The sequence below is a fragment of the Arthrobacter sp. NPDC057013 genome, from assembly GCF_042674585.1.
Taxonomy (GTDB): Bacteria; Actinomycetota; Actinomycetes; order Actinomycetales; family Micrococcaceae; genus Arthrobacter.
Genome location: NZ_JBHUSE010000026.1, coordinates 1 through 55,887, shown reverse-complemented (window position 1 = coordinate 55,887; position 55,887 = coordinate 1). Strand labels below are relative to the sequence as shown.

The 55,887-nt window shown below is 65.8% G+C and carries 53 protein-coding genes (1 of these 53 only partly in view); 27 read left to right on the top strand and 26 right to left on the bottom strand.

The genetic code is table 11. The features are described 5' to 3' along the window. Positions 1 to 1,027: the 3' portion of an amidohydrolase gene (locus ACFTSA_RS22335; RefSeq protein ID WP_377954130.1), read on the top strand. It extends 200 nt beyond the left edge of the window; the window shows 1,027 of its 1,227 coding nt (coding positions 201-1,227); its start codon lies beyond the left edge, outside the window; it ends in the stop codon at positions 1,025 to 1,027. A gap of 71 nt (positions 1,028 to 1,098) precedes the next feature. Here ACFTSA_RS22335 and ACFTSA_RS22330 read toward each other — a convergent pair whose 3' ends face one another. From ACFTSA_RS22330 to ACFTSA_RS22315, 4 genes are all read right to left on the bottom strand, one after another. Next, positions 1,099 to 1,554, bottom strand: coding sequence for a nucleoside deaminase (locus ACFTSA_RS22330; RefSeq protein WP_377954129.1), 456 nt, complete (start codon positions 1,552 to 1,554; stop codon positions 1,099 to 1,101). A gap of 171 nt (positions 1,555 to 1,725) precedes the next feature. Beyond that, positions 1,726 to 2,685, bottom strand: a complete 960-nt coding sequence (locus ACFTSA_RS22325) for a 2-hydroxyacid dehydrogenase (RefSeq protein ID WP_377954128.1) — start codon at positions 2,683 to 2,685, stop codon at positions 1,726 to 1,728. Beyond that, positions 2,682 to 3,881, bottom strand: a complete 1,200-nt coding sequence (locus ACFTSA_RS22320; RefSeq protein WP_377954127.1) for a pyridoxal phosphate-dependent aminotransferase — start codon at positions 3,879 to 3,881, stop codon at positions 2,682 to 2,684. The genes ACFTSA_RS22325 and ACFTSA_RS22320 overlap by 4 nt, the downstream gene beginning before the upstream one ends. 188 nt (positions 3,882 to 4,069) lie before the next feature. Continuing rightward, a complete protein-coding gene (locus ACFTSA_RS22315) occupies positions 4,070 to 5,128 on the bottom strand; it encodes an LLM class flavin-dependent oxidoreductase (RefSeq protein ID WP_377954126.1) in 1,059 nt (352 codons plus the stop codon). 175 nt (positions 5,129 to 5,303) lie between these two features. Here ACFTSA_RS22315 and ACFTSA_RS22310 point away from each other — a divergent pair, with 175 nt between their 5' ends. Further along, positions 5,304 to 6,251 carry a cation diffusion facilitator family transporter gene (locus tag ACFTSA_RS22310; RefSeq protein ID WP_377954125.1) on the top strand — a complete coding sequence of 316 codons (948 nt, stop codon included), beginning with the start codon at positions 5,304 to 5,306 and terminating at the stop codon, positions 6,249 to 6,251. A 186-nt stretch (positions 6,252 to 6,437) separates the two neighbouring features. Next, entirely contained in the window at positions 6,438 to 7,022 is a 585-nt protein-coding gene (locus ACFTSA_RS22305; protein WP_377954123.1) for a dihydrofolate reductase family protein, read from the top strand. A gap of 13 nt (positions 7,023 to 7,035) precedes the next feature. Here ACFTSA_RS22305 and ACFTSA_RS22300 read toward each other — a convergent pair whose 3' ends face one another. Together ACFTSA_RS22300 and ACFTSA_RS22295 are read right to left on the bottom strand one after the other, a co-directional pair. Beyond that, positions 7,036 to 7,314, bottom strand: coding sequence for a hypothetical protein (locus ACFTSA_RS22300; RefSeq protein ID WP_377954122.1), 279 nt, complete (start codon positions 7,312 to 7,314; stop codon positions 7,036 to 7,038). Between the two features lie 596 nt (positions 7,315 to 7,910). After that, a complete protein-coding gene (locus tag ACFTSA_RS22295; RefSeq protein ID WP_377954121.1) occupies positions 7,911 to 8,348 on the bottom strand; it encodes a CBS domain-containing protein in 438 nt (145 codons plus the stop codon). 325 nt (positions 8,349 to 8,673) lie between these two features. On the opposite strand from ACFTSA_RS22295, the gene ACFTSA_RS22290 reads away from it, so the two are divergent. The 3 genes from ACFTSA_RS22290 to ACFTSA_RS22280 all read left to right on the top strand — a co-directional run bounded on the left by ACFTSA_RS22290 (position 8,674) and on the right by ACFTSA_RS22280 (position 11,854). Then, on the top strand, positions 8,674 to 8,877 hold the full coding sequence (locus ACFTSA_RS22290) for a helix-turn-helix transcriptional regulator (RefSeq protein ID WP_377954120.1): 204 nt from the start codon (positions 8,674 to 8,676) through the stop codon (positions 8,875 to 8,877). After that, positions 8,870 to 10,063 carry a type II toxin-antitoxin system HipA family toxin gene (locus ACFTSA_RS22285; RefSeq protein ID WP_377954119.1) on the top strand — a complete coding sequence of 398 codons (1,194 nt, stop codon included), beginning with the start codon at positions 8,870 to 8,872 and terminating at the stop codon, positions 10,061 to 10,063. Before ACFTSA_RS22290 ends, ACFTSA_RS22285 begins: the two co-directional genes overlap by 8 nt. 315 nt (positions 10,064 to 10,378) lie before the next feature. Then, the gene (locus tag ACFTSA_RS22280) at positions 10,379 to 11,854 is read left to right on the top strand and encodes an NCS1 family nucleobase:cation symporter-1 (protein ID WP_377954118.1); all 1,476 of its coding nucleotides are present in this window, start codon (positions 10,379 to 10,381) and stop codon (positions 11,852 to 11,854) included. Positions 11,855 to 11,925: 71 nt separating this feature from the next. On the opposite strand, the gene ACFTSA_RS22275 is transcribed toward ACFTSA_RS22280, so the two are convergent. After that, complete coding sequence (locus ACFTSA_RS22275) at positions 11,926 to 13,167, bottom strand: NAD(P)/FAD-dependent oxidoreductase (RefSeq protein ID WP_377954117.1); 1,242 nt, start codon at positions 13,165 to 13,167, stop codon at positions 11,926 to 11,928. A 136-nt stretch (positions 13,168 to 13,303) separates the two neighbouring features. Then, positions 13,304 to 13,885 (bottom strand): hypothetical protein, encoded by a 582-nt coding sequence (locus ACFTSA_RS22270; RefSeq protein ID WP_377954116.1) that lies wholly within the window; start codon positions 13,883 to 13,885, stop codon positions 13,304 to 13,306. A gap of 29 nt (positions 13,886 to 13,914) precedes the next feature. Here ACFTSA_RS22270 and ACFTSA_RS22265 point away from each other — a divergent pair, with 29 nt between their 5' ends. The 4 genes from ACFTSA_RS22265 (at position 13,915) to ACFTSA_RS22250 (ending at position 17,169) form a co-directional block, all read left to right on the top strand. Continuing rightward, on the top strand, positions 13,915 to 14,049 hold the full coding sequence (locus tag ACFTSA_RS22265; RefSeq protein WP_377954114.1) for a hypothetical protein: 135 nt from the start codon (positions 13,915 to 13,917) through the stop codon (positions 14,047 to 14,049). A gap of 10 nt (positions 14,050 to 14,059) precedes the next feature. Then, positions 14,060 to 14,674 (top strand): carbonic anhydrase, encoded by a 615-nt coding sequence (locus ACFTSA_RS22260; RefSeq protein WP_377954113.1) that lies wholly within the window; start codon positions 14,060 to 14,062, stop codon positions 14,672 to 14,674. Positions 14,675 to 14,776: 102 nt separating this feature from the next. Then, positions 14,777 to 16,597, top strand: coding sequence for a glycoside hydrolase family 15 protein (locus ACFTSA_RS22255; RefSeq protein ID WP_377954111.1), 1,821 nt, complete (start codon positions 14,777 to 14,779; stop codon positions 16,595 to 16,597). 209 nt (positions 16,598 to 16,806) lie between these two features. Beyond that, positions 16,807 to 17,169, top strand: coding sequence for a cupin domain-containing protein (locus tag ACFTSA_RS22250; RefSeq protein WP_354260328.1), 363 nt, complete (start codon positions 16,807 to 16,809; stop codon positions 17,167 to 17,169). Between the two features lie 516 nt (positions 17,170 to 17,685). On the opposite strand, the gene ACFTSA_RS22245 is transcribed toward ACFTSA_RS22250, so the two are convergent. Next, positions 17,686 to 17,910, bottom strand: a complete 225-nt coding sequence (locus ACFTSA_RS22245; protein ID WP_354260322.1) for a hypothetical protein — start codon at positions 17,908 to 17,910, stop codon at positions 17,686 to 17,688. Positions 17,911 to 18,177: 267 nt separating this feature from the next. Between ACFTSA_RS22245 and ACFTSA_RS22240 the strand changes: the two genes are divergently transcribed. Then, complete coding sequence (locus tag ACFTSA_RS22240; RefSeq protein ID WP_377954110.1) at positions 18,178 to 19,584, top strand: MFS transporter; 1,407 nt, start codon at positions 18,178 to 18,180, stop codon at positions 19,582 to 19,584. A 50-nt stretch (positions 19,585 to 19,634) separates the two neighbouring features. Here ACFTSA_RS22240 and ftsW read toward each other — a convergent pair whose 3' ends face one another. Both ftsW and ACFTSA_RS22230 read right to left on the bottom strand, forming a co-directional pair. After that, on the bottom strand, positions 19,635 to 20,870 hold the full coding sequence (gene ftsW / locus ACFTSA_RS22235) for a putative lipid II flippase FtsW (protein ID WP_377954108.1): 1,236 nt from the start codon (positions 20,868 to 20,870) through the stop codon (positions 19,635 to 19,637). 138 nt (positions 20,871 to 21,008) lie between these two features. After that, positions 21,009 to 21,476: a CHAD domain-containing protein gene (locus ACFTSA_RS22230; protein ID WP_377954106.1), complete on the bottom strand. Its 468-nt coding sequence runs from the start codon at positions 21,474 to 21,476 to the stop codon at positions 21,009 to 21,011. Positions 21,477 to 21,698: 222 nt separating this feature from the next. Here ACFTSA_RS22230 and ACFTSA_RS22225 point away from each other — a divergent pair, with 222 nt between their 5' ends. Continuing rightward, on the top strand, positions 21,699 to 22,319 hold the full coding sequence (locus ACFTSA_RS22225) for a dihydrofolate reductase family protein (protein ID WP_377954105.1): 621 nt from the start codon (positions 21,699 to 21,701) through the stop codon (positions 22,317 to 22,319). A 17-nt stretch (positions 22,320 to 22,336) separates the two neighbouring features. Here the strand turns inward: ACFTSA_RS22225 and ACFTSA_RS22220 are convergent, their stop codons facing one another. Further along, positions 22,337 to 23,650, bottom strand: coding sequence for an aspartate aminotransferase family protein (locus ACFTSA_RS22220; RefSeq protein WP_377954102.1), 1,314 nt, complete (start codon positions 23,648 to 23,650; stop codon positions 22,337 to 22,339). A gap of 206 nt (positions 23,651 to 23,856) precedes the next feature. Here ACFTSA_RS22220 and ACFTSA_RS22215 point away from each other — a divergent pair, with 206 nt between their 5' ends. Then, positions 23,857 to 24,492, top strand: a complete 636-nt coding sequence (locus ACFTSA_RS22215; protein ID WP_377954100.1) for a dihydrofolate reductase family protein — start codon at positions 23,857 to 23,859, stop codon at positions 24,490 to 24,492. 118 nt (positions 24,493 to 24,610) lie between these two features. Then, positions 24,611 to 24,895 carry a DUF1876 domain-containing protein gene (locus ACFTSA_RS22210; protein ID WP_377954099.1) on the top strand — a complete coding sequence of 95 codons (285 nt, stop codon included), beginning with the start codon at positions 24,611 to 24,613 and terminating at the stop codon, positions 24,893 to 24,895. Between the two features lie 238 nt (positions 24,896 to 25,133). Here ACFTSA_RS22210 and ACFTSA_RS22205 read toward each other — a convergent pair whose 3' ends face one another. Next, on the bottom strand, positions 25,134 to 26,294 hold the full coding sequence (locus tag ACFTSA_RS22205; protein ID WP_377954097.1) for an FAD-dependent oxidoreductase: 1,161 nt from the start codon (positions 26,292 to 26,294) through the stop codon (positions 25,134 to 25,136). A 130-nt stretch (positions 26,295 to 26,424) separates the two neighbouring features. On the opposite strand from ACFTSA_RS22205, the gene ACFTSA_RS22200 reads away from it, so the two are divergent. Next, positions 26,425 to 27,303, top strand: coding sequence for a LysR substrate-binding domain-containing protein (locus ACFTSA_RS22200; RefSeq protein ID WP_377954095.1), 879 nt, complete (start codon positions 26,425 to 26,427; stop codon positions 27,301 to 27,303). 246 nt (positions 27,304 to 27,549) lie between these two features. Then, positions 27,550 to 29,352, top strand: a complete 1,803-nt coding sequence (gene ribA, locus ACFTSA_RS22195) for a GTP cyclohydrolase II RibA (protein ID WP_377954092.1) — start codon at positions 27,550 to 27,552, stop codon at positions 29,350 to 29,352. A 12-nt stretch (positions 29,353 to 29,364) separates the two neighbouring features. On the opposite strand, the gene ACFTSA_RS22190 is transcribed toward ribA, so the two are convergent. The 8 genes from ACFTSA_RS22190 to ACFTSA_RS22155 form a co-directional block, all read right to left on the bottom strand. Next, entirely contained in the window at positions 29,365 to 30,567 is a 1,203-nt protein-coding gene (locus ACFTSA_RS22190; RefSeq protein ID WP_377954091.1) for a cytochrome P450, read from the bottom strand. Continuing rightward, positions 30,564 to 31,250 carry a dethiobiotin synthase gene (bioD, locus tag ACFTSA_RS22185; protein ID WP_377954089.1) on the bottom strand — a complete coding sequence of 229 codons (687 nt, stop codon included), beginning with the start codon at positions 31,248 to 31,250 and terminating at the stop codon, positions 30,564 to 30,566. The genes ACFTSA_RS22190 and bioD overlap by 4 nt, the downstream gene beginning before the upstream one ends. After that, positions 31,247 to 32,422, bottom strand: coding sequence for an 8-amino-7-oxononanoate synthase (locus tag ACFTSA_RS22180; protein WP_377954155.1), 1,176 nt, complete (start codon positions 32,420 to 32,422; stop codon positions 31,247 to 31,249). Before ACFTSA_RS22180 ends, bioD begins: the two co-directional genes overlap by 4 nt. A gap of 8 nt (positions 32,423 to 32,430) precedes the next feature. After that, entirely contained in the window at positions 32,431 to 33,825 is a 1,395-nt protein-coding gene (locus ACFTSA_RS22175) for an adenosylmethionine--8-amino-7-oxononanoate transaminase (protein ID WP_377954088.1), read from the bottom strand. A 256-nt stretch (positions 33,826 to 34,081) separates the two neighbouring features. Next, positions 34,082 to 35,131 carry a biotin synthase BioB gene (gene bioB, locus ACFTSA_RS22170; protein WP_377954087.1) on the bottom strand — a complete coding sequence of 350 codons (1,050 nt, stop codon included), beginning with the start codon at positions 35,129 to 35,131 and terminating at the stop codon, positions 34,082 to 34,084. 215 nt (positions 35,132 to 35,346) lie between these two features. Beyond that, complete coding sequence (locus ACFTSA_RS22165) at positions 35,347 to 36,759, bottom strand: aldehyde dehydrogenase family protein (protein ID WP_377954086.1); 1,413 nt, start codon at positions 36,757 to 36,759, stop codon at positions 35,347 to 35,349. A gap of 10 nt (positions 36,760 to 36,769) precedes the next feature. Further along, positions 36,770 to 37,570, bottom strand: a complete 801-nt coding sequence (locus ACFTSA_RS22160; protein ID WP_377954084.1) for a MoaF C-terminal domain-containing protein — start codon at positions 37,568 to 37,570, stop codon at positions 36,770 to 36,772. A gap of 61 nt (positions 37,571 to 37,631) precedes the next feature. Then, complete coding sequence (locus tag ACFTSA_RS22155) at positions 37,632 to 39,071, bottom strand: APC family permease (RefSeq protein WP_377954082.1); 1,440 nt, start codon at positions 39,069 to 39,071, stop codon at positions 37,632 to 37,634. 214 nt (positions 39,072 to 39,285) lie between these two features. Here ACFTSA_RS22155 and ACFTSA_RS22150 point away from each other — a divergent pair, with 214 nt between their 5' ends. Next, positions 39,286 to 39,891 carry a TetR/AcrR family transcriptional regulator gene (locus ACFTSA_RS22150; protein WP_377954081.1) on the top strand — a complete coding sequence of 202 codons (606 nt, stop codon included), beginning with the start codon at positions 39,286 to 39,288 and terminating at the stop codon, positions 39,889 to 39,891. Between the two features lie 34 nt (positions 39,892 to 39,925). Here the strand turns inward: ACFTSA_RS22150 and ACFTSA_RS22145 are convergent, their stop codons facing one another. Both ACFTSA_RS22145 and ACFTSA_RS22140 read right to left on the bottom strand, forming a co-directional pair. Further along, the gene (locus ACFTSA_RS22145; protein ID WP_377954080.1) at positions 39,926 to 41,233 is read right to left on the bottom strand and encodes a flavin monoamine oxidase family protein; all 1,308 of its coding nucleotides are present in this window, start codon (positions 41,231 to 41,233) and stop codon (positions 39,926 to 39,928) included. Positions 41,234 to 41,268: 35 nt separating this feature from the next. After that, entirely contained in the window at positions 41,269 to 41,622 is a 354-nt protein-coding gene (locus ACFTSA_RS22140) for a cupin domain-containing protein (RefSeq protein ID WP_377954079.1), read from the bottom strand. Positions 41,623 to 41,740: 118 nt separating this feature from the next. Between ACFTSA_RS22140 and ACFTSA_RS22135 the strand changes: the two genes are divergently transcribed. From ACFTSA_RS22135 to ACFTSA_RS22110, 6 genes are all read left to right on the top strand, one after another. Further along, positions 41,741 to 42,325, top strand: a complete 585-nt coding sequence (locus tag ACFTSA_RS22135) for a TetR/AcrR family transcriptional regulator (protein WP_377954074.1) — start codon at positions 41,741 to 41,743, stop codon at positions 42,323 to 42,325. A gap of 1 nt (position 42,326) precedes the next feature. Beyond that, complete coding sequence (locus tag ACFTSA_RS22130) at positions 42,327 to 42,515, top strand: dihydrofolate reductase family protein (protein ID WP_377954153.1); 189 nt, start codon at positions 42,327 to 42,329, stop codon at positions 42,513 to 42,515. 72 nt (positions 42,516 to 42,587) lie between these two features. After that, complete coding sequence (locus tag ACFTSA_RS22125; RefSeq protein ID WP_377954073.1) at positions 42,588 to 43,721, top strand: amidohydrolase family protein; 1,134 nt, start codon at positions 42,588 to 42,590, stop codon at positions 43,719 to 43,721. Positions 43,722 to 43,773: 52 nt separating this feature from the next. Further along, positions 43,774 to 45,120, top strand: a complete 1,347-nt coding sequence (locus ACFTSA_RS22120; protein WP_377954072.1) for a hypothetical protein — start codon at positions 43,774 to 43,776, stop codon at positions 45,118 to 45,120. A gap of 6 nt (positions 45,121 to 45,126) precedes the next feature. After that, positions 45,127 to 46,308: a M20 family metallopeptidase gene (locus tag ACFTSA_RS22115; protein ID WP_377954071.1), complete on the top strand. Its 1,182-nt coding sequence runs from the start codon at positions 45,127 to 45,129 to the stop codon at positions 46,306 to 46,308. 92 nt (positions 46,309 to 46,400) lie between these two features. Further along, positions 46,401 to 46,865, top strand: coding sequence for a phage tail protein (locus ACFTSA_RS22110; protein ID WP_377954070.1), 465 nt, complete (start codon positions 46,401 to 46,403; stop codon positions 46,863 to 46,865). A gap of 44 nt (positions 46,866 to 46,909) precedes the next feature. Here ACFTSA_RS22110 and ACFTSA_RS22105 read toward each other — a convergent pair whose 3' ends face one another. After that, on the bottom strand, positions 46,910 to 47,497 hold the full coding sequence (locus ACFTSA_RS22105; RefSeq protein WP_377954069.1) for an HhH-GPD-type base excision DNA repair protein: 588 nt from the start codon (positions 47,495 to 47,497) through the stop codon (positions 46,910 to 46,912). A gap of 67 nt (positions 47,498 to 47,564) precedes the next feature. Here ACFTSA_RS22105 and ACFTSA_RS22100 point away from each other — a divergent pair, with 67 nt between their 5' ends. Continuing rightward, on the top strand, positions 47,565 to 48,503 hold the full coding sequence (locus ACFTSA_RS22100; RefSeq protein ID WP_377954151.1) for a 5'-3' exonuclease H3TH domain-containing protein: 939 nt from the start codon (positions 47,565 to 47,567) through the stop codon (positions 48,501 to 48,503). A gap of 57 nt (positions 48,504 to 48,560) precedes the next feature. Here the strand turns inward: ACFTSA_RS22100 and ACFTSA_RS22095 are convergent, their stop codons facing one another. Further along, positions 48,561 to 50,717: a glycogen debranching N-terminal domain-containing protein gene (locus ACFTSA_RS22095; protein WP_377954068.1), complete on the bottom strand. Its 2,157-nt coding sequence runs from the start codon at positions 50,715 to 50,717 to the stop codon at positions 48,561 to 48,563. A 194-nt stretch (positions 50,718 to 50,911) separates the two neighbouring features. On the opposite strand from ACFTSA_RS22095, the gene ACFTSA_RS22090 reads away from it, so the two are divergent. Together ACFTSA_RS22090 and ggt are read left to right on the top strand one after the other, a co-directional pair. After that, positions 50,912 to 52,153: an MFS transporter gene (locus tag ACFTSA_RS22090; RefSeq protein ID WP_377954149.1), complete on the top strand. Its 1,242-nt coding sequence runs from the start codon at positions 50,912 to 50,914 to the stop codon at positions 52,151 to 52,153. 123 nt (positions 52,154 to 52,276) lie between these two features. After that, positions 52,277 to 54,103: a gamma-glutamyltransferase gene (ggt, locus tag ACFTSA_RS22085; protein WP_377954067.1), complete on the top strand. Its 1,827-nt coding sequence runs from the start codon at positions 52,277 to 52,279 to the stop codon at positions 54,101 to 54,103. Between the two features lie 25 nt (positions 54,104 to 54,128). Here the strand turns inward: ggt and ACFTSA_RS22080 are convergent, their stop codons facing one another. After that, positions 54,129 to 54,782 (bottom strand): hypothetical protein, encoded by a 654-nt coding sequence (locus ACFTSA_RS22080; RefSeq protein WP_377954065.1) that lies wholly within the window; start codon positions 54,780 to 54,782, stop codon positions 54,129 to 54,131. A gap of 168 nt (positions 54,783 to 54,950) precedes the next feature. Here ACFTSA_RS22080 and ACFTSA_RS22075 point away from each other — a divergent pair, with 168 nt between their 5' ends. After that, positions 54,951 to 55,682, top strand: a complete 732-nt coding sequence (locus ACFTSA_RS22075) for a hypothetical protein (protein ID WP_377954064.1) — start codon at positions 54,951 to 54,953, stop codon at positions 55,680 to 55,682. Positions 55,683 to 55,887: the final 205 nt, after the last annotated feature.

Here is a 55,887-nt window from a genome sequence, read left to right as displayed (position 1 = left end):
GGCCGGATTCTGCTTTGATGAGGTCCAGCCGGGACAACCCACGGCATTCAGCGCGCGCTTCGGAACCGGCGACCTTGTGGTGGCACTCTGTGTTGAATATGACGCACTGCCTGCTATCGGCCATGCATGCGGGCACAATGTGAACGCCGCCAGCGCTGTTGGGGCAGCGCTGGCGCTGGCGGCAGTGGCCGACGACCTAGGCATGACCGTCAAAGTGCTTGGAACCCCCGCCGAAGAGACCACGGGCGGCAAAGTGGACCTCATCCAGGAAGGGTTCTTCGAAGACGTGTCCCTGGCCATGATGGCCCACGCCGCGGCAACGGATGTGGTTGGTGGTACGTCGTTGGCCATGTGCATGTGGGATGTGCTGTTTGAAGGCCTGCCCTCCCATGCCGCCGCTGCTCCTTCGGACGGCGTCAATGCCTTGGATGGGCTGGTTGTCGCACAAACAGCCATCGCCTTGGCCCGGCAGCAGTTGCCCGCTGGTTCGATCGTTTCGCTGATCGTCACCGAAGGCGGCAGCGCAGTGAACGTCATCCCGGACCGGGCTCGGGCCAACATCGAAATGCGGGCTCCCGGCATCGAGAGCCTCGGCAGGATCCAGGACAAGGTGCGGCGGGCCCTTGAAGCGGGCGCCCATGCGAGCGGCAGCACGTTACAGATCACGCCGTACGGCAACGACTACGCCGAACTGCGTCAGGACGCATTCCTCTCGGAGGCCTACCGGGCAGCCATGACGTCACGGGGGAGGAGCGTTGCCTGTAGTGCCGATCCCGTCGCCTCCACAGACATGGGAAACGTGTCACAGATGGTGCCGAGCATCCATCCGATGATCGGCTACGACGTAAAGGGCAGCGCTCACCACACCGCAGAATTCGCCGGGTTCGGCGCCTCACCAGGGGCGGACAGGGCAGTCCTGGACGGTTCCTTCGGCCTGGCCGCAGCTGCATGCGCTGCTGCCTTGGACCCGGCGGAGAGGAACCGGTTGCTCCGCCAGACACGCGGGTGGCGTTTCGGGCCTGACTAACGGCTCGGTGCAAACACCCCGGGGTGCCGATCGTCCGCGTGCGACTGCCCGCTCCGGCCGGACGAGTAGTCCTACTCGGCGATGTCTTCCGCCCACAGGTCCGGATTGTTGTCCTGGAAGGTGCGCATCATGTCTACGCAGCGCTGATCGTCGAGGACCACCACCTCAACGCCGCGTGATCGCAGAAGGCCGAATTCGCCGTCGAACGTGCGGGCTTCACCCACCACGACGCGGGGGATTTTGAACTGGATGATGGTTCCGGTGCACATGGCACAGGGGGCGAGGGTGGTGTAGAGCGTGGTGTCCCGGTAGCTCGTCTGCCGGCCGGCTGCGCGAAGTGCGGACATTTCGCCGTGTGCGATTGGATCGCCGTTCTGGACTCGTTCGTTGTGCCCGCTCGCGATGATCAGGCCATTGCGGGCGAGCGCTGCTCCGATGGGGATGCCGCCTTCGCCCAGGCTCTTTTGTGCCGCCTGGTAGGCGGCTTCGAAGGCTGGATCGGCGGCTGGGTGCTCTTCGCGGCTCATGCGGTCATCTTATGCGGCCATGGTGAAGTCTGGAGCCTTTGACGTTGCCCCCAATATGACATGGTCTCACCCATTATTGTCCGCCAGTGGGATCAACGAAGTTGGCGCCGGACCCAACGTCCGGCGCCAACCATGTCCCATCCCGGCGGACTATTTGTCCGCCACCCGCCACTAACCGATCGGCGTGGGCGGCTGCTCGCCACGGAGCACGGCGAGCGTGTTGTCGGCGGCAAGCACTGCCATGGCGGTGCGCGTCTCTACGGTTGCCGAACCGAGGTGCGGCACGAGTGTCACATTCTCCAGGTCCAGCAACTCGGGGTGGACCTTGGGCTCGTGCTCGAAGACGTCCAGCCCGGCGCCGGCGATGACGCCCTCGCGCAGCGCGGCGGCGAGCGCCGCTTCGTCAACGATGGGTCCGCGTGCGGTGTTGACGAGGTACGTGGAGCTCTTCATCGCTGAAAGCTGTTCCGCGCCGATCAGATGGTGCGTGGCAGGCCCGTAGGGGCAGTGCAGCGAAATGACGTCGGAGACAGTCAGCAATTCGTCGAGGTCGACCCGCCGGGCGCCCAGCTCCGCGGCGACGGCGGGGTCGATCTCGCTGCGTGACTGGTAAACGATGTCCATGCCGAAGGCCTTGGCCCGGCGGGCCGTCGCCTGGCCGATGCCGCCCATGCCGACGACACCGAGGGTCTTGCCCTGCAGGCTGCTGCCGAGCAGGAAGAACATGCCCCACTTCCACGGCTGGCCGGCGCGGATGAGGCGTTCGCCCTCACCGAGCCGGCGGGTGGCCATGAGGATGAGGCCGAACGCGATATCGGCCGTCGCCTCGGTGAGGACACCGGGTGTATTGGTGGCGACGATACCCCGTGCGGTGCAGGCCGGCACGTTGATGTTGTCGTAGCCGACGGCGACGTTGGAGACTACCTTGAGCTGCGGGCCCGCGGCGTCGAGCAGTTCGGCGTCGATGCGTTCGGTGAGCAGGCTGACGATGGCGTCTGCCCCTGCGACGCGGCGCAGGAGCTCTTCGCGGCTGATCGACTCATTGCCGGTCCAGGTGTCGACCTCGTGCTCGGCGCGAAGCTGTTCGAGGGCGGCGTCAGGAATGCGTCCTGTGACGACGACGCGGCTCATGCGGTTACGATCCATTCGCGCAGGCGTCCGAGGCCCTCGCGGATGTCTGCGGCCTCGATGCCCGAGTAGGCGAGCCGGATGTACTGCCGGTCCTCACCGGGCAGTCGCCGGCCGAAGTGCTCGCGGGTGCAGAAGGAGACGCCGGTCTTGTACAGGGCGTCGGAGGCGAAGTCGCCGACTGCGGTGTAACCCATACGCTCCATGACTTCGGTGACGTCGGGGAACAGGTAGAACGTCGACTGCGGCACGGCGACGTGCATGCCAGGGATGGAATTGACGAGCTCGCACGCGGTGTCGCGGCGCGTCTGCAGGGTGTCAAGCATCTGCTGCACAGAGTCCTGGGGGCCACGGAGCGCTTCGACGCCGGCCCACTGCACGTAGTGCGTGGTGCAGGACTCGTCGTTCGTGTTGAGAGTGCTGAGCACCTGGGCGATCTCACGCGGGGCGACAGCGCAGCCGAGGCGTGAGCCGGTCATGGCGAACTTCTTGCTGAACGTGTAAAGGATGACCGTACGCTCGGCCATGCCCGGGATCGATGTGATCGAGCTCGAGACACCCTCATAGCGGGTCTCAAAGTAGGCCTCGTCGGAGAGTACCCAGAGGTCGTGTTCGATCGCGAGCTGTGCGATGGCCTCGCGTTCAGCGGCCGTCGACTCGGCGGAAATGGGGTTCTGCAGGTCGTTGTATATGATGGCGACCGTGTTCGGGGTGATCGAGGCGCGGATCTGCTCAAGGTCGATCGCGAAGCCCGTGCTCGTGGGCACATAGCGGTACGGCACTGCCGTTCCGCCGAGGTACTCGATCTGCGATTCATAGATCGGGAAGCCGGGGTTGGGGTAAAGCACTTCCTGGCCGGGGTTCATGACAGCCTGCAGGAACTTCGTGATGACGGGCTTGCCGCCGGTCATCACCACCACGTTCTCGGGGGAGAACCCGATGCCACGGCGCGAGCCGATATCGTCGGCAAGGGCTTCCCGCAGCTGCGGGATGCCGGGGCCGGGGCAATAACCGGTGTAGCCGTCAGCGATCGCCCGGTTCATCGCCTCAACGATGTTCGGGGCGGTGGGGATGTTGATATCGCCGAGATGGAAGGGGTACACCAGGTTCCCCTTGGCCTTCCAGGCGGCGGCGGCTTGCGCGACGCTGAAGGCGGTCTCGGTGCCTAGGCGTTCAAGCCGGTGCGCGAGTTGCTGCATATTCCACTCCTCATCGAGTTGGCGGTCGATCTTCTGTTGACCACACCTAGTATAGGACTAATATATTAGAACGCGGAAGTTGATCGGCAAATGAAATTTCAGAAGTTTCTGCCAGCATCGCTGCCTTGAGTCCAGTCTTGAGGCGGTCAGCAGTGCCTTTGAAGCCACGCAGTTGTGGGCCGGGCCGCCTACTTCGAGTCTTGCCCGACCTCAGCCGGGGTCCATCCCAGAGCAGGACCCAGATTGCCGGCGATGTCGGTAAGGATCTGGACGTAGTCCTCGTGGTCGAAGCTGAAGGGCAGCGCAAAGGCCACCTCGTCGACTTCCTGGAACCCCGCGTGCGCGTACAGTTGTTCGGCGATTTCATCGCTGGTGCCGATGAGATCCGGGGCGAACAACATGCCCTTTGGCCCCTGCGGCGACCGCGTACGGGGAGTGCGTTCGTCGACGTACCGCTGGTACTTCTCCCGCTGAACCGGCGACGCTGAATCGGTCGGGATTACCACCAACCCCTGCGAGACGCGGGCCGGTCCATGTGCTTGGGAGGAGGTCGCGGCGGCTTTCCGGAAGTCACGAATCTGCGATTGCTGAATCCGGGCAAAGTCCGGTTCCTGATCCGTCTCGGGAAAGACCACACTGCTGGAGAGCAGATTAAAGCCGTTCGCCCCGGCCCAGACGGCCGACTTCCTGCTGGCCGCTCCGTACCAGAGGCGGTCCCGCAGCCCGGGGGAGTGCGGCTCGACCCGGTTGGAGTATTCCTCGACCACGCCCTGCCTGCCGGAAAATTCCCGCACCGGTTCCCCTGCGACCAGGCGGGCGAGCCGGGCCACGCGCGCGTAGCCGAAGTCCTCCAACTCTGAGGAATCCGGGTACAGCTCATGCTTGACTGTGCCGTAGTGCATCGGCTCGCCCACGCTCAGCCCAGGGTTGATGCGTCCTCCGGCGAGCAGATCCACGGTGGCCAGGTCCTCGGCCAGGCGCAATGGGTTTTCCCAGCCCAACGGGGTCACAGCGGTTCCAAGCTCAATCCGTGAGGTGCGCTGGCTGGCGGCGGCCATCACCGCGATGGGGGAGGAGATGCCGAACTGCAGGTGGCGGTGGCGAAGCCACGCGCTGTCGAAGCCGAACTGCTCGCCAAGTTCTATGATCCGCAATGTGGATTCATGGCCCGAGGCGGGATCCGCAGGGTTGAACAAGCCAATGGTGAGGAACCCAAGCTTGCGTAGGGGGCGTGACGTGTCGGGCATGGCTTCCTTCGGGTTCGGTACGGCTGATCCCCAGACTATGCGCCCGGACCCGGCAGTTCTTGTGACAATGGAGGAGGTTACCCTTCGTGTCATTCCACACGGTTTCAAACCTTTGGGATGCCACTGCTGATACGCGAGGGCATCATTTCCGTCCCCCCTTGGGTACGGTATCCCCATGGCAGCATCCGAGAAGCGACAAGAGTCCGGCACACTGCTGACGGTTATCATCGCCTTTACGGCGAATGCGCTTGTTGCCGCCGCCAAGTCGGTGGCAGCCGTCCTCACGGGATCTGCCTCTGTGACCGCAGAAGCCGCGCACTCCTGGGCCGACACCGGCAACCAGGTGTTCCTCTTCCTGGCCGAACGCCGATCCCGGCGCCCGCGGGACAAGAGCCATCCGATGGGGTACGGGCGGGAAGCCTATGTCTGGTCGATGTTCGCCGCCTTCGGGCTTTTCACCGCAGGGGCGGTGGTGTCCATCCTGCACGGCATCCAGCAGATCATCGAACCGGAGCCCGCGTCCGACTTCCTCGTGGCGTACGTGGTCCTGGCGGTTGCTTTTGTCCTCGAAGGAGTTTCGTTTGTCCAGGCTTTCCGCCAGACCAGGGCTGCAGCCCGTGAGCTGGACCGGAACACGCTGAAGCAGGTCCTGATCAGCTCCGATCCCACCCTCCGGGCCGTATTTGCGGAGGATGCTGCCGCGCTCGTTGGCCTGGTGGTCGCATTTGCGGGCGTGTTCCTGCACCAGGTCACAGGATCGGCCCTGCCGGACGCCGTGGGCTCGATAATCGTCGGCGTTCTGCTGGCGGTTGTTGCGGTTGTGCTGATCGACCGCAACCGGCGGTTCCTGGTGGGCCAGGGCGTAACCCCGGACATCGAACAATCCATGGCCCGGCGGATCCTCGAACACCGGGACATTGCCCGGCTCACCTACCTCCACCTGGAGTTTGTCGGCCCGCGCAAGCTGTACCTTGTCGCGGCCGTGGACCTGCAGGGCGACCACCCGGAACACGAGGTAGCCGTGGCCCTGCGCAGGATTGAGCGCGAGCTGGAAGACCACGAGACCGTGGAGGAAGCCGTTCTGACACTCGCGACTCCGGACGAAACCGCCTTGCGCTTCTAGGACGCCGTTTGTTGATGACGAGGGCCGTGAAGCAAGCCCCGGCCAAAGAGCCATGACCGCAAAGATGAGGAGGCGCGCGGCCGTCCGCGAGGATGCAATCGCGTGCTATGCTCCCCACAATTCCACTCGAACGGATGCCAGTCGCAGCCACTGAGGAGGTTCGCTTTGCCGGACACCACCTGCCACATGTCCATCTCACTGGACGGCTTCGTCGCCGGGGCCGACCAAAGCCGCGATAACCCCCTTGGCAAGCGGGGGATGGAGTTGCACGGCTGGCACATCGGTGACCCGCGAGCCAACGATGCCGACAGGGTTGCGAACGGGTGGCTCATGCGCCCGCGGGGCGCTTATGTGATGGGTAGGAACATGTTCGGCCCGATCCGCGGGGAGTGGGATGAGGAGTGGACCGGTTGGTGGGGTCCCGAACCGCCTTATCACGCGCCGGTGTTCGTGCTCACCCACCACGAGCATGACCCGATCCAGATGGACGGCGGAACGACCTTTCACTTCGTCACCGGGGGCTTCGACGCTGCCTACGCAGCGGCATGCCAGGCTGCCGGGGACAAGGGTGTGGACATCGCCGGCGGTGCCTCCACTGTCCGGCAGGCACTGATCGCCGGCGTGATCGATGAACTCACCCTCGACATCGCACCGGTCCTGCTCGGTTCGGGCGAGCGCATTTTCGATGGCGTTGAATCCTTCGGCTTCGAACCCGCCGAGGTGCTGCACTCCCCGCTGTCCACCCACATCCGCTATCGCCGCGTCAGGTAGCTCCAGAGCCTGATCAGAACGCCCCGACGAGGGCGGCAAATTGTGCTGCCAGGGAAAGCTGTTCGCTGCTGCGCGGGTTAAAGAGGGCGGGCCCGCTGCTGTTCTTGGCCTCGGCTTCGGTCATCCGCTGTCCGTCCAACGACTCGTACGGTTCGTTGTCGGAGTACACCAGACGGTGAAGGCCGGTCATCCTGAATTCTTCGATGCACGACGAGCAAATGGGCAAGTCCCGGATGTGGGCGTGATTCGGATTCGTCCAGCAGATGTCGCAGTAGATTGTTTCTTCAGGCATTCGGTTCCTAACTGTCAGTTGATGCGGGACCTCACATGCACCATGTGTCCGGCGCCGGGAGCGCAAGTGGCCACGGGCCCGTGCCACGGTTCGCACCCCTGGGCACCACCGTTCGGCTGCCCAGAGGTTCGGGTGTCGGACCGGCGGGCAGAACTCAAGCAAGGCGGGCGGTCGCCAAGACCGATCAGAAGTTGATCCGGGAGTTGCCCCGTTGCGTACTGTGCGCAGGCGTGTGGCGGACGTTCGACAGGGCCGTCGTCGGGTTTAACTGCTGTCCTCAATTTTGCCAGTCCACCACGTCAGAGTCGGCACAGAGGCCGTGTGAGATTCGCCATTGGGCGGCCTGTTGCGACCCCGGCTCCGAGTGACACGGGATTCCGGTACCGCCGGTGGTTTCCACGGGCTGCTGAGCTGGTCAACGACTGACTCTTCCAGAATCACGACGGCGGCGGGTCACCCGGGAATTCCGGAAAACCTTGGGCGATCCGTTGCAGGTGCGAGGCACGGGAGCAGAACGGCTCCGGTCCGGCGGCGGCACAAAGCAGCGCCACGGAGGTTTTCCGCGGCGCCTGTTTGTTCATGATGGCCTGGCGTTATCAGCTGCTCGGCTGCATTCGCTTGCGTTCCGAAATGTGCTCCACCAGTTCGCCCACACGGTCTTCCGAGTAATTGCGTGCGATGTCACCCTGGCTGATGATGCCAACCAGTTTGTGGTCAGCGATGACCGGGAGCCGCCGGACCTGGTACCTTTCCATCATTTCGATGGCCGCATCAACGTTCGCATCGGCGTCGATCCAGTAGGGCCTGCCCGTGGCGAGGTCGCGGGCCATCATCTCGCGTGGATCGTGGCCCACGGCCACGCACTTGAGCACGATGTCCCGGTCGGTGATCATGCCCCTCAACTTGCCGTCGTCGCCACAGATCGGCAACGAGCCGCAGTCCAGATCCAGCATCATCCGTGCTGCCTCTGCGAGGGACTGGTTCTCCTTGATGCACTGTGCATCCGTAGTCATGAATTCACGTACAGCACTCATTGGTCCTCCTCCATCGATTTGGGGTATCGACGCAAGAGTCACCGGGCAGATGCGCCGATGCTGTCAGCCTACGCCGGGGCCCGCGCCGATGTCGACGGCGATTCCGAACGTTCAGGGACGGCAGGTCGCCGCTCGCACGCTGCGCTTCGCCAACGCGGTAGAAGCCCCGCCCCGCCGGAAATATCTTTCCGATCTGGCGGCTGGCCCCTGCCGGACAGCTTCCACATTCGCGAACCGGAAAAATATTGCAGTTTTAGGCCGAATGCGGCAGAGTGGGAACCGAGCGGCAGCTAGATCGGCAACATATTTCAGAACAGGTCGGGCCATGGACGACGTCAAAGGCATTGGGACGAGCATTAGGCGGGCGCGGAAAGCCGCAGGCATCACGCAGGACATCCTTGCCGACCTGATCGGCACCTCAGCGCGGACGATTCATGCCATCGAGACAGGGACGGGCAACCCTTCACTGCTCACGGTCGCTGCCGCCGCCAACGCGGTGGGCCTGCGCCTGAGGGCAAGTGATGACTGAGGAGCTGGAGCGCCTGAAATTCGTCCGCAGCGCGGACGTGTACAAAACAGGGGTGCTGGCCGGTCACCTGGAGCGGACGGTTCACGGCAGCGTGGTCTTTGCCTACACACCCGACTACGCCGCATCCGGCGGCGGCCCGGTGGCCAGCTCCCTGCCCGTCACAGGGCATCCTGTGGAGTCCCCAAGCGGAGCGCTGCCCGCCTTCTTCGCCGGCCTCCTCCCTGAAGGCCACCGTCTTACCGTGCTTAAGGATGCGGTCAAGACGAGCCTGGCGGATGAGCTGACCCTGCTTTTGGCCATCGGGGCCGATGTCCCGGGCGATGTCCAGGTTGTCCCCTCGGGGACGCTGCCCGTGGAACCGCAGCCCCTGGCCGACGCCACCCGGCCCGAAGATCTGGACTTCGCCGCCCTTGCCGATGCCGTGGACCTGCACGGACTGCCGGGTATTCAGAACAAGGCCAGCGCCTCAATGCTGACCACCCCGCTGGCACTGGCCAGCCGGCGTTACCTGCTAAAGCTGGACCCGCCGGCCCACCGGCACCTGGTGGTCAACGAGGCCGCGCATCTGGCCGGGGCGAGGGGGCTGAAGATCCCGGTGGCGAGCCACCGCATTGTCGCCGACCGTCACGGGTTGCCCGGGCTGCTCATCGAACGCTTCGACCGGGTCCAGGACGGCAACGGGCCGCTGCGGCTGCCTCTGGAGGACGCCGCCCAGGTCCTGGATCTGCCGCCCGCCTCCAAGTACGCGGTTAGCTCCGAGGAGGCCGTGCTCGCACTGGCAGGGCTCTGTAAGGCCGGGCCCGTGGCGGTGAGAAACCTCTATCTGCAGTTTGTATTCGCTTGGCTTACCGGCAACGGCGACCTGCACGCGAAGAACATTTCGATCCTCAGGCGCGACGGAGGCTGGGTGGTGGCACCCGTCTATGACATCCCCTGCACACTGGTTTATGGCGACGACACGACCGCGCTCAGCGTCGCCGGCAAGCTCAAAGGGCTCAGGGCACGGCACTGGCAGGAGTTCGCCGGACACATCGGGCTTCCGCAGCGCGCAGCCACTGCGGCCAACGCCACAGCACTGAAGGCAGCAGCCGCCGTCGACCTGGATGCCCTGCCGTTCACCGGGTCGCCGCTGAACGGTGCCCTGCGCGAGTTGCGGTTTCGCCGCGCCGAGCTCGCACGTGCCTAGATGTCCGCAGCTCGCCGGCCTCGCCGCTCAGGGCCATGGCCAGGTTCCTGGGCGTGTGGAACTGCTCCCACGCGCGGTCCTGGGCGAAGTCGCGCAATTGGGCCGTCAAAGACTCGATGCTCATGGAGCCAGCCAAGGCGAATTTTTTCGGCCGGATGCAGCGCCGGGGGCTGCCATCGTTGGTCCTCATAAGGCACGCCGGCGTTGCGTTAACCAGCATTGCCGTGCGGAGTATATTGGCATTGATGGACGCATTCCTGTTGATGGGCTGAACATACTCCCTCTCGAATGCTGAAGTTTGGAAGTGAGGATCCGATGTCTCACCCAATCCCGCCCGGCGCCAGTGCCCGTCTGTACAACAAAGATTTGGCACCTGCCGAACACCGCACGTGGGGTTTCTATTCTTTGTTTGCGATGTGGATGTCGGACATCCACTCGCTCGGCGGTTACACCTTCGCTGCCGGTCTTTTCGCCTTGGGCCTGGGTGCCTGGCAGGTTTTTCTTGCCCTGGTGATCGGAATCATCCTCGTCTTTATCCTGATGAACTTCTCGGGCTACGCCGGCCAGAAGACAGGAGTTCCCTACCCGGTGCTTGCGCGGGTTTCGTTCGGGACATTCGGCGCCAACCTGCCTGCCCTGATCCGCGCGCTGGTGGCCATCGCCTGGTACGGCATCCAGACCTGGCTCGCCTCCCGCGCCGTCATCATCATCGCGCTGAAGCTCTGGCCCGAACTGAAGGGGCTGACGGAGAACAACTTCCTGGGTGAATCGACCCTCGGCTGGCTGGCCTTCCTGCTGATGTGGGCACTGCAACTTCTGCTCCTACGCAACGGCATGGAGACGATCCGGAGGTTCCAGGACTGGGCAGGCCCGGCTGTCTGGGCGGTCATGGGCCTGTTGGTGGTCTACATCCTGATCAACGCGGGCTGGAACGTTTCCCTTGACCTTCCGGGAGGAATTTCGCAGTGGGGTGCCGTGCATGCCTTCTTTGCCGCCATTGCGCTGACTGTCACTTACTTTTCCACCCTGATGCTCAACTTCTGTGACTTTTCGCGCTTCGCCCCCTCCCGGCGGGCGGTTCGAACGGCGAACCTGTGGGGGCTGCCGGTAAACTTCATTGCTTTCTCTGTGGTCTCGGTCGTCGTTACCGCGGGAACCTTCAAGGTGTACGGGGAGCACATTTACGATCCGGTTGAGATCGTCGGGCGGATCGACAGCATCTGGGCGCTTCTGCTCGGGGCTGTCACCTTCGCTGTCGCAACCTTGGGTATCAACGTGGTCGCGAACTTCGTTTCTCCGGCTTATGACCTGGCGAATGCGTGGCCGTCGAAGATCGATTTCAGGCGCGGTGGCCTGATAGCAGCAATGATCGCACTCGTCATCACACCCTGGAACCTGTTCAACAGTCCGGTCGTGATCAACCTTTTCCTCGGCGGGCTCGGCGCGCTGCTCGGGCCGCTGTTCGGAATCATCATGGTTGACTACTACGTGCTCCGCGGGCAGCACGTGATCGTCCAGGACCTCTTCAGCGAGTCGGGCTACTACACGTACACGCGCGGTTGGAACCCCAAGGCCGTGGTTTCCTTCGTTTTCTCAGCCGTCCCTGCAGTCATCCTGGCGCTCGTCCCGCTCTTTGGAGCTCTCTCAGCCTTCTCATGGTTTATCGGGGCAATCCTCGCGGCCGCGGTGCACTACGCCATCTCGCGCAATGACAGGACTCTGGCCGAATCGGTCAGCGCCGCGATAGCCGCAGAAGCCGAACCCAACGCGACAACAGCGCACACCTTGTGAGACTAGGGCCTGTCCAACAGCGATCGACGGCGCGGAGCCGAAAGATGCCAGACGAGCGGCGACCTCGGCTCCTAGTCGGGCCTTCCGACGACGACGTTTGACGGGCTGTGCGTGACGTACCCAGTGAGCCAGGAGGAGAGGGCACGGATCTTCTGTTGGGTGCCGGGGAGCAGTGCGAGGTGAACCCCGAGCCAGGAGAGGAATGCCAGTGGTCCTTGGAGCTGGATGCGTTTGCGGCCCAGTTCGGCAACGGCTGCGCCACGGCCCACCATGGCCATGTAACCCTTGTCCCAGTACGCGAAGGGCTGCCGCGTGCCGCCGGTAAGGTCAGCGAGGATGTTGCGGGCGGCCCATTTCCCGGACTGCTGGGCGACGGACCCGAGCTGGGGGAGTTTGGCGCCGGTGGCATCGGTGATGTTGGCGGAGTCACCCAGGACGTAGACACCTTCGGCGCCGGGCGCGGTCAGGTCCGGCAGCACGTCGATCCGTCCGCCTTTCCCCTGCGGCAGGCCGGATTCAGCAATGACTTTTCCTGCTTTCAGCCCACCGGCCCAGACGACGATCTGCGCGGGGATAGTGGTCCCGTCCGCCAAGGCCACGCCGTCGGGGCGGACTTCGGTAACTCCCTGGCCCATGTGCAGTTGCACGCCGAGTTTTATCAGCCGGTCACGGGTATACGCCTGCGACTTGGCAGAGAAGGGCATGAGCACGTTCGGCACCATGTCCACAAGATGGACCCGGCACCGCGCTGCCAGCGCGGGCGAAAAGTACTTTGGAACCAGGTACTTGATGTTCTCGGCGAGGGCACCGGCTGTCTCGACTCCGGTGGGGCCGCCGCCGACCACTACCACCTCTGCCCGGCCGGAGTCCGCACGGTCCGCGTGGTCCAGTGCTGTGGTGAGGGCTGTGCTCAGGCGGGTGGCGTCAGCCACTGAGTACAGCGGATAGGCATGTTCTTCGGCTCCGGGAGTGTCAAAGAAGTTCGGGACCGCGCCCGCCGCAATGACCAGGATCTTCGCCTGGTAGCGGGAACCGTCCACGGTCGTTATGGTGCGGGTGGCGGAGTCGATCGCCGTCACCTCCGCGGTGAGGACCCGGACAGTGTTGGTGCCGCGGAACACTGACCGCAGCGGCCGGGCCACAGCGGACACGCCGATCTGCGAAGCAGCAACCTGGTAGAGGAGGGGCTGGAACTGGTGGTAGTTGTTCGCGTCGATGAGGAGTACCCGGATGCCCTTGCGCCCGAGGTGCTCGGCTGCCGTCATGCCGGCGAACCCGCCGCCGACCACGATCACCTGATATGAATCGTCCATTGGTGCAACATACCTTGCCAGGCAATCGTGCAACAGGGCATGGAATAGACCGCGCCCAGCCCCGGACCCGACGGGTGCGGGGCCGCTCCGCCCACCCGCAAGCCTGTGTGTACCGGCTGGCCGTTTTAGACGTAGGTCAGGCTCCCCAGTAGCGTCTTGAGCTGGGCGTATTGGTGAAGCCATTGCCAAGGGAGAGCAGATCGTTGCCCGCATCGTCAGTGACGATCGCTTCAACTCCGGGAACACCGGCAGGGGGGAGCACTGTCCGCACCGTCCATGTCGCCGGATAGGCGAAGGAGATGTGTCCGTCGGGGAACGTGAAGGTCTTCAGTTCGGAATCTGCATGCTTCTTCGAAGAGGTTGCAACCACTGGCACGGGCACCTCTTTGGCGGCAGCATTGCCTCCTGCCGGTGACCCGCATCCGCTAAGCAGGGTGCTGGCGGCAAAACCCGCCATGATGACGGCCGTAAAGAAGCCGCTGCGCTGTGCATTCATTTTCTGTACCCCCGGATTCTGTGACGGCGGGCTGAACTGCCCGCTCGACAAATAGGTTTCCGGGACCTCGCGAGGAGTTACCGTCAAAGAAAGAAATGCGCCAGCTTGCACCGTGCCGGATACGCCCTGGTGGCCCGACCTTTGGGTGTCCAGGTAAGTCCGCAAGGTGACGTTGAGATCCCCGTGCTGGCTCTGCTCGTAGGCGAAGATCGGTCCCAGCAAGCGCTGGACCAAGGAGCCCGTTGGTCATCATGAGTTCTCCGCCGGTGACCCATTCCCACAACCTCGGCAGATCAGACGTGTGGGCCCAGGTGATCCGGCTGCCGCTCCCGGCCGACCCGGCCAGCAGCGTGTGCCCAAGCTGGGGCTCGGCAACGAGCCCGTAAAGTAGGCAGGGTGAGCAACAGGATCAGCCCATATGACGCATGGCAGCGCCTGCTTGAAGGCAATGAACGCTTCGTCGCCGGGGATTCGAAGCATCCGAACCAGAACGCCTCCCGGCGCAGCGAGCTGGTGCACACCCAAAATCCGTTCGCAGTCATTTTTGGCTGCGCGGACTCCCGGCTGGCTGCCGAGATCATTTTCGACGTCGGCCTTGGCGACGTTTTCGTCGTGCGGACGGCAGGTCACGTCATTGATGACGCAGTTCTCGGCTCACTGGAATACGCCGTCTCGGTGCTCCATGTACCGCTGATCGTTGTCCTCGGACACGACAACTGCGGCGCTGTCACGGCTGCGAGGGAAGCGGTGGAAACCGCAGAGGTGCCTCAGGGCCACATCCGCGACCTGGTGGAACGGATCACGCCGTCGGTACTGAGCTCGCTGCGTGAGCACAAGACAGACGTCAACGACATGGTGGTCGAACACGCCAAGCAGACGGTGCGCCGGCTACTCGACAGTTCAAGGACGATCTACGAGGCAGTCGACAACTACTCCGCCGCGGTTGTCGGTGTCGCCTACCGGCTCGAAGAGGGCCGGGCGCAGCTCGTATCCACGTCGGGCGTCCTCTAGAGCCAGCGGTTAATCGGGGAAGAGACCGCCGGCCCGCACAGCGTCGAGGTTTTTCTGCTGCCGGCCTAACGTGTGGCAAGTCACTTGTGCTTTAGTAAAGCCATGGCTGCTCCCATTGAGGACTACGCTCTGCTGTCTGATCTCCAAACCGGGCCCCTGATCTCCAGGAACGGGAGCATCGACTGGCTCTGCTTGCCACGGTTCGACTCGCCGTCGTTATTCAGTTCCCTGCTTGGAGTCGAGAGTCATGGCCGCTGGCTGGTGGCTCCCCGGCAGTCCGAAGCAGCAGTAGTGGAGCGGCATTACGTCGATTCAACGTTCGTGTTGGAAACAGTCTGGAAGACGCCCACAGGACTGGCCCAGGTCACGGACTTCATGCCGGTGGGGCACACTGGTTCGTCGATTCTGCGCCGGGTAACCGGCCTGGAGGGGCGGGTCGGGATGTGCCAGGAACTCATCATCCGTCCGCGGTACGGCACGGTGGTGCCCTGGTCCAGGCGAATCCAGGACGGCGCAGCACCCGGGGGAATGGTGCTTTTGGCCATGGCCGGCCCGGATGCCGTTGCGCTGCGGGCACCGCACCTGCCTGAGGCCCACGCGCACGGGCACTCGGGTGAATTCGATGTGGCGGAGGGGGAGGTTGTCGACTTTGAACTGACATGGTTTCCTTCACACCGGCCTGTCCCTCCGGCGGTTGACGTCGACGCCGCGCTTGCACAGTCCATCGATTACTGGACACGGTGGGGCAGCCACTGCCGCTCCGACGGTCCTTACGGGGGCGCCGTGAAGCGTTCCCTGCTGGTGCTGAGGGCGCTGACAAATTATGAGACCGGCGGCATTGTTGCCGCGCCCACCACCTCCTTGCCGGAGGAGTTCGGGGGGCCGCGGAACTGGGACTACCGGTTCTGCTGGCTGCGTGACGCTGCCCTGACGCTGGAGTCCATGCTGACCCACGGCTATGAAACCGAAGCCCTCCAGTGGCGAAACTGGTTGCTTCGGGCCCTCGCCGGCCAGCCGGAAGATCTGCAGATCATGTATGGCATCGGCGGGGAACGGGACTTGCCGGAGAGCGTCCTGGATCATCTGCCCGGTTACCAGGGCTCAAGACCGGTGCGCATTGGTAACGCTGCGGTCGCCCAGTTCCAGGCCGACGTAGTGGGTGAGGTGATGGTCGCCCTTGAAAGACTCCGCCTGGCAGGCGGCAAGGAGGACCACTTCTCCTGGGCGCTGCAGCAAATCCTGCTCGGCTACGTTGAGAAGCACATCGAGGACAAGGACTTTGGCCTGTGGGAAATGCGGGGCGACCCGCAGTTCTTTACGCACTCACGGGTGATGATGTGGGCTGCCTTCGACTGCGGAATACGCGCAGTCCGGAACCACGGGCTGGACGGACCTGCTGACCACTGGGAACAGCTTCGGGAGAGGCTACGGGCCGAGATTCTGCGCGAAGGTTTCGATCCGGATCTCAATTCCTTCACGCAGACCTACGGTGGAGGGCAGACGGACGCGGCCCTGCTCGTCATGCCCCAGATTGGGTTTCTGCCCTATAACGACGACCGCATGCTGGGTACGGTTGCGCGGCTGGAGGAGGAACTCCTCACCGACGACGGTCTGTTGTTGCGGTACCGCACCGAAACCGGCGTCGACGGGCTGGACCCGGGGGAGCACCCCTTCCTTGCATGTTCCTTTTGGCTGGTCGAGCAATACGCGCGCACTGGCCGCAAGTTCGAAGCAAGGAACCTCATGGACAAACTGGTGGGCTTCTCCAGTGAACTCGGCCTGCTAAGCGAGGAGTATGCCACGAAGGAAGACCGGATGGCCGGCAATTTTCCGCAGGCGTTCTCGCACCTGGCGCTGGTCCGAGCGGCGGACGCCATGCACGGCGTGGACCTCCTTAGCCTGGCAACCGAAGTCAAAGTGTGACTGCCTCGCCGGTCGTCCCGGGAGAGCCCCGCGTATGTCAGCTCGACACCTTGATCCCATCCCAAAGAATAGTTAAAACCATCCAGAATAGGTGTTTTATCTGCCTCTCAACACGCGAATGATGGAGTCAGGCCCACCCCTCGGGAGGGGTTGAAGGACCATCACTTCGCCGTTGCCGACACGGCGAGTACAGCAGAAAGGCAGATCCCATGAGCAAAACCTTCCAGCCCACCGAACTCTTCCAGGGGAAACTCGACGAAGCCCCGCTCGGCCCGCCCCTGGCCGAGGTGCTGGGTGACGAGATTCAGACCCGAATCGCCGTTCCCTTTACCAGCGACGACTCCCGCATCCTCTCTGGAGTCTGGGAAGCTGAACCGGGCCTCTCCCGCTGGGAGTTCCTGGAGCGCGGTGAGGTCATTCACGTCCTTGAAGGACGAATGGTTGTCACCGAGGACGGCGGGCAACCGGTCACCCTGGAAGCTGGAACTGCCGGCTTTTTCCCCATCGGATGGCAGGGAACCTGGGAGATCCAGGAACGGATCCGCAAGTTCTTTGTGATCTTCAATTCCTAGTTGCTGCCGGTGGAGGCTCGGCGCCCATACCGGGTCTGACAGGTTTCGCTCGTGAGCGGGCTCCCCACCGGGGCAGTGGTTACCGGATCTTCTGCGCCTCTCAACGGGGGGACTAAGCGAGGCATGCGGACATTCGGTAGCCACTGCCAGCCGGGGGAGCCCGCTCACCTTTGATTTTTCCCCTCAAGCCTGCCTATCGATCAGGTGGAACCCGTCTGGAGCGAGCAGTTGCAGGGCCGGGTCCGACCAGGGGCCCCGGGTGCCCGCCGCGGAAGGGCCTTCGTCACCTGGGTGACGGCAATGTCCCCGGCTTCGCCCCGCCGCAGGATGTCCTCGCGTCGGTCGCCAGCTTGTCCGCCACGGCGTGTGCTGGCGGGCTTGCCAGTGCGACTAGAAGGTGAGTGCAAGCGCAAGCGGGACGAGGCCAGCAAGCACCACCACCGCCGAGTCGGTTTCCGCTGCGTCGGCGCCTTCGGCCGGATCTTTGTAGATTCCGATGAAGGCGCCCGCCGGCTGTCAGTGCAGAATGGCGCTGATCTCCGCCCGGACCAGCCGCTCAGCCAGTTCGCCAAGATCCAGGTTCAGGACGGCCTTGAGGGCACGCGCCATGTTGGGAGCGGCGGCCAGGAACTCGGCCAGGCCGGGATCGGATTCCAGCTCCCGGCCAAGCTTTTCCCTGACGTCATCCGCGGTCCAGTGGCTGTCGGTATGCTGACTGGTGAGTACAGTCCTGGTGTTCATGGCCCTGCCCTTCATTCATCCTGTGCATTGGCTTTGCCATAACCGACTTTGCCGCGGCCGGCTCAAGGATCGGTCAGGCAACAGGCCAGATTTGGACAGGTTTCGGCCAAGTTTTGATAAAGGACGTGGCGTCGGTCGCCCGGAGAAGCGGGACTAATTCGGCGGCTGGCACAGTTATGCCCAGAAGGCTGGGGTAGGTCCGGAGCTTGAGCCCGGACCGGGCTGCGCCCACGTACGGCTTTTGACTGACGAGGGGAATGAGATCAAATGACGACGACGGCTGCCGAAGGAGTCGGATTCCGTTCCCGGCGGGGACCTATTCTTATTGCCCTGATGCTCTCGACGGGTCTGGTGGCGATCGATTCGACCATCGTCGCGACGGCGGTGCCTTCGATCGTTGATGACGTTGGCGGATTCACGTCGTTTCCGTGGCTTTTCTCGGCCTACCTGCTGGCACAGGCAGTCTCGGTGCCCGTCTACGCGAAACTCTCGGACGTCGTCGGCCGCAAGCCGATCATCCTCACAGGCATCGGCCTTTTCCTGCTCGGCTCGATCCTCTGCGGAGTGGCCTGGAGCATGCCCGCCCTCATCGCGTTCCGCGTGCTGCAGGGCCTGGGCGCCGGAGCTGTCCAGCCGGTGGCGATCACCATCGCCGGCGATATCTACTCGCTGGCCGAGCGGGCGAAGGTGCAGGGCTACCTTGCCAGCGTGTGGGCGGTCTCCTCTGTTGTTGGCCCGACGCTTGGGGGTGTGTTCTCCTCGCTGGGCATCTGGCGCGGCATCTTCCTCGTGAACATTCCTTTGTGCCTCCTGGCAGGGTGGATGCTGGTCCGGACGTTCCACGAGGATGTTGGACGCGCGAAGCACCGGGTCGACTATCTGGGGGCCGGGCTGCTGACGGTTTCGCTCAGCCTGCTCATCCTCGGAGCCCTCGAGGGTGGCCAGGCGTGGGCCTGGAACTCTCCGGTCGGCATCGCTGTCTTTGCGGTCGGAGCACTCCTGTTCGCCGTCTTCATGCTCGTCGAGCGGAAGGCAGCGGAGCCGGTCCTCCCGCCGTGGGTAGTATCCCGGCGGCTGCTGGCCACGACCGCGATGATCTCGTTCGGCGTCGGCGCCGTCATGCTTGGCCTCACCTCCTACGTCCCCACGTTCCTCGAAGGGGCTCTCCGGACCTCCCCGATTCTCGCCGGGCTCGCCCTGGCGGCATTGACCATCGGCTGGCCCATCAGCGCGTCCCAGGCCGGCCGGTTCTATTTGCGGATCGGGTTCCGCAGGACCGCCCTGATCGGCGTCACGGTCACGGTCATCGGGACGGCCGTATTGGCTCTCACCGCCCCGGCACCCAACATTTTGGTGGCAGCGGCAGGTTGTTTTGTCGTCGGACTTGGCTTGGGGCTGGTGGCGACCCCGAGCCTCATTGCCGCCCAGTCAAGCGTCGAATGGAATGAGCGCGGCGTCGTCACCGGCACCAATCTTTTTGCGCGCTCGATCGGCAGCTCCATCGGCGTCGCCGTATTCGGGGCAGTGGCCAATGCGATCTATGCCGGTGCCCCCGGCGGCGTCACCGGTCCGCAGGCCACCGTGTCAGCGTCGACAGCTGTGTTCATTGCAGTGCTGGTGAGTGCAGTCCTCACGGTGGTTGCCGTTATCGCGATGCCTGCGGTGGACGACTAGCGCAGCACCTCCGGCGCGGCCGCCAAGGCCGGAGCGGCGGCCGCACAGGACTAAGGCCGGACGGCCCCCGCGGGCGCTGGCTGCCGCTGCTTCTTCGGCCGAACGGCCTGGGCAGGCTGCGGGCGGGTGACGGCCAGGATCATGCCGACGCCGGCCAGAGAAGAGATCATCGCTGAGCCGCCGTAGGAGATGAACGGCAGGGGCACGCCGATGACCGGAAGCAGGCCCGTGACCATGGCAATGTTCACCACGGCCTGACCAATGATCCAGGTGATCACGCTGGAGGAGACAATGCGTGCGAACGTGTCCTGGGTCCGGGCAATGACCTTGAAAACGGCGATGCCGAGGACCGTAAACAGCACCAGCACCAGGAGGGTTCCGGCCAGGCCGAGTTCCTCGCCAAGGATCGTGAAGATGAAGTCATTGTGGGCTTCGGGGATCCAGTTCCACTTTTGCCGGCTCTGCCCCAGCCCCACTCCCAGCCAGCCGCCGGAAGCCAGGGCGTACTGGCCGTGCAGCGCCTGGTAGCCGACCCCCTGGGAATCGTCAGCGGAACCCGCGCCGAGCCAGGACGAAATACGGGACACACGGTTGCCGCTGGTGGCCGCCAGGACGAGCGCCAGGACGGCGCCGGCGATGCCCGCGACACCGAAGACCTTCATCCGTACGCCGCCGTAAAACATGGTGGCAGCGAGGATCATCATGATGATCATGGCCGTGCCCAGGTCATGGCCGAAGGCGACAAGCCCGATGATGATGGCGCCGGTCGGCAGCAGTAAGGGGACGACTGCGTGCTTCGACTCATGCAGGAGTGCCTGCTTACGGGACAGGACGGCCGCCGCCCAGACGATGAGCGCGAGCTTGGCGAACTCGGACGGCTGGACCGTGAAACCGCCGAACCCCAGCCAGTTCCGGTTGCCGTTCACGGTCATGCCCAAGGGTGTGAACACCAGGCCGAGGGATACGACGGCGGCCCCCAGGAGCGGCCAGGCCAGCCAGCGGATGTGCCGGGTCCGGAGGCGTGCCAGCCCGAACATGATGGCTACCCCTGCTGCCGTCCACATGGCCTGCTTCAGTGGAAGGTCGTACGGGTTCTTACCCGCCGCCACGGACTCCACCGACGACGCGGAGGCCACCTCGATCAAGCCAAGCGCTGCCAGAACCAGCACCACTGCCAGGATGACCGGCCGGGTACGGTCCCCGGACTCATCACCGAGCCAGCGCCCGATGCGGAGCAGGACGTCGCCGCGCCCCGTCGCCGCGCTCGGCGGAAGCTTCACGGTCATTCGGACATCACTTGATTCCTTCCACGGGTCCGGCCTGCTCCGGGCCATTCCGGGAAGGGGAAACCCACCGGGGAGAAATCATACGTCGTGGCGGGCAGGATCCGGTGCATGCCGGACACGGGTGCCGTGCCGGATGGTTCAGCCCCGGTAGAGGTGCCGGCCGTAGAGGTGGCTGCGCCGCGGCTGCCTGACCGGGGGAGCGGAACAGAATTGCTGGAGTTCCGCGACCAGGCGGAAATACCTGTCGGATTCGAGGGCGGCGAGTGCCCGGTCGTAGGCTGCTCCGTATTCGGACCCCCGCGCGGTGGCCGGGTGCAGCGGTCGGGTCGGATCGTGCACCGGCGCCGAGTGGCTGAGCGGGCCCAGGGCTTCGAAGAGCCAGGCCAGCTCAGCACGGAGCCCATCAACTGCGGTCCTGTCGAACAGTCTGCGGTCCCCGAGAACTGACCAGACCCGGCCGGCGGCGGCAGTCATTCCACCGGAGGCGTTCCGTTCGCCGGCCCGCACCCCGGGGTCGCAACTGAGCAGCGCAGCAACCTGGTCGCAAAGGAAGGATGACACCGCCGGTGCGGCTTGTTGATGGGTTTTCTCCAGAGCTTTCAGCATTTTCTGTCCCGACTGTCCCGGTGACCGGGCCGGAAGGAGGCCCATGATTTCATCGCCATCGATACAACTATGGTGATCCGGGGACCTGAGACAGCCATGAGAAGCCTGTGAGGGTCTTCTCATGCGAAGGGCCATTGGCCCCTATCCCATGGCTGTCTATGCTGATGCTTGCAAGGAAGCTCACCGCGAGGCGAACGGGATCGCCGTCAGGAGGGTAGCGCAATGACTGAAGGTACGGGCCGGGTGGTCTGCGACATCACGGTCACAGCCGACGGATACTCGGCCGGGCTCAACCAGACCGAGCAGCGCCCGTTCGGTGACGACGGCGGCGACGGCAGCGGCGACGCACTGCACGCCTGGATGTTTAAAACTCCGGACGAGAACCGGGCCGAAATCGACCAGATCGTCGGGGCCAAGGCATTCATCATGGGACGCAACATGTTCGGCCCGGTGCGTGGTGAGTGGGACCGGCAGTGGAACGGGTGGTGGGGCGACGATCCGCCGTTCCATGGGCCGGTCTTCGTGCTCACACACCACGCCCGCGAACCGCAGCCGATGGACGGCGGTACCACTTTCCACTTCGTCACCGACGGCATCGAGTCGGCGCTGGCCCAGGCACGCGCCGCGGCCGGCGGCGGCGACGTCGCGATCGGGGGAGGTGCCACCACCATTAACCAGTACCTCGCCGCCGGTCTGATCGACGAGCTGCGCGTGCACATCGCGCCGCTCACGTTTGGCGCCGGTACCCGGCTGTTTGAGGGCGTGCCGCCGCTGAAGCTGGAGCAGGTGAAGTCGCGGGCATCGAGCCTGGCCACGCACGTGACCTACCGTGTGCTGTCCTGATCCGGTTGTCTCAGCTTTTAGCCCAGGTACGCGTCGGCCACCGACAGGGCCTCATCCAGGATGGCTACGCCGGCGGCCGCGTCAGTGTCGCTCACGTTGAGGGGCGGAGCGACATTGACACGGTTGCCCTGGACCAGCGGCAAGAGCCCCCGGTCCAGGCACGCCCTGGCGACGGCGGTCATCGGCGCGTTGTCAGCTGCTGCTGCCCCGGCGCGCACGAGCGGCTCTTTCGTCTGCCGGTTCCGTACCAGCTCCAGGCTCCAGAGCCCGCCGATGCCCCGCGCATCGCCTACGGATTCATGCTTCTCGGCCAGCCCCCGGAGGGCCGGGCCAAGGACTTCGTGGCCAAGGCGGGCAGCTGCCGCCGCGGTTCCTTCCTCGTGCATCGCATTGATGGCGCCGACCGCTGCTGCGCAAGCAAGGGGGTGGCCGCTGTACGTCATGCCCGCCGGGTAAGGGCGTTTGGTGAAGGCCTCGTAAATCGCGTCGCTGACCAGGACGCCGCCCAGTGGAACGTACCCGGAGTTGACGCCCTTCGCGAACGCCATGAGGTCTGGTGCCACACCCGCGTGGTCAACACCGAACCAGGCTCCGGTGCGGCAAAAGCCCACCATCACCTCGTCGGCGATGTAGACAATGCCATGGCGGTCGCACAACTCGCGTACCCCGCGCAGGTAGCCGGGCGGCGGCACGATGACTCCCGAACTGCCAACTACGGATTCCAGAACCAGGCCGGCGATGGTCGTCGGGCCTTCCAGCAGGATCACCTGCTCCAGATGGGCCAGCGCCCGCTCGGATTCTTCCTCCGGCGACTGCGAACCGAAGGCCGAGCGGTACAGGAAAGGACCAAAGAAGTGCACGGCGCCCGCCGCGCCCGTGTCCGACGCCCAGCGGCGCGGGTCGCCCGTGAGGTGGATCGACGTCGTCGTCGAGCCGTGATAGGAGCGGTAGGCGGCGAGTACTTTGGGGCGCCCCGTGAACAGCCGCGCCATCCGTACTGCATGCTCGATGGCCTCGGTCCCGCCGGTGGTGAACAGCACGTGCCCCAGATGCTCAGGTGCCACCTCGATGATCAGCCGCGCCGCCTCGCCCCTCACATCGGACGCGTGGCCTGGAGCGAGGGTGCACAGGCGGTCGGCCTGCTCCTTGATCGCAGCCACAATGCGCGGATGCTGGTGACCGAGGTTGGTGAACACCAACTGCGAGCTGAAGTCCAGGTAGCGCCGCCCGTCGACGTCGACGACGTGGCTACCTGAGCCACCGACCAGCGTGGGCACCTCGCGCGGTCCCTGCACAACCCAAGGGTGGAAGACCAGATCATCGGGATTCATGACATCCTCCGTTGCTTGCGTGCCGGGTTGTTTGCATGCAGGTCGTGTTCCGCTCCACTGCTTCACCTTGGCACCTTCCGGCAGCAGTTTCCAGATGCCACGGACGCTTGAACGGCCGCTCGCTCCGTGGATAGCATTGCCGGCACGGACGTCGACGGCGCAGCGTTCCGGCGGCCACTGACGTAAATCTGATCGGGGACACGGCCATGAGCGAGACAACTGCAGAAACGTCATCAGCGGAACTGATGGTCGACCTGATCATCTCGCTGGACGGATACGCCTCGGCCGAGGGGTGGCCCGGCTGGTGGGGACTGGAGGGTCCGGAATACCTTGCCTGGCTCGAGGAGGAGGGAAAGAAAAGCTACACCTTCCTCCTGGGCGCGAACACCTACCGGGTGATGTCCAGCATGTCCGGGGAGGCTGCGGCCGGAGAATCAGGGTTCTCCGAGGACGAGGGAGCCGCCCTGGCCGGCCTCGATGCCGTGCCCAAGGTGGTCTTTTCCTCCACCCTGCAGGCACCCCTGACATGGGCCAACTCGGAACTGGTCACCGGCGACGCGGTTGAGGCCGTGAGGGAAATGAAACGGACCGGAACCCGGCCTTTGAGCACCCTTGGCAGCCTCAGCCTTTGCCGGTCACTGCTCACCGCCGGCCTTGTGGACAAGTTTAGGCTGGTCGTCTTCCCGGTGATCACCGGCCGGACCGGGCGGGAGCGCATCTACGACGGCTATCCGGACGTCTCGTTGGAGATGGTGGACAGCCGGACCTTCGACGGCAGGCTGCAGCTGCTCGAGTACATTCCCACGGTGATTGATGGGCCGCCGGGCGGTGGGCCGGGGTGAGTTGCCCTACGGGGATTGCGGTCGGAGTGGGATCTTTGATGCCGACCAAGGGTCCCGCCTGCAGGGAAGTTTTCGGTCCCTTGACGGCTTGCTGCGGCGACGGCATGGTGGAAGTTGGATGGAGGAGGCGACCATCATGCAAGAGAAAAGCTGGTCGGTGAACGTCGTTATCGACGTGCATGAAAGCCAGACGCGGGCGACGGCGCGACTGCAGGTCGCGAAGCGGCCTGAACTGGTGGGTATCGGAATGGCCAGGCTGAACCCGGCGGACTCTGATGTCCCCGAGATCGGGGATGAGCTGGCAACCGCCCGTGCGTTGGCGGACTTGGCGCATCAGCTGATCGAGGTCACAGCGGCCGACATAGAGAAAGTCACCAGGGCACCGGCGCATTTGCGGGCGTAGACGGCGCCTTAAAGGCGCCGGGGTGATATTGTTCTGCCGCAGGCACTGCAGCCGATCCGCCCCGCCGGTGTGTCATGTAACCGTGCCCTTTCCGTAGCTGCTGAACTGCGGCCCCGTTTGTACGCAACGCGCCGGCTGTAGCCACCGCGGAGCGCGTCGGTACCGGTGCCGGCAATTTCCTGCAGCAACCCGGTGACTGTTGCTGTTAACGCCGGGACCAGCGGAGTGGTGCCGGGGTTCATGCGTGCGCCCCCTTGGGTGCCTGGGCCCGGGCTGCGAGTCGGAACTGGTCCGGGACGGTCCCTGCACCGGTGGCCAGGTCCGCCGCGAGCCGCCCGATGAGCGGGGCAAACTTGGCGCCGTGGCCCGAGCAGGGGGAGAGGATGGTGACGCCGTCGGCGCGGTCGAGGATGAAGTCCTCCGTGCGGGTGTTGGTGAAGAGGCAGGTGGTCTCCGCGTAGGGCTCAGGGATGAGGCCTGGCAGGTACTGTTGCACGTACTCGATGACCCGACGGCGGTTCTCCGGGTTGATCTGGCCGTCCTGTTCGGCGGCGGAGGGCAGGATCTTCCCGCCGTTGTATTCGGCGACCTTCTGGCCGCGGAATCCGGCGTCCCGTCCGCCCGGCAGGCCGTACGCCTGCCAGCGTTCGCGCTTGTGGATGAAGGTGGGCCACGGCGAAGCGTCATGGTCCGTGCCGTCGGCATAGGGGAAGTGGTAGGCCTGCTCCTGCCGCACCTCGATCTCGGGCATGCCGGCGAGGAAGGACGAGGGCAGCGACAGCGATCCCAGCAGCCGGGGAAGCCAGCCGCCGGCCGCTACAATTACGTTCGCGGCCCGCAATGACCGGCCGTCTTCTGAGGTCAGCACATATCCGCCGTTCGCTGTGGTGACCGAGGCAACCGGCCAATTGTTGTGGAGTTCCGCGCCGTGCGCCACGGCCTGGTCCACCATGGAGGCGACTGATTCGTGGGCGTCGATGACACCGGCGTCCGGGTGCCAGAGCACGTGGGTGTCAAAGGCGATTTGCGGCCACCGGCGGCTGGCCTCTTCCGGGGTGAGAAGCTCGTGGTCGATCCCGCGCGCTTCCAGCACGGCGGCCAGGCTTTCCGGCTGCCGGATTGCGCCGTAATCCACTGCGCCCGTGGGGGTGATGAGCTGCTTGCCGCTGAGGCGGGCCAGTTCGTCCCAACCAGTTTTCGCCTCCTGGACCAGCCCGGTGTAGAACTCCACGGGGTAGGCGTAGCGGAAAATGCGGGCGGAGCCGTGCGAGCTGCCGGCTTCGTTGGCAGGGGTTGAACGTTCGAGCAGGGCAACATCGTGTCCGCGGGCGGCCAGGTGCCAGGCAGCGGCGGCTCCGGACAGCCCTGCACCGACGACGGCGTATTCGGTCGATTCCATGGGGTGGCTCCTTTTGGCGGGGATGGTCGACGGGGCTGTGCCCCTCTTCCCCTCAAGTAACTCACCCCCTTTTGCATTCGGTCCAATATAATTTGGCTTGTAATTATTAGCGTCACTCGAAAGAATTGCAGTGGAACTCCGGCAGCTCAGGTACTTCCTCGTCGTCGCCGACGAGCTGCACTTCGGCCGCGCCGCCGAACGCCTGCACATCACCCAGCCGCCACTGACAGTCGCCGTCAAGGGACTGGAGCGCGAGCTGGGTGTCCAGCTCTTCGACCGCACCACCCGCCGTGTGACGCTGACGGGGGCCGGCCAGGCATTCAAGGACCGCGTCCAGGCGGCTGTTGCGGACCTGGACGCCGCCGCCCGGGATGTCGCTGACGTCGCCGCCGGAAAGAGCGGCAGGATCAGGGTGGGGTTCGTCAGTTCCGCGAGCTACACCACCGTGCCCCAAGCCATCCAGGCCTTCCGCCAGCAGCGCCCCCGCATTGACCTGGTGCTGCATCCGCTCACCAGCGGGGAGCAAATTGAGCAACTGCTGGACGGAAACCTCGACCTGGGGCTGATCCGTGATCCGGGTGACGTGCCCGGGCTGAACCTCGAACTGCTGAGCGCGGAAGACCTGGTGGTGGTCCTTCCTGAAACGCACCGTTTGGCGGCAGCGAAGGAGGTCCGCCCTGCGGACCTCGAAGGGGAGCCCATGATCCTGTTTCCCTACCGGCTGATGCCCGGGTTCGTGGCAAGGGTGCTGCGGCTCTTCGAGTCCCTGCCCACCCCGCCCGTCGTCGTCCAGCAGGCCATCCATCAGGAGACGGTCCTCGGCCTGGTCGCGGCTGGCTTGGGGATTTCCATCCTGCCGGAATCCGTGCAGCGGTTCGAGATGCCGGGCGTAACCACGCGCCGCCTTGTTGGGAGGCCCCAAACGGAACTCCATGTTGCCCGAGGCTCCGGGCGTTCCCCCGCCGTGGACGATTTTGTCCTGTGCCTGAGGGGAGAGATTCCCGACTAGCTCGGGCTGCAGTGCGGAAACCTTCTCTTGGCCTGACCGCAATATTACTTGAAGGTTTAACTAAATACGGTTACCGTTGGTGGAAGCTTCAAGCAATCTCCACTGGAAGGCCAAGGACCGCAGATGACCGCTTGTGTTGAAACCGCCCTGCAGGATGCGGCGCTGCCAACTGCCGGGCACAGCCCCGTTAGTACGCGCAGCCCGGTAAGTACGCGCAGGTCCGTTAGTACGCGTAGCCAGGCCAGCGTGCGAAGCCAAGTGACGGTGCCCCTGCGCTTTCCGGACGGATTCAGCACGACGGCGGAGGTGCTGACGTTCGGTGGCCTCGCGGACGGCAAGGAGCACCTGCTGCTCGCCCTCGGCCATTGGGAACAGCAACTTCTCACCCAGGATGTGCCGCTGGTCCGGCTGCACAGCGAATGCATGACCGGCGACGTGTTCGGCAGCCAGCGGTGTGACTGCGGACCGCAGCTGCGCGAGGCCGTGGAGGAGATCGCCGCGGCAGGCGGGTTCCTGCTTTACCTTCGCCAGGAGGGCCGCGGCATCGGCCTGTACTCCAAGCTGGACGCATACTCCCTGCAGGACACGGGCCTCGATACGTACGACGCCAACCTGGCCCTGGGTCACGGCGAGGACGAGCGCGATTACACTGCCGCGGCCCAGATGCTGGGGGCGCTTGGCGCCACCCGGATCCGCCTTCTGAGCAACAACCCGGACAAGGCTGAACAGCTGACGGCCCTCGGCATTGACGTCACTGAGCAGATTCCCACCGGGGTGTTCCTCTCGCCGGCCAACCATGGGTATCTGGCGGCGAAGCGGGACCGCACCGCACACACGCTGGAACTGGAAAGTGCCGACGTCGGGCGCGTACCGCCGGTGGCGGCGGGCACCGTTCCCAGCCACGACGGGATGCTCAGCCGCGTTGACGGCCTGGTTCCCCGGCTGCGGGAGCGTGCGGAGGAAACGGAGCGGCTGCGCCGCCTCCCCGAATCCACCGTGAATGAGCTGAAGGAGGCCGGCGTGTTCCGGATCCTGGCACCCAAGGAGCTGGGCGGATACGGCATGGGCGTGGAAACCTATGCCGAGGTAATCCGGAGGCTTGCCCGGGGCTGTGCCTCGACGGCGTGGACTGCCGGGCACCTGATTGAGCACGTGTGGATGCTGGCGCGCTGGCCCCAACGGGTCCAGGATGAAGTCTTTGCCAGCGGCCCTGCTCCGCTGGCCGCGGCCACGAGCGCTCCCGTTGGCACGGCCCGGAAGGTGCCGGGCGGGTTCTCGGTTTCGGGCCACTGGAGCTTCGCATCCGGGGTTATGCATTCGGAGTGGGCCCTGCTGGCGGTGGACTGCGTCGGAGCCCGCCTGCAGTGCCTCGTTCCGGTCTCCGATCTGGACCTGCTGGATGTGTGGCACACGGACGGGCTGCGGGGGACAGGCAGCAACGACCTGCGGGCGAAAGACCTCTTTGTGCCGGAACACCGCGCCATGGATTGGGCCCTGCTGAGCGCCGCGGACAACCCGGGCAGCCTGATCCACGGGGACCCCATGATCCACACGCCCATGGCAACGCTGCTGAACCTGGTGGCACCCGCGGCCGCACTGGGAGCCGCCGAGTACGCCGTCGACGTCTTTCGGGAAAAGATGCTGGTGCGAAAGGTGAAGAACACCGCTGACAACCGCCAGGCGGATTCGCCGCTGGCGCAGGCCCGCTTCTCGAAAGCCCATGGACTGGTGGCCACGGCGCGCCTGCACTGGCAGGAGGCGGTCAGGACGGTGGCTGAATCCCATCGGCGCCGGCCATCCGCACTGACGGATGCGGAACGCGCCGGCTACCGGCTGTCCCTTGCCCTCAGCGGTGAGGCTGCCGAGAAAGCTGTCCGGCTCGCCGTCGCCGGCTCGGGCGGGAGCGCCCACCGGCTGTCGCATCCGCTGCAGCGGACCCAGCGCGACGTGAATGTACTCCTCAACCACCCGACCCTGAGCCTGGATCCGATCCTTGAGCAGGCGGGCCGGGGCTTGCTGGGGCTCGGGTTCACGGTAGCGTCCTTCTAAGTCCCTGACCGTTCACCTGCGATCTGGTGAGCCCACCGGATCCACCACGCTGACGGTACTTGGTGCCTGAAACGACAGGAGCCGGATCCATTCGGGCTCGTGGTCCCGCAGCTGAATCCCTGGCAGTGCCGCCGCGGCTTCCTGGACGATGACGGCGGCTTCCAGTTCGGCGAGCTTGGCTCCGAGGCATCGGTGGATGCCCGAACCGAAGACCAGGCCGGTTGAGGCTCCCCGCACAGCCTGCTCCTGCGGGGGCGGGTTTCCTTGGTCAGCGGCTGCCGTGATCCGGTTGCCGGACAGTTCCAGGAGTATCTCAGTGCCGGCGGGAATCCGGTCACCGCCGAGGTCGGTTTCTTGGACGGTCACGCGGCGCCAGGTGGGGACGGATGATTCGGTGGCGAGCACGTGCCTGACCACTGATGTGGCGCCGGCCTCCGAGGACGCGTCCTTCCAGCCCACGGGCGCGGCACCCTCCAGCAGCCGGAACAGCGTGGTGCTGATCAGCTGGGTGGTGGTCTCCTGCCCGGCAATCAGCAGGAAGTATCCGAGTGAGCACATTTCGGTCCTTGAGAGGCCGTGCCCGGCCAGAGATTTGAACAGGTTGCGTCCCGGAGCCGTCACGGATTCCGCGACGAGCCGGCGAAGCCAGACGAAGAACTCGGCGGCGCTCCGGGCCAGTTCGAGTTGCCGGTCCGCGTCCGGCCAGCCCCAGAACAGCTCCATCGAGTCCAGGCCCCAGCGCTTGAGGTCCTCGAGGTCCCGCACGGGCAGCCCGAGAAGTTCGAGCATCACGACCGCCGGCGGGAATGCCGCTACCGCGTGCACGAGGTCCGTCTGCCCGGTCCGGGCGAGCTGCTCCGCGGCTTTCGCGGCTGCTTCCCGGGCCAGTTCCCGGATGCGCGGTTCCATGGCGGCGACGGTGGCGGGCGTAAAGAATCCGGCCACCACTTTGCGGATACCGCTGTGTGTGCCGGTGTCGTTGCTGGCCAGCACCGGTGGCAGCGCAAAGCCCGCCCGCTGCAGCACGCGCAACGCGGGTCCCTCCAGCGGGGTCACCGCGACCAGCGCATTTGCGGGGCTGAAGTCGGCGGGGCGGTGCAGGACGTCGCGGACCGCTTCCGGGTCGCGCACTACGAGGTACGGGCACCTGGACCCGTCGGGAGCATGCGCCGGGGCCGCCGTCGCCGTCGCCGTCATCGTTGTTGCCGGGTTCATGCGGGCACCCCGTTCAGCCATGCAGCGGCGCCGGTTCGGAAGTCGGCCGGGGGCAATTCCGAGGCGCGCTCGGGCAGGGCCCCGACGAGGGGAACCGGCAGGGCGCCGAGCACCCGCCGATTGCTGTGGTGGACCGCATCGGGGTTGGCGGGCCAGCTGCCGAGCACGGTGCCGAGGACATCAAGCCCGCGGGCGGCCAGCGCTTCAAGGGTCAGGGCGGTGTGGTTCAGCGTCCCGAGGTCGGGCCGGGCGACGAGCACGAATACCGCGGGCAGGGTTTCCGCCAGGAGGGATCCGAGCTCTGCCAGGGTGCCGCCGCCCGAATCCAGTTCCACCAGCAGGCCGCCGGCGCCCTCGACCAGGACGTGGTCGTGGGTAGTGGCGAGTTCGCGGATCCGCTCTGCGTGCGAAGCCAAAGCCGGCAGCGGAGTTCCGTCGAGGGCGGCCGCCGCGACGGGAGCCATGGGTTCCTGCAGGACGACGCCGGCTTCGGCCGGCACCCCGGCGAGGCGCACGATTTCCGCCGCGTCGGAGTCGCCGTCCGCGGCACCCGACTGGCACGGCTTGTACACCGCCACGCTGCGGCCCCTACCCTGCAGGACGGAGGCGAGGGCCGCCGTCGTGATGGTTTTGCCGACGCCGGTGTCCGTTCCGGTGACCAGAACGACGGGGGACAGGTTCATGGAAGTTCCTCCAAAATGCCGCGCAGCACTGCGCAGCTGTTGTCGATGTCTTCGGGCGTGAGGGTGGCGCGGGCGGTGAGCCGCAGCCGGGAGATCCCGTCAGGAACGGACGGCGGGCGGAAGCAGCCCACGCGGACGCCAGCGCGGCGGGCGGACTCCGCGGCGGCCAGGGCAGATTCGGCGGACGGCATCGGGATGGACTGGACGGCCCCTGCCGCCGGGGCGGGGGCCGCGCTGTTTTGGCCAACAGCGCCGCGGCTGGCAAGGTTCGGGGCAAGCGCGGCGGCCAGGGCTGCCGCGTTGCTGTGCACGGATCCCGCCCGCCACGGCTCGTCCCTGAGGATGCGCACCGCGGCAAGGGCGGCTGCGGCGGACGCCGGTGCCAGGCCGGTGTCGAAGATGAAGCTGCGGGCACGGTTGAGCAGGTGCTCACGCAGCAGCGCGGATCCCAGGACGGCGCCGCCCTGGCTGCCCAGGGCCTTGGACAGCGTGGCCGTCACGATCACGTTGGGGTGCCCGGCGAGGGCGGTGCCGGCGACCGAGCCCCGCCCCTGGAAGTTGCCGCTGCCGGTGACGCCGAGGCTGTGGGCCTCGTCGATGAGCAGCACGGCGTCGTACTGCCCGGCCAGGGCCAGCAGCCCCGCGAGGGGTGCCGCGTCGCCGAGGACGCTGTAGACGGATTCGACGGCGATCACCGCCCGGGGTTCTTTGCGGCCGGCGAGCAGGCGGCCGGCTTCTTCAACGCTGTTGTGGGTGAATGATTCGGTGCGGGAGCGGCTGAGCCGGAAGCCGTCGATCATCGAGGCGTGGCAGTGCTCGTCCGCGACGATCAGGGTCCCGGGGCCGCCCAGCGCCGTGATCACCCCGATGTTGGCCAGATAGCCGGAGGAGAAGACCAGCGCCGCGTCCATCCCCGCCAGCGCGGCCAGTTCCTGCTCGAGGTCCAGGTGCAGCTGCGTGGTCCCGGCGACCAGGCGCGAGGAAGTGGCCCCCGCGCCCCACCGCGACGCGGCCGCAGCCGCTGCCCCCGCAACCCGCGGGTCCGTTGCGAGGCCCAGGTAGTCGTTGCTGGCCAGGTCAATGACCTGTTCATGCGCAATGCGGGGCAGCGGGCGGCGGACCTGGCCGCGGCGTTCCCGGACGGCGGCCTGCCGCTCGAGCCACTGGCTCATCGAGCCGCTCATGGGGAGCCTCCGGTTTTGACAGGTACGCGTTCGTGCCCCCGGGCTCCATGTGCTTCGGCCACCGCGCCCACCATCCCGCCGGTGATCTGTTCAATGTCCGCGGCGGTGCTGATGTACGGCGGCATGGTGTAGACGAGGTTCCGGAACGGCCGGACCCAGACGCCGCGGCGGATGGCTGCCGCGGTGACAGCGGTGACGTCGACGGCGTCGTGCAGCTCGATGACCCCGACGGCGCCGATGGTGCGGACGTCCCGGACCGCCCCGAGTTCCAGCGCAGGCGCCAGCCCGGATGCCAGTCCGGCGCCGATCCGGCCGACGTCGGCGCGCCAGCGGCCGGTCTCGATGATGCCGAGGCTGGCGTTGGCCACGGCACACGCCAGCGGGTTGCCCATGAACGTGGGGCCGTGCAGCAGGGCACCTGCCTGGCCGTCGGACACCGCCGCGGCTACCACAGCCGTACAGAGCATGGCGGCGAGGGTCAGGTACCCGCCGGTCAGGGCCTTGCCCACGCACATGATGTCCGGCACCACGCCTGCATGGTCGGCGGCGAACAGCTCGCCGGTGCGGCCAAAGCCGGTGGCGATTTCGTCGAAGATGAGCAGCAGCCCGTGCCGGTCCGCCACCTCGCGCAGTACAGTCAGGCATTGGGCCGGGTATGCGTGCATGCCGCCGGCGCCCTGCAGGACCGGCTCGACGACGATCGCCGCCAGTTCCGCCGCGTGCTCGGCCGCCAGCTCCGCCACCTCGGCTGCCCACGCCTGCAGCTTCTCGGGTGTTGCCGACGCCGCCGCGGGAGGGCGGGGCGCAAACACGTTGCCGCCGAGCAGGCCCGGAAAGGCCGAGTGCATGCCGTCCACCGGATCGCAGACCCCCATGGCCGCGAATGTGTCGCCGTGGTACCCGCCGCGCAGGCTGAGGAACCGCTGCCGGCGCGGCCGGCCGGCCGCGGTCTGGAACTGCACCGCCAGCTTCAGCGCCACTTCGACGGCGACCGACCCGGAGTCCGCGAGGAACACCCGCTCCAGCCCCGGCTGGCCGGGCACGGCAGGGGCCATGGCCACCAGCCGCTCGGCCAGTTCCACCGCCGGAGCGTGAGTGAGCCCGCCGAACATCACGTGGCTGAACGTGTCCAGCTGCGTTTTGGCGGCCGCGTCCAGGACCGGGTGGCGGTAACCGTGGATCACCGACCACCATGAGGACATCGCATCGATCACATCGTGCCGGGTGCCCTCGTCGCCGCAAAGACGCAGCCGCACGCCGTCGGCCGCCTCCACCTCCCACAGCAGAAGGTCCGGGGAGGCCGGTGCGTAGGGGTGCCACAGCCGGGCGCGGTCCCGCTGAATCAGGTCCGACTGCTGTGTATCCTGCGTCGCGGTTGAACCCTGCGTCACGGTCGAACTCTGCGTCACGGGACCAGCACTCCGTGCCGCGAACATTCGGCGGACCAGCCCAGGGGCGTGACCTGCACCTTCATCCGGCGCCGGCAGGCGGTGCAGTAGCGCGGCGGTTCCATGGCCAGCCGTTCGCGGCACTCACGGTGAGCGGACGACGGCGGCCCGTCGCCGCCGTCGTACGTCCCCCCGCAGTGCCCGCAAAAGGCGGCCCCGCCGGTTGAGCTCCCGCTGGTGGAGCTTAAAGAAGCCGCCGTCACAGCGTCTTCTGGAGTTCCTTGATCGGCATGTTGAGCTCGATCAAAAGATTCAGGTCCGCCGTCGCCGGGCGGCCCAGCGTGGTGAGGTAGTTCCCGACGATCACGGCGTTGATGCCGCCGAGGAGGCCCTCGCGGGTGCCGAGGTCGCCCAGCGTGAGCTCACGGCCGCCGGCGTAGCGCAGCACAGTGCGCGGCATGGCGAGTCGGAAGGCAGCGATGGCGCGGAGGGCGTCCTTGCCATCCATGATGCCCTGGTTCTCCAGCGGGGTGCCGGGGCGGGGGTTGAGGAAGTTCAGCGGGACTTCGTGCGGTTCCAGGGCCGCGAGCTGGGCGGCGAGTTCGGCCCGCTGTTCGAGGGTTTCGCCCATGCCGATCAGGGCGCCGCAGCACAGTTCCATGCCGGCGGCCTTGACCATGTTGCAGGTGTCGAGGCGTTCCTCGTAGGTGTGCGTGGTGACCACCTCGGGGAAGTAGCTGCGCGCTGTTTCCAGGTTGTGGTTGTAGCGGTGCACACCCCACTCCGCGAGCTGGTCCACCTGGTGCTGGGTGAGCATCCCGAGCGAGCAGGCGATGTTGATGTCCACTTCCTCGTTGATGCGGTCGATCGCGAACTTGATCTGGTTCATGAGCTTGATGTCGGGGCCCCGGACGGCGGCGACGATGCAGAACTCGGTGGCTCCGGTGGCGGCGGTTTCCTTGGCGGCCTTGACCAGTTCGGGGATGTCCAGCCAGACCCCGCGGACCGGGGAGTCAAACAGGCCGGACTGGCTGCAGAAGTGGCAGTCCTCCGGGCAGCCGCCGGTCTTGATGGAGATGATGCCCTCCACCTCGACATCCTCGCCACAGTGCCGGAGCCTGACCTCGTGGGCCAACTGCAGCGCAGCGGGCAGGGCCTCGTCCGGAAGCCGAAGTACCTCTTCGAGCTGTGCCTGGGTGAGTCCGATGCCGTCCTCGAGGACCTGCTGCTTAGCGGTTTCAAGGATGGGGAAAGTGGCCGGGATGGTCGCGTGGCTTGTGGCTTCGCTCGCGTCTGCCTGAATCGTCATTGATGGGTCCTTTGCGTGTGATGGCTGCGGATATTCCTCCGAACCGACGCTAATTCCCCATCAAGGGGAAGATTTTGTGGGGTCCCGACAAGGAGACCCGTGCGACGTTAGCCGGGTCCCTACTATGGCAGCGAAAACGGCAGGGGCCGCCGTCGCGTTGTTGCGACGGCGGCCCTTTTGTCCTGCTGTTGGGTTTGGGTGTTCTGGTTAGCTGGTTAGCCGTTGATGATTTGGGGGACGCCGAGGTGTTTGAGGCCTTCGACGCCGAATTCGAGGCCGTAGCCGGATTGTTTGGCGCCGCCGAAGGGGATGCGGGGGTCGACGGCGCCGTGTTTGTTGATCCAGACGGTGCCGGCTTGGATGCGGGCGGCGACTTCGCGGGCTGCGGTGAGGTTGGGGGACCAGACGGAGGCGCCGAGTCCGACGTCGAGGGCGTTGGCCATCTCCACTGCTTCGTCGATGCTGGTGTAGCGGATGATGGGCAGGGCGGGGCCGAACTGTTCCTCGGTGACGAGGGGGTTGGTGTTGTCGATGTCGGCCACGAGGGTGGTGGGGTAGAAGTAGCCGGGCTGGGCCGGGTCGGGGTTGCCGCCGAGCAGGATGCGGGCGCCGCTGTCTTTGGCGGCTTGGACGAGGGTGGCGACGATGTCGTACTGGGCTTTGTTTTGGAGCGGGCCGAGGACGTTGTTTTCGTCGGTGCCCACGCCCATGGGCATCGCGGCGGCGACGGTGGTGAGTTCGTCGCAGACGGCCTCGTAGATGGTGTCGTGGACGTAGAGGCGTTTGAGGGCGGCGCAGGTCTGGCCGGTGTTGATGAAGGCGCCCCAGAAGAGGTCCTGGGCGATGGTTGTGGGGTCGGCGTCGGGCAGGACGATGCCGGCGTCGTTGCCGCCCAGTTCCAGGGTGAGGCGTTTGACCGTATCGGCTGACGAGCGAATGATGGCTTTGCCGGCGTCGGTGGAGCCGGTGAACATGATTTTGCCGATGGCGGGGTGTTCGGCGAGGCGGGCGCCGACTTCGCGGTCGCCGGGGATGACGTGCAGTACGCCGTCGGGGAGTTCTTCGTTGAGGACCTTGATCAGGGCCAGGACGGAGAGGGGTGTCATTTTGGAGGGTTTGACGACGGCGGTGTTGCCCATTCTGAGGGCGGGGGCGATCTGCCAGATGGTGATCATCATGGGCCAGTTCCAGGGGCCGATGGCGCCGACGACGCCGATGGGTTTGTAGTGGAGTTCGGCGTAGGTTTCGCCGTCGTCGACGATGACTTCGGGTTTGAGTTCGGTGGCGGCGGCGGCGCGGAGCCAGGCGGCGCAGGCGCCGACCTCGAAGCGGGCGTTGGGGCCGTTGAGGGGTTTGCCCTGTTCGCGGGAGAGCAGTTGGGCGAGTTCCTCGGCGGAGCGTTCGACGGCGTCGGCGGCCTTGAGCAGCGCGGCGGACCTGGCGTCGTGGCCCAGTGCGGCCCAGGCAGGCTGCGCGGCGGTGGCCGCGGCTACCGCGGTCTCGAGGTCCTGGACGGTGTGGACCGGGGCCTGGCCGACGACGCCGCCGGTGGCGGGATCGAAAATGGTCCGGGTCTCCTGGCCGGGGCCTGCGGTGATGGATGCGAGGAGGGCATCGTAGGTTTCCAAGGGTATTCCTCTAGTGCTTGTGGTTGTCGCGCGGGTACTCGGTGCTGTTGAGGACCGTGAGGCGTGAGTTGAAGGGCAGAATGACGGGTTCGGCTGCGGGTTCGTCCCAGCCGAACATGCGCCCAATGGAGCGTTGCCCGCGCAGGTCGATGAGGAGGACGGCCTCAACAGTCATGACTTTTTCGGTCCAGAAGAACAGGTACAGGTCGTCGCCGACGTCGAAGGTCTGGCAGCGGTCGGTGTCGGCCAGTCCGGCCTCGCCCCCGCGGAGGCAATGCCAGGTGAAGGTGCCGGCGTTGAGGTAGATGTGCTCGTAGGTTTCGACGTCGCTGTAGCGGTAGTAGATGCGCTTGCCGACAAGCGCGCTGGAGCGGGAATGCGTGGCGGCGGACCCTTCCACGTTTCCGTGGCTGAAAGTGGTGGTGCTTCGGGTCGTGTCCCGTTCGGCGATGAAAGAGCTGACCGCTGTTGTGACGGCGCCGGTGTTCCTGTCGAGGACGATGGTGACATTCTCAGCCTGGCGGTCCTCGCCCTGGATGAAGTCGATGATGAAGATCCCGGGGCGGGCTTCGATCGCCTTGTACCTGGCGGCACCGCCTTGGCTCTCTTCGCCGCCCGCGGTCCAGGTCAGGGAATGCGCGTCGTGGAAGGTGTACGTGGTGGTGCGGCCGCCGTCCTGGGGGAGGTGCAGTGCCGTGCCGGTCAGTGCGGCGGACGCGGGCAGGGTCTGTTCCCCGAACCCGTGGAGCATGGAGCCCACGGAGGGCCATTCGTTTTCGGGAACGTAGTCCTGGATGTCAGTCGCGGTCATGGCTTTCCTTACGTTGAGGGGTGGTACGGGCTGAACCGGTTGGTTCGAGGGGGCGTTTGGGTCAGACGATCTCGGAGGCGTAGTCGATGGACGGTTTCCGCGCTCCCCGGGCTATTCCTGCGATGAGGACGAGGGGGATGCCGAGCAGGAGCCAGCGTGCAACACCGCCGGCGCCGCCGAGCAGGGCATCGTAGTTGTCCAGGGTCAGGTAGCCGATGATGATGAACGAGATGAAGGACAGGATGGGTGCGGCGACGGTCGCCCAGATGTTGTCGCGCACCTTCGCCCTGGCAAAAAAGACGATGATCGCCGCTGATGTCAGGAGCAGGATGCTGATGAAGCCGGCGGTTCCGAGGGCGACGAACCACGCGAAGACGGTGGTGATGGGATCGGCCCCCGAAAGCAGGAAGGCGCTGATGATGGCCAGGACGACGAGGCCGTTGACCAGCCCGGCGAACATCGGGGCGCCGGTCTTGGAGACGGAGGCCAGTTTCGCGGGCAGGGCCCCGGCGCGTCCCAGGGCGAAGAGGTACCGCGCAAACATGTTGGCCAGGCCCAGCATCATGGCGATGAAGCTGGTGACCACGAGGATTTGCATGGCGAGACTGAGCCAGGAGCCTGCGCTGCTCTGCGCGAGGTTGAAGATCATGCCGGCCGGGTTGGTTGCGGCTTCGGACTGGACCCGGTCGATACCGATCGCTCCGCTGATGGCCCAGGTGGAAATCATGTAGAAGAAGCCAACGAAGGCGATGACCAGGTAAGCGGCGCGGGGAATCGTCTTGCGCGGGTTCACGGCTTCCTCCGCGAAGACCACCGTCGCTTCGAAGCTGGTGAAGCACGCAAAGGCGAACAGCAGCGAGATGCCAAGTCCGGGTCCTACTATGTTGGCGCCGGTGAAGCCGCCGAAAGTAAAAATCCCGAAGCCCTTTTGGGCGATCAGGGAAACAACAAGAGCGGCTACGACGAGGGTTTCGCCCAGGATCAGCACGCCCAAAACCTTCAGGCTCGCGTCCACGCCCTTCATTGTCAGGGCGGTGGCCAGCGACAGCACGACGACGATCCAAAAGTATGGCGGTAGACCCGCGCCTGTCAGGCTCCCGACGAGTTGCTGGGCGAAGACACCGAACTGGGACCACAGCCCCACCTGGAGGCTGACGTAGGTCAGGATCGCGATTCCGGCGCCGCCGGTGGCCCACTTGTTCCCAAGTCCCTTGGCGATGTAGGCAACGAATCCCCCCGCATTGGTGATGCTGTGGCTCATCCGCAGGTATCCCACGGAAAACAGGGCCACCAGGAGTGCCGCGATGACGTAGATAACGGGGGTTCCGGGTCCGCTGGCGGCGAACAGGACAGGGCTCGCGCCCACAACTGCCGCCATGGGCGCAGCGGCAGCGATGGCAAAGAAGGCCACCGCGACGACCCCCAGCTTGTTTGGCCGCAGCCTGGCAGAACTGCCGGCGGTGTCGTGGCGGGCGGGCAGCTGTCCGGTTTGTTGGTTCATGAGGTGGCTCTTTCGCCTGGGCATGGACGCATGGGTCATGCCTTGTGAGTACGTATGGGGACCGGCTGGAGGCGCACCCCCTCGTGCGCGTCTTCCGGCAGAAGCGGATGTGATGAGCGGTAGGTGAGCCACATCACGCGTAAAACTCTACAAGTGTTTAGTTCTGGGTGTCAAGGGTCACGAACGGGCGTGCCGGCGGGGCTAAAATCGGCTTATGAGCCTGGATTCCCAACGATTGCCCTACGGGGATGGCCGCGATGCCTTGCTGGCGGCGGTCATAGATGTTGTTGCCGAGAAGGGTCTGCGCGGAGTCACTTATCGGTCTGTTGCGGCCCGGGCAGGGGTGAACCACACGCTGATCACGCACCACTTCGGCTCGATCGAGGGATTGCTCGCCGCCACCCTTGAATGGGCCGTCCAGCGGTCCATTGATGAAACGGGGCTTGCCCGCGTGGCGGATTTTGATGAGCAGTTCGCCGACGCCCTCCTGGCTTCGGTGTCCGCCGAGCCGGAACTGCAGCTTTTCCAGTTCGAGATGCTGCTGGAAGCGCGGCGAAAGCCGGAGCTCAAAGCGCTTCTGGACCGCCTGTATGGCAACTACATCTCCACTGTGGAAACGGCTCTCCGCGAGCGTTCATTCGACACGGACGAGGAACTTTCCCGGGCAGTGTTCGCCGCTCTCGACGGACTGATGCTCCAGTTCCTCACGTTCGGAAATCCGGCGAAGATCCGTTCCGCCGTCATCCAGGTTGGCCGCTTACTGGAGCGTTCGGCCGCAGCCGGCGACGCGAGCGCCGCCGGCCTCTCCCCGGCCCGGTAAGTAGCGTCCTTCACTTACCTCCGGTTAGGCGCCGCTAGGCGCCGCGCTCGGTGAGGATGCTCCGAGATGCTTCCAGGCCGCTTTCGATGGCGCCGTCGATGAAGCCGCCCCAGCCGTTCGCATAGTCCGAACCTGCGAACAGGAGGGCGCCCTGCGGCTGGTGGAAGCTGGCCAGGCATTCTGTTAGGAAGCCCGGCCGGTGCATGGGCCAGGTCTGGCGGGACAGCGGGTCGCTGGTCCAGTCATGGCTGGCGACGTCCAGGACTTCCAGGTCCGGGGCGAGCAGGTCGAGGGCAGCCTGGACTTGCGTGGCGTCGGTGGCGTCGAGCCTGGCGGTGTCGGGGCCGAAGGCAACGAGGATGGTGTTGCCGTCCTGGTCGTATTCAGCCTGGACGAAGTTCAGTGGCCACCCCGCCGAGCCAAGGGCAACGAACGGCCGCACTTCGCCCTTGACGGTGATCCAGACCTTGATGCCCTTGGAAACCTGGCCTTCGGCGATGCCTTTCTGGCTGGGCGCCGGCAGGGGAGGGTCGAAGGCGATGGCGCCCATGGCCCCGAGGGGCAGCGTGCAGATCACGTGTGCTGCCTGGAACTCCTCGCCATCGCTGGTAATGACGGTGGCGTTCCCTTCGGTGTAGTTGACGGCCGAAACGGTCCTCCCGAAGCGGACCTCTGTTCCGGCGCCGATGCCGTTGATCAGTTTGCCGGTCCCGCCCTGGATCTTGAAGGTGGCGCAAGCCTCGAAGTTGACCATCCAGTCGCCATTGGTGAGCGCCACCCACCGCAGGGCCTGGGTGTAGGCGGCGTCGTCGATGGGGCCGTTGAAGTTCAGTGCCCAGAAGGATTCCAGGATCTCGCGGGAGGAGTCGGGGATCTGCAGTTCACCGATTTTCCGGGATAGGGAAACGTGGTCGATGCCCTTGATGTCCGGGTTGGTGAACGGGGCGAAAGGCTGCGGGAAGTACTCGCGCGACTGCTCCATGAGCTGCCGGTTGGGAGTGTCGATCTCGCCCAGCAGCTCGTCCGGACTGCCCTCGTGCCGCGCACCGCCGGCCCACCAGTAGGCACGCTCCGGGACGGGGCCCTGAACGGCGCCGATTCCGTAGCGCTTCATTTCCGCCCAGACGTAGGGCTGCGTCCAGTGGACCCACGTGCCGCCGATTTCCAGCGGGCGGCCAAGCCGGTCATCGAGCCAGGTGCGGCCGCCGATCCGGTCCCGCGCTTCGAGAACGGTTACGGACAGGCCGGCCTGGCGCAGCTCACGGGCGGCCGTTAGGCCGGCGAAGCCGGCGCCGATGATGACGACGTCGGCCTGTTCGGTTTGGGGGATGGTGTCAGTCATGGTGAGCCTTCTGTTTCAGATCGTCTGGTTGACGGTCAGGAGTAGACAAAGAATTCGGTGGTGTCCTCAACGACGCTCCAGCGGGTCTGCGCGCCTTTGTTGAAGGAAGCAGCCGATCCGGGCTTCAGGTCGAAGCTTCCGCCGCCCTCGACCTCGATGTGCAGGTGGCCCTCGATGATGTGGATGGTCTCGTCCGCCTCGATGAGCAGGTCGAACGGCTCGGGAGCCTCGTCAGTGGTGACGTGCCAGAAGCCGGACGACAGCGCGGGACGGCCGCCGTCTCCGGGGCGGCGCACCCATTGGACCTGACCCAGGATGAAGGGCTCGTACTTCTGCGGGTTATAGGCATCGTGAACGGTGAATTCGACGGCGTTCGTGGACGTGGACACTGGTTCCTCCTCGGATTGCTGACAACTCCGCAATTGCTTAGTTGGGTAGTGCGTCACAGCTAAGCATTTGCTTAGGTTCGAAGTCAATACCTGGTTTGCAGCGGCTACAATCGGTGGCATGGGCGGGGAGAAACACGGTGGCTACGGCACGGGGCGGGAAGCCTTGCTCGCCGCGACCGTGCATGTGGTGGCGCGCAAGGGACTGCGGGGCCTGACATTCCGCGCCGTTGCCGAGCACGCCGGCGTCAACAACACCCTGGTGGTCCACCACTTCGGCAAGCGGGATGCCCTCATCGAGGCAGCACTCGAATGGTCTGTGCGCCAGTCGATCGGGCTGACCCGGCTCGAAGCGCTGCCTGCCACCGAGGAGGAGTTCTGCCAAAGCATCCTGTCGCTGATTGCGGACAACCCCGACATCCAGGTCTTCCAGTACGAGATGATCCTGGAGTCGCGGCGGCGCCCCGAACTGGCCGGTCCGGTGCAGCACCTTTACGAAAGCTACATTGCAGCGCTCTCCGACGGCCTGGAGCGGATCGGCTTCGGCGGGCAGGAGGGTGCTGCCCAGGCCGCCTTTGCGGCGTTGGACGGCCTGGTCCTGCAGCTCCTGGCGGGCGCCGACTCCAAGGGCGTCGAGGCGGCCATCCGCTACCTGTGGACCGCTTTGGGCGGCCGCGTAAACACTCCGGCGGTCCACGCCAGCTGATATCGGACGGAGTCGCCGGTCCCTGCTCCCGCTCGGCCTCGTCGACGAGCTGTTCCAGATGATTCACCCGCTGGTACTAGGCTCGGGCCGCCGCTTGTTCGGGCCGGACCACGACCCGCGCCGGCTGCGGCTGGTCGACGCCGCGACCACCTGGACGGGGGCGCTGATGGTGACGTACCTGTCGGCGTAGCGGCTTTCCTCCCGGTGACATCGGCTCCATACTCGATCTAGGTGTGGCCGAACACGACAGTTGGCGGTGATCATGACGGATGCGAGCAGCCGCAGGATTGACCTGCCCCTGGTCGACCACCACTGCCACGGCGTCGTCGACGCCGAACTGAGCGAGGCCGAGTTCCGGGACCTGGCCACGGAGTCCGGCTGGCCGGCGCCGGCAGGCACGGACAGCCTCGACTCGCCCTTCGGCCTGGCGGTTCGGCGCTTTTGCGCACCAGTCCTCGGACTCGAACCGAATGCGCCCGTAAATGAATACCTGGCGCACCGCAGGAGCATTGGGGCAGTCGAAGCGAACAGCCTGCTGCTTCGCAGCACCGGGACGTCCGACTACCTCCTGGACACGGGCATCCGGGATGCACGGCTTCCCGACCCCGCCGCCATGGCCGTGCGCGCCGATGCCCGCGTTCGCGAGATCGTCCGCATCGAGAGTTTAGCCGAGGACCTCGCGTCCGAATCCACTGCGGCCGGCTTCGTGGCGAAGTTCCCGGAGACGCTGGCAGCCAGAACCCGGGAGGCTGTCGGAGTGAAATCCATCATCGCCTACCGCCACGGGTTCGATATCCCGGCGGAACGGCCCTCCGGGCGTGAAGTGCTCCAGGCGGCTGATGAATGGTTCCGAACAGCCGAGGGGAGCGGGTCCTTCAGGGTTACCGACCCGGTGCTGCTGAGGTTCGGGCTTTGGTCGGGGATCGACACGGGCCTGCCTGTTCAGCTCCACACGGGGTATGGCGACTCGGACGTCCAGCTCTTCCGGGCTGATCCATCCCGGCTCAATCCGCTGTTCCGCGCCACCAGGTCACTGGGCATCGATTTCATGCTGCTGCACTGCTACCCCTTCATCAGGGAAGCCGGCATTCTAGCCCAGGTCTTCCCGCACGTTTACCTGGACGTGGGTCTGGTTTCGCATTACCTAGGGCCCAGTGCCGGCACCGCAATCCGTCAGGCGATGGAAGTCGCACCTTTCAGCAAGATCCTCTACTCATCGGATTCCTACGGCCTTGCCGAGCACTACGCTGTCAGCGCCGCCAGCTGGCGGACTTCGTTCGCGGCCCTGATGGACGGCTGGATCGCCTCGGGCTGGGCAACCGCGGACGACGCGGAAAGGATCGCCTCGATGGTCGGCTCGGAAAACGCCAGACGCGTCTACAACCTGAATCCATGATGTTCAACGCCCATCACCTGAGCAAGTCGTCTGAAGCATGGAAAGGAACGCTGTGACCTCAAATCCAAAGACGGATATGGATCTCCAGTACGTCAGGGCTCTTGTCATTTCCTGCCTGGACAACGCGGGTGTATCAAGGGTCAAGGTACTGCCGGGGCCCAAGGTTGAAGATGCCTTCTCCAATGGCTGCGGCGTCTCAGTTAGCGTCGGAGTCCTGCTGGCCGCTGACGACCACGTCACCCGGTCATCAGCAATCGATCCCATCGTTGGAGACCTGCGGGGCATGCCTGACCGCTCGGCTGTTGCTGTCATCGACAAGTCCACCGGCCTCGCCTGGGTGCCGGCCGACCTGGTGGACATGCGGGGTGCCCCTTATCCAACCTGCCAGCGCACGGCACTCAAACGGGTTTCAGCCGAATGGGCCGCGGCAGGACTGGAGGTTTCCGTGGGCCTCGAGCTGGAGTTCACGGTGTTCGGCGGCACTCAGGACGCGCCTGTGCTGGCGCACGAGGGTCCTGGCTATGGTGCGGCCGCCTTCCTGCAGCTGGAAGCATGGAGCCTGGACGTACTGACAGCGCTTGTGGAAGCCGGCGTTCCGGTGGAACAGATCCACCCCGAGTATGGCCGGGGCCAGGTGGAAATCGCTCTGGCCCCGCGGAACCCGGTCCAGGCCGTGGATGATTACCTCCTGACCCGGTTCATCGTTGCCAGGGTCTCCCGCCGGCATGGACTGCACGTTTCTTACTCGCCGATAGCGGATTCCACAACTGCGACCAACGGATGCCACATCCACTTCTCCGCGAGGAACGGCGACGGCAACGTCTTCTACGACGCAGCAGCCGGCACCGGGATGAGCCCCGCCGGCGAGAGCATGATCGCGGGCGTCCTCGGGAAACTGGCTGAAAGTGCATCATTGCTCGGCGGAAGCGCCCTGAGCCTGGCCCGGCTCCAGCCGCAGCAGTGGGCGGGCGGCTTCATCTGCTGGGGCACGGGCAACCGCGAGGCCGCCGTGCGCTTCGTGCCGGGCCTCAAAGGCTACGAGGACAGGCAATCGAACGTGGAAGTGAAATGCTGCGATGGCGCCGCCAACCAGTACCTCGCCGTGGCAGCAATCCTTGCAGCCGCACTCGAGGGCTTCAGCGGACAGCTGCAACTGCCCGCCGAGGTCACCGTGGACCCCGGCACATTGAGCGGGGAGGAACGGGAGCGCCTGGATATCCGGACATTTGCCCCCGACATGTTCACGGCTTTAGACGATCTGGACGGCAGCAGTTTCCTCCGCACAGTGTTGGGCCATGAGTTGGTGGATGCTTATGTGGCGGTGCGGAGGGGCGAATCGGAGCGGTTTGCAAAGCTCGACCGTGAGTCAGTCATCGCCGCCCTGCGGTGGCGGTACTAGCAGGAGATGACCCCGTCCGAAGCCTTCAATGCAGGTGCAGCATTCGAACGCCTGGCCCGCCAGGTGCAAAACGTCCAAGGGCTGCACCGGCAACTCCACGCCGAGCCCCGGGTTTCGGGGGATGAGGGCGACACCCTGGCCACGCTGATGAACGAGCTGCCGGACGCATTCCGAAAGGAAACCCTCACCGGAAACATCGGCATCGTCCGTCTCGGCGGCGCCGGCGTCTCGGTGGCGATCAGGGCTGAGATGGATGCCCTGCCGATTGTGGAACAGACAGGACTGCCCTGGGCCGCCGGCAACGGCGCCATGCACGCCTGCGGACACGACGTGCACATGGCGGCATTTGTCGCGGTTGCCCGCACGCTGGCACTGACGGTGCCGTTGCCCGTTCCGCTGGTGGGGATTCTCCAGCCCCGCGAGGAAGTCGGCGAATCGGGTGCCCACGACGTGGTTCGGTCGGGGGCCCTGGCGGCCCAGCAGGTGGGGGCTGTTGTCGGGGCACACCTGCAGCCGGCGTTGGATTCCCTGGCCTATTCCTGCATGCCCGGACCGGTCAATGCCGCCGCCGACGAATTCGAACTGGTCCTCAGCGGCCGGCCGGCTCATGGCGCCTATCCCCATCATGCTTCGGACGCCCTTCTTGCCGCCAGTGCCTTTGTGGTTTCCTGCCAGCAAATCGTTGCGCGCAACATGGATCCCACGATGTCCGCAGTACTCACGGTCGGGACCATTCATGCCGGCGGCAGCCCCAATGCAATCCCGGAAGAGGCTACGGTGACCGGAACCATCCGCACCATGACGGAACCGCAACGCCACATGATCCACACCCGTCTGCGCCAGGTGGCAAACGGCGTCGCCACTGCCCACGACTGCGCGGTGCGCCTCGAAATCCGGAAGGGTGAGCCGATTCTGGAAAACGACGCCGAACTTGCCGTCGGGATCGGGCGTCACCTTGGCGCTCAGGGGTATGAGGTCCGGGAGTTCCGTTCGTATGGATCCGATGATTTCGCCTTCTATGCCTCAGCGGCCCGCGCGGTGATGATCTTCACCGGGATGCCTGCGGCGAGCGGCAACCTGCACGCCAGCACATTCGCACCGGATGAACAGGCCATCGGCCGGGTGGCAACTGCCCTGCTCACCGGGTACCTGGTTGCCGCCCAGGTGCTCGGCCGGGGGAGTGCATAAGGCACCACCCCAACCCATCAGGAATCGAGAAGCCGGGCCGCAGCAAGGGACATTAGGGTGAGGAGTGCGATGAATCATAACCAGGAGGGCGCATGCCATACACCGTAGACTTCCAGAACGTTTCCACCGTCGGCCTGGAGTCGTCCCCAGTGGCGGAAGCTTTGGCGGGACTGCGTGCCAACGAGGCGCGCTATTACAAGAACAAGTACGACCACGTGTTCACCGTCGAACCAGCCAGCGAGGCGCCGGAAACGCTCGACTGGGTGAACCGCATCCTGTCCGATGAGCGCAACATCGCGTTCTCAGCCCGGCCGCTCGAGGTCACCTCCTTCGAGGTGGACGGCCTTCGGATGGCCTATGTTTTCTACGAATCCGGGCTGTCCGTCAACGTCATGTACGGCATCGAGGAGGGTGCGAAGCGGGCAGTCGGATTCAAGCTCTCCCAGGGCATGGAAGTTCCCGAGGAACTCTCATCCAGCTTCAAGTTCGCACGCCAGAAGTCGAAGCTGGCCGGGGAGATCCGCGGCTCCTACTTCGTGATCAAGGGCGAGTACTAAGCGGCCCTGCGAAGGCGACCGGCCGCCGTCGTATTAGCTGACCGCTACTCGGCGGCCGGCGCTTTTGCTGCCTTTGCGGCAGCCTTGGCTGCCTGCTTGCTGGCGCGCACCTTCGTCAGCGACTCCGGGTCCACGATGTCGGCAACTGAGAGGTAGGAACCCTCCTCGCCGTAGTGGCCGGCGGCCTCACGCCAGCCCGGCGCCTGGAGCCCGCACTGCTTGCCGAGCAGCGCCAGGAAGATCTTGGCCTTCTGTTCGCCGAATCCCGGCAGTGCCTTCAGCCTGCGGAGGACTTCCTTGCCGTCGGGCTCATCCCGGGTCCAGATGGCGGTTGCCTCGCCGCCCCACTCGCTCTGCACGGCTTCGGCGAGCGCCTGGACGCGGGCGGCCATGGAACCGGGGAAGCGGTGGACGGCCGGACGTTCCTTGAAGACCTCAACGAAGCCTGCAGGGTCATGCTCGGCCACGGCGGCAGGACTGATGGAGCCGATGCGCGCGCGGATCTTTTCGGGTCCGGCGAAAGCCGACTCCATGGTCACCTGCTGGTCAAGCAGCATGCCGGTGAGAAGGGCGAAGGCGTCATCGCTGAGCAGTTTGTCGGCGGCATCGTCGCCGGTTATGTGCAGTTCCATGCGCCCATCCTCCCACTTCCGGCCCGTGTCCCGGGCTCCGCACGGTCAATCCGTGTCAGGATCAGTCATGGTCAACCGCCTGATGCTGCTCGACACCGCGTCCCTGTACTTCCGCGCCTTCTACGGCCTGCCCGACACCCTCCGCCGCGCGGACGGCACCCCGGTGAACGCCGTCCGCGGCCTGCTCGACATGATCGCCCGGCTCACCACCGACTACGGCGCCACGCATCTGGTGGCCTGCTGGGATGACGACTGGCGGCCCCAGTGGCGGGTGGACCTCATTCCCACCTACAAGGCCCACCGGGTGGCGGAGGTGGTGGCCGGTGCGGCCGACGTGGAGGTGGTGCCGGACGAACTGGAGGCGCAGATCCCGCTGATCCGCCGCGTGCTGGGCCTGGCCGGCATACCCGTCGTGGGTGTCCCGGAGCATGAGGCCGACGACGTCGTGGGCACCTACGCCAGCCACGCCGGCCTTCCCGTGGACGTGGTGACGGGGGACAGGGACCTCTTCCAGCTGGTCGACGATGACCGCCAGGTGCGTGTGATCTACACCGCCCGGGGCATGCGGAACCTCGAGGTCCTGACCGACGCCGTCGTCGTCGAAAAGTACCGCGTGCTGCCTCAGCAGTACGCCGACTATGCCACCCTCCGCGGCGACGCCTCGGACGGGCTGCCCGGTGTGGCCGGCATCGGCGAGAAGACCGCGGCTGCGCTGCTCCTGGAACACGGCACCCTCGACGGTCTGCTCGCGGCGGCGGCCGATCCAGGCGGCGGGGTGTCCGCGTCGGTGCGCTCCAAGCTCGCCGCCGCCGCAGCCTATCTCAAGGTGGCCCCCGCCGTCGTCAATGTGGTGCGCAATCTGGAGCTGCCGTCCCTGGAGGAAGCGGGCGCGGAACTGCATGCCGTCACCGGTGAGGCGAGGGAGGAACTGGAGCGGCTCGCCACGGAGTGGAACCTCGGCGGCTCGGTCCGGCGGCTGCTGCAGGCGCTGGACCAGCGGCCGTGATCGGCCGCCGGTGCAGCGGAAATGACCAGGTCCAGGGGATAGCCCGACGCCGGGTCCTTACTTTCCCAGCCCGGCCTCGGCCATCAGTTCCGTCAGCCACGGCCGGTGTTCGCGGTGGAAGGTCAGCCCCTCCGGCAGTCCCTGCACGGAGGCCTCGGAACCCGTGATGTCGATGGTGATCCGGCCGGTCCCCATGGGTGCGTTGGTGATGTGCAGATCGCCATAAGAGGCGGGCAGCACCGGATCCATCCACACGCCGCCGCGGGACACGTGGGCGTCGTACCGCATGAGGCTGGTCACCAGCATGATCGGTGTGGTGGCCGCCCACGCCTGCGGGGAACACGCGGTCGGATACGGCACCGGCTCGGTGACCTGGTCCCGGCTGAAGCCGCAGAACAGTTCAGGAAGCCGGCCGTCAGTGTACTCCGCCGCCTCGAGCAGGGCCGTGGCGATCCGCTGCGCCTCCTCCACGAAGCCGTAGCGCAGCAGGCCCGCCGCAATGACCGCGTTGTCGTGCGGCCAGACGGAGCCGTTGTGGTAGCTGGCGGGATTGTAGGCGCCCATGTCGGTGGCCAGCGTTCGGACGCCCCAGCCGCTGAACATCTCCGGGGACATCAGCCGCTCGACTACGAGCGGCAGCTTGTCCTCATCCACGATGCCGTGCCACAGGCACTGCCCCATGTTCGAAGCGCACGCATCAACGGGCCGCTTGTCCCCGTCGAGTGCCACGGCGTAGTACCCCCGGTCAGGCAGCCAGAACTGCTCGTTGAATTTCCTCTTCAGCTCCGCTGCCTCATCGGTGAGCCGCGCCGCCAAAGCGGCGTCACCGGCGTCGTACGCCATCCACGCCCGGGACAAAAACGCCGAGTACACCAAGGCCTGCACTTCGCACAGTGCGATCGGCGGCTGTGCCAGCGAACCGTCGGCAAAGTTGATGCCGTCCCATGAATCCTTCCAGCCCTGGTTGATGAGGCCCTGGTCGTTGAGCCGTTCATACTCGACGAATCCGTCGCCGTCCTTGTCGCCGTATGTCCGGACCCAGTCCAGCGCACGGTCGGCGTGCGGCAGGAGGGCGGCGATGGTGTCTCGGCCGAATCCCCAGCGGCTGACCGATCCGAGCGCCATGACGAACTGCGGGGTTGCGTCGATGCTGCCGTAGTAGGCGGACTTGCCGCCCAGCGCCAGTCCGCTGGAGACGCCCAGCCTGACCTCGTGCAGGATCTTCCCGGGCTCCTCCTCGCTCATCGGGTCCACCACCTTGCCCTGCCGGTCGGCCAGTGTCTGCAGGGTGCCCAGCGCCAGGGACGGGTCCACCGGCAGCGCCATTTCCGATGCCCACAGTGAGTCCCGGCCAAACAGCGTCATGAACCAAGGCGCACCCGCGGCCACCACGATCCGCTCAGGGTGGGCGGGATCCTCGATCCGGAGAGCGCCCAGGTCGTCGTAGCTGCGCCGCAGGGTGCGCTCGATGGAGCGGTTGCCCATGTGGAGCTTGGGAATCTTGGCCACCCATTCCTGCCGGCGCCGGTCGCTGGGGGACAGCTCACCGGCAGCCGGACGGATCAACGACGACGGCGGGACCCCGCCGCCGTTGGCGGCAGGCGCCACGCTCACCCGCGAGCTCCACGCACCGCGCGGCGGGACCACCGTCCGGAACGTCAGGGAGTCGGCAGTGACCTCGGCTCCGCTTGCGTTGACGATGACGCTCTTGACGAGGTCCTGCCAGCCGGCCTTGATCACCAGCGACTCGCCCTCCGGCCGGCGGGATTCCTCCCAGCGCCGCTGGACACGGGCCTCCTTGACCTCGAAGAGGTCCGCGAAATCCGATTCAACACTGAGCGAAACGACGCACTCGGTCTCCGTCGAGGAGTAGTTCCGGATGGTGATCTCCTCGCGGATGCCGGCACCCACCTCCCGCAGGCGCTCCACGATCAGGGGACTGTCCGCGTACCCGTCGGAGCGGGGCACCCGGCCGATGAACAGGGCCCGGTACGGCTCCTTGGTCTCCGCGGTCAGTGCCTCCAGGGGCAGGCCGTTCACTGACAGGTTCCAGCGGGACAGGATGCGGGTGTCCTCGTGGAAGACCCCGTGCGGATGTTCCGGATGGATATCCCCGTTTGCCAAGGAAATACAGAAGGACGAACCCTCCACCAGGGTGACCGTGCCCGCCCCCACCGGACCGGCAGCCGTATCAGCATTCCAGCCAGCAGCCATTTCCGCCTCCTTCGACGGCTCAGGAGGGAGACAGCGCTGTGCGGACCGGAGCCGCACTGCCTCTCGCCGCCTACTCCGTTGGGCATGACGCTACGCTCGAACGCCCCCTGACAAAAGGGTCTCTGGCGGCCTTCGGTGAAGACGGCGAGAATGGTTTCGTGCCCCAACTTCGCGCCGGCACGGACAGCGAGGCGATGAATCCGGCGGCCCGCAAGGTGCAGCGCATCTACCTGACGCTGACACTGGGCAATACCCTTGCGGCATCGTTCATCTGGGGCATCAACACGCTCTTCCTGCTCGATGCCGGGCTCAGCAACCTTGAGGCCTTTGCCGCGAACGCGTTCTTCACCGCCGGGATGGTCATTTTCGAGGTACCCACCGGCGTGGTGGCCGACGGCTGGGGGCGCCGCGTCTCCTTCCTGCTCGGCACCGCCACGCTGTCCGTCTCGACGCTCCTCTACTATCTGCTGTGGCAGCTTTCCGCGCCGTTCTGGGAATGGGCAGTGGTGTCCGTACTGCTCGGCCTGGGCTTCACGTTTTTCTCCGGCGCCGTGGAGGCATGGCTGGTGGACGCGCTGCACTTCTCCGGCTACGACGGCGCGCTGGAGACGGTGCTCGGCCGCGGCCAGATGGTGTCCGGAACCGCCATGCTCATCGGGTCAGTCGCGGGCGGGGTGATCGCCCAGGCCACCAACCTCGGTGTGCCGTTCCTGCTCCGGGTCGGCGTGTTGCTGGCGATGTTCGGAGTGGCCCTGTGGCTCATGCACGACGTCGGCTTCACCCCAGACCACGCGGCGCGCCCCCTCCAGGCGGTGCGCGCCGTCCTTTCGGCGTCCATCGAGAACGGCCTGAAAAATCCGCCCGTGCGGTACGTGATGCTGTCCGCGCCCTTCACTGCCGGCGTCGGGATTTATGTTTTCTATGCCCTGCAGCCTTTCCTGCTTGAGCTGTTCGGCGACCGTGGTGCGTACGCCATCGCGGGTCTGGCGGCGGCCATCGTGGCGGGGGCCGAGGTCCTCGGCGGCTGGCTGGCTCCCCGCTTCCGGCGCCTGGTCCGCAAGCGCACCACGGTGCTGATCCTCAGCGGCGCAGTCAGCGCACTGATCCTGGTGGCGCTCGGGTTCACCCGTGAGTTCTGGGTGGCCCTGGTACTGCTGGCTGTGTGGGCGCTGGTGGCCGAGGTGGGGATCCCGGTGGGGCAGGCGTACCTCAACGACATGATCGACTCCAGGCAGCGGGCCACGGTGCTCAGCTTCGCCTCGCTCATGGGCTCCAGCGGCGGCGTGGTGGTGCAGCCGGTGCTCGGCCGGGCAGCCGACGTATACGGCTATTCAGCGTCGGTGGCGTTCAGCGGCGTGATTCAGCTGCTCGCCGTGCCGTTCCTGTATGCCAGCCGCAGGCAGGGCGCCGCCGCTGACGAAGCACACAGCCGGTGACCGGGCGCGAAAGTGGGCAGGTCTGAAACTCCGGGCCGGTGAATGTTTGCCGTTGAGTGTCCTTCCGCCGCGGAGTAGCGTGACAGTACCGTCAACCCGCATTACTCACACCAGGGAGCGACCATGCCATACCTGAGAAGCCGAGTAGCAGCCGTCACCACGGCACTGGCGATGAGCGTGACGGCGGGGGCAGTCGCCAGCCCCGCGTTTGCTGACGAAAGGGTGACCGAAAAGGCCGCCACGGCCACCGGCTACGGCGGCGCGGTGAGCACCGTGGACCCCGAAGCATCCGCCGCGGCCATCGATATCCTCCGCAGGGGCGGGAATGCGGCGGACGCCGCCGTCGCAGCCGCGGCCACCCTCGGCGTGACCGAGCCCTACAGCGCCGGCGTGGGCGGCGGCGGGTATTTCCTCTTCTACAGTTCGCACACCGGCCATGTGAGCACCATCGACGGCCGTGAGACAGCACCGGCCACCATGCCGCATGACGCCTTCATCGACCCCAAGACCGGCAAGCCCTACAACTTCACCCCGGAGCTCGTCACCAGCGGCGTGTCGGTGGGCGTACCCGGCACGCCGGCAACGTGGGAGCGCGCCCTGGACCGGTGGGGAACCAAGGACCTTGATGACGTCCTCGAACCCGCCATCAAAGTGGCCGACCGCGGCTTCGTGGTGGACGATACCTTCCGCCAGCAGACCCTGGACAACAAGCTGCGCTTCGAGGCGTTCACCTCCACCAGCAAGCTCTTCCTCCCCGGCGGTGACGCACCCGCCGTCGGCAGTATCTTCAAAAACCCGGACCTCGCCGCAACCTACCGGCTGTTGGCAGACAAGGGCACCCGCGGCTTCTATCACGGCGCGCTCGCCAAGGAGATCGCCGCAGCGGTGCAGGCTCCGCCGAAGACCAAGACTACCAAACTGCCCATCCCGGCCGGCCACCTGACGACGGCGGACCTGGCCAAGTACCGGGCCCTGAACCAGCGGCCCACCCATGTGGAATACCGCGGCCTGGATGTCTACGGCATGGCTCCGTCGAGCAGCGGCGGCACCACGGTGGGCGAGGCGCTGAACATCCTTGAGCCGTTCGACGTCGCCGGGATGTCCACGCCCAGCGCGCTGCATCACTACCTCGAAGCGAGCGCGCTCGCCTTTGCGGACCGCGGCAAGTACGTGGGCGACCCCGCCTTCGTCGACGTTCCCACCAACGCACTCACGGACCCGCTGTTCGGCAAGGAACGCTCATGCAAGATCAACCCCAAGCTGGCGGCCGTGAAGCCCGTTGCGCCGGGTGACGTGGCAAATTACGACGGCGCGTGCCCGGCACCCGCGGCGGCCCCCGCCACCGAGAAGGACACCGAGAACATCTCCACCACCAACCTGACGGTCGCCGACAAGTGGGGCAACGTCGTCGAGTACACGCTCACCATCGAGCAGACCGGCGGCGCAGGCATTGTGGTTCCCGGCCGCGGCTTCCTGCTGAACAACGAACTGACCGACTTCTCCACCGTGTACGACCCGAAGGATCCGAACCGGATCGACCCCGGCAAGCGGCCGCGCTCCTCGATGTCGCCGACGATCATCCTCGAGGACGGCGACCCGTTCCTCGCCCTCGGCTCGCCCGGCGGCTCGACGATCATCACCACCGTCCTGCAGACCATCCTGAACAGGGTGGATCTGGGGATGAACATCTCTGATGCCATCGCGGCTCCGCGGGCGGCGCAGCGCAACTCGGCCAAGGTCACGGCGGAACCCGGGTTCATCGCGCTTTACGAAAAGCAGCTGATGCCGTTCGGGCACGTGTTCACGCCGTCCGGCGACGCGTTCACGTCGGCAGCGGAGATCGGCGCAGCCACCGCCATCGAGTTCAAGTCAGGCGGGCGCCTCGTTGCCGCGGCCGAGCCCGTAAGGCGCGGGGGAGGCTCCGCCATGGTGGTCAAGCCCGCGAGGTGAGTCCCGCCGTCGGCCTTCGCTTCTGCTAGGGCCGGCCGTCGCCGGAACCCGGCAGCAGCTGCCGGTTCCGGATCTGCGACGGTCCGAACTCCGCGGCGAGCGGACGTATCTCCCAGGAGCCGCTGCTATCCCGTGACCGGTGTCCGCCCAGCCGGTCCGGCCGTGACCTGCCCTCCCATGAGTGGTCCTGTGACTTCGGCTTGCCCACGGCAACGTGGGGCCGCCACCGCGGATACCTGTAGCCCAAGGCACGGGAGCTGAGGATGAAGTCATCGGGGTTGTCCACCAGCAGGTCGTCCAGCAGCTCACGGAGGGCCTGCACGAGCGAGACCTGGAAGTCGCGCACGTTTTGGGGAACGTCCACCTCGAGGCCGGACACCCTGCCGCCGCCCAGCAGGACCAGCCGCTCCGCCGTTCCGGAGAAACCCTCCAGCACGGGCAGCGCACGCAGCCAGTCCGCCGTCATGGCGGTGGCCTCGGCGGGATCGGTGGCGCCCTTGGTCCAGTCTGCAACGTCGGCGGCGAAATCCTCCAGGATGCCGATGTGGAGCAGGGTCATGTGCAGGCCCTGCGGCCTGCGCAGCCCGTCCGCGTAGGCGGCGAGCTGTTCGTAGTCCGCGGGTTTGGTGCCGACACTGAGCACCGGAACCTCAATTGTGATGCGGGGAAGCCTCAGCATCCGGACCTCCTGTCCCTGCCCGCCGTCGCGATTTTTCGCCTGTGGATGTTGCCATTATGCGCTTCATAAGGTTCCCCAAGGTTTTCCCAACTTCCGGAGCCGACCATGTGCCCGGGGTGCAAGCTGTATGGCTACGGAGACTAAACCGAACAACAGTGAGGACATGCCATGGGCGAGCTACGGAAACTCGGCACGATCGGGAGCCTTGGGCTGCTGCTGTCGGGCAGCCTGATTTTCGGTTCATCACCGGCTGCACTGGCGGCCACCTGCCGTCCCGGAACGGCAGTCCCGGTGACCAACCTCGGGGGCAAGGTACTGACCGCCACGACCTTCGAGGGCAACACCATTGCCCCGTTCGTGGCCACGCGGTCGGGCATCGCCACAGTGGCCGTTGCAAGCCCCATGGCCCACAGCGGCACCTGCTCGGTCCGGCTGCGGGCCACCAATACCGTCGGGTCTGTGGCCAACATGGGATTCGGCCTGGGAGCCGGCACCAATCGGGCCAGCGCGGACGCCTGGGTCAACATCGTTTCCGGCGGTCTCCGGGGGAACAACGTGCCCTATGTGCGGTTCTTCTCCGGCGGCACGCGCATTGCAGACGTGTTCCGTGACAACGCCACGGGCATGCCCTGGCTGCGGACCACGAACCCCAACGGGACGTTCTCGTACACCAGGCTCCTGGCCCGGAACATGACCCTGAACACCTGGCACCATGTGCAGATGCAGGTCAGAGCCAATGGCGACAAGTCGTCGATTGCGATCTGGCTCGACGGCGCCCGGGTGTTCGCCAACAACAGGGTGGCCCTCGGCGGCACGAACCTGAGCAAGGTCCAGTTCGGCGCCGAGCACCCGCGCCAAATGGGCGACGCTTACGTCGACGACGTCGTGGTCCGGCAATAGCCGGGTTCCAAAGCTCCTGCACGGTCTGCTTCCCCAGGCCGTGCAGGTCCGGGCGTGGGCTCTGGGTTTCTTTAAGTGCCACCTGGTTTTCGTTCTTAGGCGGTCTAAAGAAACTTTTCGATGTGGTCCCCTTGGGGTGTACTTTCCATCCTTAAATTGTCGTAGCCCCCTGTCATGCTGTGGGTATGGATGCGACGGCAGCGGT

Coding starts and splice junctions, on each gene's coding strand:
- ACFTSA_RS22330 (WP_377954129.1), bottom strand. CDS start 1,554: ATGAGCCGCGAAGAGCACCCAGCCGCCGATCCAGCCTTCGAAGCCGCC.
- ACFTSA_RS22325 (WP_377954128.1), bottom strand. CDS start 2,685: ATGAGCCGCGTCGTCGTCACAGGACGCATTCCTGACGCCGCCCTCGAA.
- ACFTSA_RS22320 (WP_377954127.1), bottom strand. CDS start 3,881: ATGCAGCAACTCGCGCACCGGCTTGAACGCCTAGGCACCGAGACCGCC.
- ACFTSA_RS22315 (WP_377954126.1), bottom strand. CDS start 5,128: ATGCCCGACACGTCACGCCCCCTACGCAAGCTTGGGTTCCTCACCATT.
- ACFTSA_RS22310 (WP_377954125.1), top strand. CDS start 5,304: ATGGCAGCATCCGAGAAGCGACAAGAGTCCGGCACACTGCTGACGGTT.
- ACFTSA_RS22305 (WP_377954123.1), top strand. CDS start 6,438: ATGTCCATCTCACTGGACGGCTTCGTCGCCGGGGCCGACCAAAGCCGC.
- ACFTSA_RS22300 (WP_377954122.1), bottom strand. CDS start 7,314: ATGCCTGAAGAAACAATCTACTGCGACATCTGCTGGACGAATCCGAAT.
- ACFTSA_RS22295 (WP_377954121.1), bottom strand. CDS start 8,348: ATGAGTGCTGTACGTGAATTCATGACTACGGATGCACAGTGCATCAAG.
- ACFTSA_RS22290 (WP_377954120.1), top strand. CDS start 8,674: ATGGACGACGTCAAAGGCATTGGGACGAGCATTAGGCGGGCGCGGAAA.
- ACFTSA_RS22285 (WP_377954119.1), top strand. CDS start 8,870: ATGACTGAGGAGCTGGAGCGCCTGAAATTCGTCCGCAGCGCGGACGTG.
- ACFTSA_RS22280 (WP_377954118.1), top strand. CDS start 10,379: ATGTCTCACCCAATCCCGCCCGGCGCCAGTGCCCGTCTGTACAACAAA.
- ACFTSA_RS22275 (WP_377954117.1), bottom strand. CDS start 13,167: ATGGACGATTCATATCAGGTGATCGTGGTCGGCGGCGGGTTCGCCGGC.
- ACFTSA_RS22265 (WP_377954114.1), top strand. CDS start 13,915: ATGAGTTCTCCGCCGGTGACCCATTCCCACAACCTCGGCAGATCAGAC.
- ACFTSA_RS22255 (WP_377954111.1), top strand. CDS start 14,777: ATGGCTGCTCCCATTGAGGACTACGCTCTGCTGTCTGATCTCCAAACC.
- ACFTSA_RS22250 (WP_354260328.1), top strand. CDS start 16,807: ATGAGCAAAACCTTCCAGCCCACCGAACTCTTCCAGGGGAAACTCGAC.
- ACFTSA_RS22245 (WP_354260322.1), bottom strand. CDS start 17,910: ATGAACACCAGGACTGTACTCACCAGTCAGCATACCGACAGCCACTGG.
- ACFTSA_RS22240 (WP_377954110.1), top strand. CDS start 18,178: ATGACGACGACGGCTGCCGAAGGAGTCGGATTCCGTTCCCGGCGGGGA.
- ftsW (WP_377954108.1), bottom strand. CDS start 20,870: ATGACCGTGAAGCTTCCGCCGAGCGCGGCGACGGGGCGCGGCGACGTC.
- ACFTSA_RS22230 (WP_377954106.1), bottom strand. CDS start 21,476: ATGCTGAAAGCTCTGGAGAAAACCCATCAACAAGCCGCACCGGCGGTG.
- ACFTSA_RS22225 (WP_377954105.1), top strand. CDS start 21,699: ATGACTGAAGGTACGGGCCGGGTGGTCTGCGACATCACGGTCACAGCC.
- ACFTSA_RS22220 (WP_377954102.1), bottom strand. CDS start 23,650: ATGAATCCCGATGATCTGGTCTTCCACCCTTGGGTTGTGCAGGGACCG.
- ACFTSA_RS22215 (WP_377954100.1), top strand. CDS start 23,857: ATGAGCGAGACAACTGCAGAAACGTCATCAGCGGAACTGATGGTCGAC.
- ACFTSA_RS22210 (WP_377954099.1), top strand. CDS start 24,611: ATGGAGGAGGCGACCATCATGCAAGAGAAAAGCTGGTCGGTGAACGTC.
- ACFTSA_RS22205 (WP_377954097.1), bottom strand. CDS start 26,294: ATGGAATCGACCGAATACGCCGTCGTCGGTGCAGGGCTGTCCGGAGCC.
- ACFTSA_RS22190 (WP_377954091.1), bottom strand. CDS start 30,567: ATGAACCCGGCAACAACGATGACGGCGACGGCGACGGCGGCCCCGGCG.
- bioD (WP_377954089.1), bottom strand. CDS start 31,250: ATGAACCTGTCCCCCGTCGTTCTGGTCACCGGAACGGACACCGGCGTC.
- ACFTSA_RS22180 (WP_377954155.1), bottom strand. CDS start 32,422: ATGAGCCAGTGGCTCGAGCGGCAGGCCGCCGTCCGGGAACGCCGCGGC.
- bioB (WP_377954087.1), bottom strand. CDS start 35,131: ATGACGATTCAGGCAGACGCGAGCGAAGCCACAAGCCACGCGACCATC.
- ACFTSA_RS22160 (WP_377954084.1), bottom strand. CDS start 37,570: ATGACCGCGACTGACATCCAGGACTACGTTCCCGAAAACGAATGGCCC.
- ACFTSA_RS22155 (WP_377954082.1), bottom strand. CDS start 39,071: ATGAACCAACAAACCGGACAGCTGCCCGCCCGCCACGACACCGCCGGC.
- ACFTSA_RS22150 (WP_377954081.1), top strand. CDS start 39,286: ATGAGCCTGGATTCCCAACGATTGCCCTACGGGGATGGCCGCGATGCC.
- ACFTSA_RS22145 (WP_377954080.1), bottom strand. CDS start 41,233: ATGACTGACACCATCCCCCAAACCGAACAGGCCGACGTCGTCATCATC.
- ACFTSA_RS22135 (WP_377954074.1), top strand. CDS start 41,741: ATGGGCGGGGAGAAACACGGTGGCTACGGCACGGGGCGGGAAGCCTTG.
- ACFTSA_RS22125 (WP_377954073.1), top strand. CDS start 42,588: ATGACGGATGCGAGCAGCCGCAGGATTGACCTGCCCCTGGTCGACCAC.
- ACFTSA_RS22115 (WP_377954071.1), top strand. CDS start 45,127: ATGACCCCGTCCGAAGCCTTCAATGCAGGTGCAGCATTCGAACGCCTG.
- ACFTSA_RS22110 (WP_377954070.1), top strand. CDS start 46,401: ATGCCATACACCGTAGACTTCCAGAACGTTTCCACCGTCGGCCTGGAG.
- ACFTSA_RS22105 (WP_377954069.1), bottom strand. CDS start 47,497: ATGGAACTGCACATAACCGGCGACGATGCCGCCGACAAACTGCTCAGC.
- ACFTSA_RS22100 (WP_377954151.1), top strand. CDS start 47,565: ATGGTCAACCGCCTGATGCTGCTCGACACCGCGTCCCTGTACTTCCGC.
- ACFTSA_RS22095 (WP_377954068.1), bottom strand. CDS start 50,717: ATGGCTGCTGGCTGGAATGCTGATACGGCTGCCGGTCCGGTGGGGGCG.
- ACFTSA_RS22090 (WP_377954149.1), top strand. CDS start 50,912: ATGAATCCGGCGGCCCGCAAGGTGCAGCGCATCTACCTGACGCTGACA.
- ggt (WP_377954067.1), top strand. CDS start 52,277: ATGCCATACCTGAGAAGCCGAGTAGCAGCCGTCACCACGGCACTGGCG.
- ACFTSA_RS22080 (WP_377954065.1), bottom strand. CDS start 54,782: ATGCTGAGGCTTCCCCGCATCACAATTGAGGTTCCGGTGCTCAGTGTC.
- ACFTSA_RS22075 (WP_377954064.1), top strand. CDS start 54,951: ATGGGCGAGCTACGGAAACTCGGCACGATCGGGAGCCTTGGGCTGCTG.